Source organism: Acinetobacter sp. YQ_14, from assembly GCF_043102985.1.
GTDB classification, from domain to species: Bacteria; Pseudomonadota; Gammaproteobacteria; order Pseudomonadales; family Moraxellaceae; genus Acinetobacter; species Acinetobacter venetianus.
The window spans coordinates 57672-98080 of sequence record NZ_JBICJJ010000007.1 but is presented as its reverse complement, the minus strand read 5'-3'; the positions used below and the strand labels follow the sequence as shown (position 1 = coordinate 98080).

The following is a 40409-nucleotide window of genomic DNA, read 5'->3' as shown; positions in this document are numbered from 1 at the left end:
TTTTTGGATTTATATGGCAATGGATAAATTTATGATCATTTGTGTGTATAAAAATTTGATTAGATTGAAAGTTGTTATATAACTGCAATCATTTCATGGCATAAATTTAAGGGTAAACAACATGGCACTACAGCGTGGAATCTATCAACATTACAAAGGGCAGCTTTATCAAGTTTTCAATGTGGCTCGACATAGCGAAACTGAAGATGAGTTAGTTGTATATCAGTGCTTATATAGTGATTATTCAATGTGGGTACGTCCATTAACTATGTTTACAGAAACCGTTCAGCTTGAAGATGGACAGACTGTTCCTCGTTTTAAGTTAATTCAAACGACCTAGATTCAGTGTTTTAAATAAGAGCATCATGGAGAGTCAGATATGACCAGCACAGTATTTTTACAACGTATTGCTGATTTATATGATGAGTTTAAACAACATGATGCTCGGCAATCAGACCGTCTTAGACGCTATCGCAACATTGAGGCTGAATCGGCGAAGCTGCTTGGAATGTTAGTGCGTACTCAGCATTCACAACATATTTTAGAAATCGGAACATCGACAGGTTATTCAACCTTATGGTTGGCCGAAGCAGCAAAGTCTGTCTCGGCAAAAGTTCAAACCTTAGAAATAAATGCATTTCGCAGCGCTCAAGCTAAAAAATATGCCGAAGAATTTGGCTTAGAAGAATATATTGATTTTTGGGTGGGTGATGCCGCTGACTATTTGGCAGAAAGTGTTGAGCAGTTTGATTTAATCTTGTTGGATGCGGAACGCGGTAGCTATGTAAGCTACTGGCAAGATTTAAAAAGATTATTAAAGCCCACTGGGGGCACACTGATTATTGATAATGTAATTTCACATACTGCCGAAGTGAAACCCTTACTTGAATTGATTAAACAAGATGAAAATTTTATGAGCACAATTCTACCCGTGGGTGCTGGGTTGTGTATGGTCGTGGTTAAGTAGCTTTTCTCTCTTGCGATTTTAAACGGTAAGCTTGAGGACTACAGTTCATCACTTTGTTAAATGCACGCGTGAAATTGGCAGGATTGGTATAACCTAATTCATAAGCAATATGTGTAATCGTGTAGTTTGAGTTTTCAAGTAAATCAATCGCTCTTTCTGTACTAATTTGCTGTTTCAAAGTTTGGAACTCCACACCTTGTTGTTGTAAATAACGCTGTAAGGTTTTGGTGGAAATATTCAGAACCTTCGCACATTCAGTCAGAGTCGGTACTTGATTGGCTTGACGAAGCATCATGCTTATCCATTCTACAATTTCACCTTGATGATAAATTTTTTGTAGTTGTTCCTGACAACGTTGTTCAACCACTTTTAGGCTATGAGCATCCGCTAAAGGTAAGGGAAGTGCCAGTTGTTGTTGATCAATAACAATGCGTACACCAGATATCCATGTGTAATTAAAATGAAAATTTGCTTTAACGAGATGTATATAGCGTTCAGCATAAACAGGCTCGGGTATACTTAAATAAATTTGATAACGTTGCAATTGTTGCCCTGCAAGTTCTAATAAGCTGTAATAAAATCCAATGGCAATTGCTTCAATATGAAATGCTAAACATTGCTTATTCATTTGCAAGATTGGTTCAAGTAATAACTCAACCTTATGTAGATTAGTTGGAAATTGAATCGATAGCTTAAAACTTGGCATAATTAGCCGAAAATATTGTGCGATTAATCTCAATGCATGTTCTAAATTTGGACTGGTCATTAATGCATATCCAACCAAACTATGCGAACTGAGTTTTAGATTTTTACCAAGTTCAAAAGCCAAATCTTCTGTATTTGGTAGGCTCAGGCCAAGTGCAATAAATTGTTCAATTTGTTGAATTGATAAAAGTTCAGTTTTAGAGAGTTCGTTATGAAATGCGTTTAATACCTCATTATCATATTGATGAGTACTAATCAGAATTTCGATCAACCGCAAATAATAACGAGACGGAATAACAGGGATTTGCTGTTTCTGCACAATAAAAATCCAGTAAAGTCTTAAAATGATAATATTAAGTCTTAAAATGATAATATACAGTGACTGTAAAAGAACACAATCAATTCAAGCAAAACATTTTGTGTTTGATTGAGGAATTTCTAATGAATATGCATACTCAACTGGATGTAGAGCAAGCAACAACAACTTTTAAAGATAAAAAACGTCATTTGTGGTTATTGGGTTTGGCAGTACCGACTATTGCAATGAGTGGTTTAGCGGGTTATCAATTTGGGCCGAAAAAAACCAAAAAATTCTTTGCCTCTTTTGGCCCATTATTTATTCATGGTGTTATTCCTGCATTGGATAAGTTAATTGGTGAGGACACAGAAAATCCACCACTTGATGCGATTGCAGATTTAGAAGCTGATCCATATTATTCTCGAATTGTTAAAGTTTTTATTCCATTGCAATATGCGACCAATATCTACGGCACTTATTTGGCAAGTCGTAAAGGTACATCGCTTGCAGATCAAGCGTTATTGGGTACTTTGGTGGGGATGGTGAATGGTATTGCCATCAATACGGCGCATGAATTGAGCCATAAAAGTGGTCGTCTCGAACATTATTTATCACATTTGGCATTAGCGCCATCGGGCTATAATCATTTCCGTATTGAGCATCCATATGGTCATCACCGCCGTGTTGCAACACCAGAAGATCCAGCCTCATCTCGACTTGGTGAAACTTTCTGGAAATTTTTACCTCGTACAGTGATTGGTAGTTTCAAATCGGCGATCGAAATTGAGAAAAATCGTTTAGAGCGTAAAAAATTACCATTCTTCTGCATGGAAAATGAGCTTATTCATGGCTGGGCAATGTCTGCTATTTATCATGCAGGAATGTTGACTAAATTTGGTGCGCGCTCATTACCTTTCCAAGTCACACAAGCTGCTTATGCGATAATTTTGTTTGAATCAGTAAATTATATTGAGCATTATGGTTTAAAACGTGAAAAGAAAGCCAATGGTCAATATGAGCGTACTTTACCTGAGCATAGTTGGAACAATAATAATGTAGTGACTAACTTGTTCTTGTATCAATTACAGCGTCACTCAGATCATCATGCAAATCCAACACGTAGCTTCCAGACTCTACGTCATTTTGAAGATGCACCACAGTTACCAGCGGGCTATGGAGCGATGATTTTACCGGCCTTTATTCCTTCATGGTGGTCAAAAATTATGGATGATCGAGTAGTTGAGCATTATAAAGGTGATCTGCAACGAATTAATATTCATCCAGAAGCCAAAGAGCAGATATTAGAAAAGTATGCAACAGAGCAGATTGAAGCTGCATAAACGAATAAAAACAGCCCTATAGAAGGGCTGTTTTTTGTTGGGTAGTTGATATACACAGTCGTTTAAAATGAAGATCAAACTCAAGGTATTTATGCACAAATGCAGCCTTGTCTGTAGAACGAAGCAAATTGTCATAAATAAACTCTGGAACAGGGTGGTATAGCTCTCCTGAGCCATTGTTATAAAATATTTTTAGATAACGAGAAGAAACATCGTATTTCCAAGAGGTTACAACTACAGCTTTGTCCATATATTTACCCCCATCTGAGTTTGATCACTGACTACATATTAAGAACTCTTTTGTTTCATAATTTGACAGTACTCCAACTTTTAGAGGCTGACAATTAATAAATGAATTTAGCTATAAATTTATAAGTATAAGAATTGTAAAAAATTTGCTATGAAATAGACGACTAAAAAAGCATTGATTAGTAAAAATATCAGACAAAAAAGAAGCCACTCTAAAAAGAGTGGCTTCTTTGGAAATTGGTTAATCTAAATGATTAGATTTTACCAACTAAGTCGATAGATGGAGCAAGAGTCGCTTCACCTTCTTTCCATTTAGCTGGGCATACTTCACCTGGGTGAGCGTGAACGTATTGAGCAGCTTTTACTTTGCGAAGAAGTTCAGATGCGTCACGACCGATACCACCAGCGTTGATTTCAACGATTTGGATTTTGCCTTCTGGATCGATTACGAAAGTACCACGGTCAGCAAGACCAGCAGCTTCGATTAATACTTCGAAGTTTTTAGAAAGAGTCCAAGTTGGATCGCCGATTAATGGGTATTGGATTTTACCAATTACGTCAGAAGTGTCATGCCAAGCTTTGTGCGTGAAGTGAGTGTCAGTAGAAACACCGTAGATTTCAACGCCTAATTTTTGGAATTCAGCGTAGTTATCAGCAAGGTCGCCTAACTCAGTTGGACATACGAAAGTGAAGTCAGCTGGATAGAAGAATACAACAGACCATTTACCTTTAAGATCAGCTTCAGTTACGTCAACAAATTGACCGTTGTGGTATGCAGTCGCTTTAAATGGTTTAACTTCAGTATTAATTAAGCTCATCATTGTCTCCATGATTGAGGTTTTATTGAGAGGCTAGTGCCTTACTTGTTTACGAAAGCAAGAATAAATAATTTTTAGTTATTGGGGAAATAGTATTTTTACATGACTAAAATCGGAAAATTGAATAACTCAATAAAGTTCGACTTTCACCCAAGGATATTTCACTATTTGACTTCATCGAGATGAAGCAAAAATGACAAAACATCCGAAAACTAACTCGCATAACAACATGCAGCCTGAACCATTAAAATTCAAGGGTAAAATTGAAAAAATATAAAAATAGATAAAAAACCGAGATATACGATTAAAAATTCTGCGAGATATGTTGTTAAGAGATGACGGCTAATAGATTGTGATGATTGCAATTACTTCTGTTCAATTATTTTGATTGTTTAGTTGAATGAGTTTCGCATAAGTCATTTTGGTCGCATTTGAATCGCCTTGTTATTTTTTAATCATATACATCATTAGATGTTTATCTTAGAATAAATTTAAATCATTGAAATGATGAATAGTATTTGTCATCAGTGAAATAATAAGGTGATGAGCGAATAAATATATCTCGCATAAATAGTGAATTTATACCAAACATGACTGATCAATTAAGAGAAAAATTCGAAAACTTAGCGCTGAATGCTGGACTTGGAAAAATCAGTGCTTTTATTTCAATGTCACTCGGCCTATTAAGCCTATTTGGAGCACTGTGTTTTCTGTTTCCGACGGTATTAACGATGCCTGAATTACGTCCAGTTTACGTTCAACACTACAAAGTTTTTTATTTTAGTTTAATGCTAGGTATTGTTTTGAGTGTAGGTTTTGGGGCATTTAGCTCAATTATTCGTCAAAATCGTTATGGTTTTTATGGTATTTGTTTTGCACTATTCGCCGCAATATTAGGCTGTGGTCTAATTAAAGCACCGACGTTACCTAATTTACCTTTTTACGCTGGGATTGATTATTTCGTTCTTACTTTAGTGATTTTGGCAGTGGTATTTATTCCATTAGAAGGTTTTTTTGCCAAGAATCCAGAGCAGAAGATTTTAAGAGTAGGCTGGGTGACGGATATGAAATATTTCATGTTTAGTCATATTGGGATTCAATTATTTACCTTTCTTACAGTGATGCCAATTCAGTATTGGATTACCCATCTACCGAATAATCCTATCGTGCCTTATGTACAAGCGCAACCGATTTGGTTGCAATTCATTGAATTATTGATTGTTGTTGATTTCGTCGTGTATTGGTTGCATCGGGCAATGCACGAAGTTAACTTTTTATGGCGTTTTCATGCGATTCACCATTCAACTGAATATATGGATTGGCTTGCTTCGTCACGATTACATATCGTTGAAGTATTGATGACGCGCTTTATTGCGACTTTACCCATTTTCCTGCTCGGGTTTCATACCTCTGCGGTATTTGCTTATCTAATTTTTATTTCATTCCATGCAATATTTATTCATTCAAATGTGCGTTTTCGTTTTCCTTATTTACGTTGGTTGATTGCGACACCTGAGTTTCATCACTGGCATCATTCTTCAGAAAAACCTGCAATTGATAAAAATTATGCTGCATTTATTCCGCTTTATGATGTCATTTTTAAAAGTGTGTATATGCCAAATCATTTGGCAAGTGTTTATGGAACGGTTGGCTATAAGATTCCAAACAGCTTTGTGAAGCAGTTTGCTTGGCCATTTAAAAGATATGTTAAACGTTTCCGAGATCGTTTCGGTCGTACACCCAAACCATAAAAAGGGTGATTGATTTAATTCAATTGCTGTACTTGCTTTGCATAGCAAGGGTTTAAGGCGTAAAATAGCCGATTATTTTATTTTTTCAGGAAAGCTGTTCAGTGCAGAGTCATTTAAATGTAGATCAATTGGTTATGGCACGTGACCGTCACCGTTTAAATAGACTGCGTAAAGATAAGAAAACAGAAACAGCTGAAATCGAAAAATTCTTTGAAAAGTCCAACCATAAAGTTAAGCAGCGTTTAGCACGATTGCCTAAAATTAAACTGAATCAAGACTTACCTGTGACGCAATATGCAGATCGTTTAATTGAGGCGATTCAGCAGCATCAGGTCATTATTGTCGCAGGTGAAACGGGTTCGGGTAAAACCACACAGCTTCCACAAATTGCCATGTTGGCAGGGCGTGGATTAACGGGGATGATTGGGCATACTCAACCACGACGTTTGGCTGCACGTAGTGTTTCGCAACGTATTGCGGAAGAAGTCGGTGAAAAGCTAGGTGAGTCGATTGGTTTTAAGGTTCGTTTCAATGAACAAGGCTCACAAGATTCTATTGTCCGATTAATGACGGACGGCATCTTGTTAGCAGAGTTAACCAATGACCGCTTTCTGTCTAAATACGACACAATCATTATTGATGAGGCACACGAACGCTCACTCAATATTGACTTTATCATGGGTTATCTCAAACAGCTTTTACCTAAGCGCCCAGATTTGAAAGTGATTGTGACTTCGGCGACTTTAGATGTTAATCGCTTTAGTCAGTATTTTAATGACGCGCCTATTTTTGAAGTTGAAGGGCGTAGTTTTCCTGTAGAAGTACGTTATCGTCCGATTTCAGAACTCAGCATCGTGGGTAGTGATGATGATGAGTTCGATGATTTTGAAGAAAACCTACCAAGAGCAGTGGTTCAAGCAGTAGAAGAATGTTTTGCTGACGCAGAAGGAAAAGGTCATCCTGAGCATGCTGATATCTTGATTTTTGCCAGTACGGAACAAGAGATCAGAGAGCTACAAGAAACCTTGCAAAAGTATGGGCCAAGACATACCGAAGTATTACCTTTGTATGCTCGTCTAGCACTTGCTGAACAACAAAAGATTTTCAATCCAGGTGGTAAAGGTCGACGTATCATCATTGCGACGAACGTAGCAGAGACCGCTTTAACTGTACCGAATATTCGTTATGTGATTGATAGCGGTTTTGCCCGTATTTCTCGCTATAACTATCGTTCGCGTGTACAACGTTTACCAATTGAAGCCATTTCTCAAGCCGCTGCTAATCAACGAAAAGGTCGTTGTGGTCGTATTGCAGCAGGTGTGTGTATTCGCTTGTATAGCGAAGAAGACTTTATGAGTCGACCAGAGTTTACTGAACCTGAGATTAAGCGAACAAATTTAGCATCAGTGATTTTGCAGATGCAAAGTTTAGGCTTGGGTAGCTTAGAAGACTTTGATTTTATTGAGCCACCAGATTTTCGCTTAGTCAATGATGGTCGTAAATTGCTGATCGAGTTAGGTGCACTGAATGATCGTAAAAACGAACTAACAAAAGTCGGACAAATGATGGCACGCATGCCGATTGATCCTCGTTTAGCCCGTATGATTATTGGTGGTGCGCACTTTGGTGTACTCAAAGAAGCTTTGATTATTGTGAGTGCTTTAGCGATTCAAGATCCGCGGGAGCGCCCAGCTGATAAGCAAATGCAAGCAGATCAAAAGCATGCACTATTTAAAGAAGCTGATTCGGACTTTTTATTCTATTTAAAGCTTTGGAATACGTTGCAAACCAGCCCAGATACGCAATCTGAGAATAGGCGTCGTCAGTTTGCACGTCAGCACTTTTTGAGCTGGTTGCGTTTGCGTGAGTGGAAACAAACACATCAACAACTCGTTGAGCTCGCTGAAAGTTTGAAACTAAGTTTTAATGAAAAAGGTGCAAATTATGAAAATCTGCATCGTGCATTATTAACGGGTTTACTTTCATTCATCGCCAATAAAACCGATGAACGTAATACCTTTATGGCAGTACGCCAGCAAAAAGCTAAAGTCTTTCCAGCCAGTACCTTACATAAAACCAATACCTCTTGGATCATGGCATTTGAGATGGTAGAAACTTCGCAAGTTTATCTGCGTACCTTGGCAAAAATTGATCCTGAATGGATTTTATTAGCTGCGCGAGATTTGTTGAAGTATCACTACTTTGAACCACATTGGTCTAAAAAAACAGGCGTGGTTAATGCTTATGCGCAGATTTCATTATTTGGTCTGATTATTGAACCTAAGCGTTTAATCAATTTTGAGAAAGTAGATCAACCAGCAGCGCACGAAATCTTTTTGCGCGATGCACTCACGACTGGGAATCTAGGAATAACGCCGCCGTTTTTAAAACATAACTTGCTCAAACTAGAAGAAGTTGAGCGCGTTGAAGATAAATTACGTCGTCGTGATTTGGTGGTAGATGAGGAAACCATTTACCAATTTTATGCCGCAAAAGTGCCCACCGATGTTGCGAGTCGTCATAGCTTTGAAGATTGGCGTGCTACAGTTGAATCTAAAGAGCCACGTTATCTTTTCGTTGAAGATGATGCACTGTGGCTCAATGATCGACCAACAACACAACAATTTCCTGATTATCTACATAATGGTCAGCTGCGTTTGGCTGCAAGCTATCGCTTCGATCCAAGCCATGATGAAGATGGAGCAACGGTTAAGATTCCAGTGCAAGCACTACCACAAGTTGATGAGAAACAGTGGTCGTGGGGCATACCCGGCTGGAGACAAGATTTAATCGAAGCATTGCTCAAAGCATTACCAAAAGATAAGCGTCGTAACCTTGTGCCTATTCCAGACACGGCTAGAAAATTAATGAAAGGTGTAGATACAATCCATTTACGTGAGCATTTATTCACTTATTTAGCTTTTGCTTTACGTGGTGAGCAGATTACGGAAAAAGATTTTTCATTTGAGCGTATTGATCAATATCTTGTGCCTTTTATTAAGGTAGTTGATGAAAAAGGCAAGCTGATTGCACAAGGTCGTGATTTAGATGAATTAAAAGCACGTTGCCGAGTTGAAACACATCGACCAGTCAAACAGCAACAAGGTGAGTTTCAAACATTCCCTGAAAGTTTTATTTTTGAGGCGTCACAAAAGGTCACAGGGGTTGTTGTTAAGCAGTATCAAGCTTTAGTTCCCACTAAATCATTTGCTGAACTTGAGAGCAAAGATGAATCTGGCGTGGTGGTTCAAACATTCAATGATCAAGAAGAAGCGATTAAACAACATCGAGAGGGGATTATTCGCCTAATTCATATGCAATTGGGAGATCTGATCCGTCAGTTGAAAAAGCAAATTTCTAAACCATTGGCACTCGCATACTCACCATTAGGTGAACGCGCAAAGCTCGAACAAATGTTGGTTTATGCAACTTTACAGCTTTCGATTACAGCGCTTCCTAAAAATGCAGATGAGTTTGAAAAGCTGTTGCAAGATACTAAAAAGCAATTTTTAGCCAATGGACAGCAAGCATTAAGCGATCTCACCGAGATCTTTACACAGTGGCAGCAGGTTCGTCGAGAGTTACTTGTGCTAGATCAAACTATCTTTGGTCGGAGTATGGATGACATTGAGGACCAACTTGATTTAATGTCTTTAGCTAACTTTGTTTATACGCGACCTACTGAAATTTGGCAGGAATACCCGCGTTATTTGAAAGCACTGCTATTGCGTTTAGATCGTTTGCCAAATAATCTACAACGTGACCTTGCTGCAATTGATGATGTCGATCCTTGGATGGACAAAGTGTTTAAATTTAAAAATGATCCTAAAATCAAAGAATTGTATTTGATGTTGGAAGAGCTTCGTATTTCTTTATTTTCTCAACCGATGAAAACAAAGATGCCAATTTCGCCAAATAGATTACAAAAACTATGGGATCGTTTAGCAATCGGTTAAACTGAGCAATGATGAAAGCTAGAACCATTCTTTACAGGAGTTTTACATGGGCATCCGTATAACAGGTACAGGTCTATTTCACCCGACCGAATCTATTTCCAATGAAGAATTGGTAGAAAGTTTAAATGCTTATGTAGAACAATATAATCAAGAAAATGCAGATAAAATTGAAGCAGGCGAGCTAGAAGCTCTACGTGGTTCAAGCCCTGAATTTATTGAAAAAGCATCAGGTATCAAAAGCCGTTATGTCGTAGAAAAAACAGGTATTCTGGATCCAAAGCGTTTGCGTCCACATTTACAAGAACGTAGCAATGAAGAACTTTCCCTGCAAGCAGAGTGGGGTGTTATCGCCGCGAAACAAGCAATGGAAAATGCAGGCGTAACAGCGGAAGATATTGATGTAGTTATTTTGGCTTGTTCAAATATGCAACGTGCCTATCCAGCTGTTGCGATTGAAATTCAGTCTGCACTTGGTATTCAGGGTTATGCTTACGATATGAATGTAGCATGTTCTGCTGCAACATTTGGTTTAAAGCAAGCTTATGATGCTGTGAAATGTGGTGCTCGCCGTGTTTTATTACTAAATGTCGAAATTACATCAGGTCACTTAGATTATCGTACTCGTGATGCTCACTTTATTTTTGGTGATGTTGCGACAGCTTCGATTATTGAAGAAACTGAAATAAAATCAGGTTATGAAATCTTAGATATTCATTTATTTACCCAATTCTCAAATAACATTCGCAATAACTTTGGTTTCTTAAACCGTAGTGAAGATGCAGTGGTTGACGATAAATTGTTCCGTCAAGATGGACGTAAGGTATTTAAAGAAGTTTGTCCGCTAGTTGCAAAAATTATTACTGCGCAATTAGAGAAATTGGAATTAACACCTGAACAAGTGAAACGTTTCTGGTTGCATCAAGCCAATGCCAATATGAATGAACTGATTTTAAAATTGGTGGTTGGTAAAGATGCTGATTTAGATCGTGCACCAATTATTTTAGATGAATTTGCTAATACTTCTTCTGCTGGTGTAATCATTGCAATGCATCGTACAGGTGAGCAAGTCAACAATGGTGAATATGCAGTGATTTCATCATTTGGTGCGGGTTATTCGGTTGGTTCAATCGTAGTACAAAAGCATATTGCTTAAGCATTTATAAATAAAAAACACCACATGTAATCATGTGGTGTTTTTTTATGTCTTATTTTAAAAGAATCGCTAAATCAATGAGTGGAGGAGTTGTGCTATTACCGATTGTAGAGGCTACTGAGCTTGGCATACCATCGGCACTCAATGCAAATCTTGCTCGTGGAGTGGTAATAGTGGTGTCGCTATTCAAATCAATTCGATAGAGAATAGATGGACCTGTACTACCTGAAACCGTTGCAAGAGCATAACCATTGTCACCGCCTGCTATATCAAAACCATTATCAGTTCCGAGGTTAATACCAAGATTACCAATACTATTTAGTGTACCGTCGTTTGGTGGGCTTTGTTTAAGAAGCATTTGACTCATCTGATCTAAATCAAACAATTCTGTACCCAAACCTGTCACTGAAGTCTTAAAGCTATTGGTATAAGCCCCCGCTGTAACTTTGGCGTTCATTATGCCATTCAAATCACCGTCTTTAATGGTGTCTCCAGTATCGACATTGATTCTTAAATTCTGCCCAGTATTGCTTATCACACGTAAACGATCAGCCGCTGGATTAAAGTCTACAGCGAAGCTTGTACCATCTAAAGTTGTATAGCTACTTCCCATTGCTGCTTTTAGAGAAGAAACCAAGGTGCTAACACCTGAATCTGTATTAATTGTATAAATATTGGCTTTATTGGTCAGACCATACAATTTTCCTGAATGATCTGTCATCGTTCTAAGGCGATAATCAATCCCGATAAATTTCTCATCAACTAACAGACCTGTAATATTTTTTTCTGTCACCATATTTGGGTTATTTAAAGCAAAACTTACTAATTTATTATTTTGAGTAAGACCAAACCCTTGTGCCATTGCATCGTTGGCCCGTTTTAGTGCAATACCTCGAACACCCATTGAGTTAAAGCTTGTTGCTAAATCACCCGTTGTGAAAATAGCAGCATTGCTTGTTCCGACATTGGCAAGATTAAGTTGATAAAATTTATAATTCCCAGTGTTGAGTTTTAATGCTGCAAATCCAACATTATTGACTGGATCAATGTCAAAGCCACCGCCACCATTTGTATTTACATCATCACCCAGCATGGTAGATATACCAAGTGTGCCTGCATTGGCATTTTGTAGATAAATTCGATCAGAATTTTGGTCAATACTATAGAGTTTAGTTGAGCCAGTACCGTCAAATGCATTGGTGTATGCTCCTGCAATGACTGCTGGGCTACTACCCGTTAAACTAAGAGTACCATCTGTAATTGTGGCACCAGTATCAACATTTATTCGTAAGTTTTGTCCTGTGTTGGTCATGACCCGTAGTCGATCCGCGACTGGGTTGAAGTTCACTGTAATTAAATTGGCATCACCCATAATTTTACTAAAAGGCGCATTTCCGTCAGTCGTATCATTTGGATCAGCAACTAGTTTTTTTACAAAAGTAGCAACACCCGTTGATGGGTTAAGGGTATAGATATTTCCTAATAATCCTACTGCATAGAGCATACTATTTTTAGGTCTGTAATCTATACCTACAAGTTCATCTCCTGATTGAAGACCTTTAACTTTCATGTTGGATACGATTTTATTTGGCATCATACGGTCAACTGAACTAATCATACCGTTGCTGGTGAGAATTAAGGTATCACCAGTATTGGAGCTTGATGATTCAGTATCATTGTTTGAGTCACTGTTACAGCCGAATAGTGCCAGACTCGTGAGTGCGGTTACGGTCAGTGTAGCAAGTTGTTTATTCATTATTTTCATCCTGATATTGTTTGCTAAGAAAGCGTTAACTGATCCAATAACGCAATTAAAGTTTTCGCTTCTTGTGTTGTTTTATGCTCAGTAAAAAGTTTTGAATAAAAAAACTGAATATTTCTAGCTTTTTATTTTCAATGATCTTTTTTCTTGTAAATAGGTTATTCGTGGGGGAGCAATAAGTAAAACAATGTTTTTATGTGATTTTTCTGTATTTGAGTTCTATGTTGTAATTATTCACGCCGAATTCACAGGCGCTAAGAAACATTGAATTTATAATTAATGTAAATTTTTGGAAATAAAAAGAGAACACTTGTGTTCTCTTTTTTATTAGGATCAAAGCTTAGGCTTCTACAGTTTGAACTGCGATCTTTTTAGCTGGGTCAACTTTACGACGTACTGCTGGAACTGGTTCGCCGTGATATTGACGATCAGCAAAGTAACTTGAGCGAACCATTGGCGCAGACCAAATGTTACGGAAACCGAGTTTACGACCATGTTCAGCATAGCGCTCAAACTCTTCTGGTGTCACAAAACGGTCAATTGGAGCATGTTGCTTCGATGGTTGTAGATATTGACCAATGGTCACGTAATCTACATCGTGCGCACGAAGATCATCGAGTAATGCAATAACTTCTTCTTCAGTTTCACCAATGCCGACCATCAAACCACATTTAGTTGGGACATCAGGGCAGTATTCTTTAAACATTTTTAATAGATTTAAAGAGTGCTGATAGTCTGAACCTGGACGCATTGCCTTATACAAACGAGGAACAGTTTCAATATTATGATTGAAAACGTCTGGTGGGCATTCAGTCATGATACGTAAGGCAATATCCATACGACCACGGAAATCAGGAACCAAAATTTCTAATAATGTTTTTGGGCTTAACTCACGAGCTTCTTTAATACAGTCAACAAAATGTTGAGCACCACCATCTAGCAAATCATCACGGTCTACAGAGGTAATCACTGCGTATTTAAGACCTAGATTAGAAATGGTTTCTGCCATGTGACGTGGCTCATCAGGATCGAGAGCATTTGGTCGACCATGTGCAACATCACAGAACGGACAACGGCGAGTACAAATATCGCCCATAATCATAAAAGTCGCAGTACCACCACCAAAACACTCAGGTAGGTTAGGGCAGGCAGCTTCTTCACAAACAGTATGGAGTTTTTGCGAACGTAGAGTTGTTTTTATACGCTGAACCTCTTCAGGTGCAGTCATTTTGACGCGAATCCAGTCTGGTTTACGAGGTACTTCAACCGTAGGAATAACTTTAACAGGAATTCTTGCGACTTTTTCTGCGCCACGAAGTTTTATACCCTGTTCAGGTTTACGGTGTTCAGACATATATTTTCCACAACCTTTGACTTGAAATACTGGAATATTATAGTCAAATTTATAGGTTTATAGGTTGAAAACAGGTATTCATTTTGAAAATGTGAATATATAAAAATATATGGTTGAGAAATACATCAACCCGCTGCATATTAGTTATCATATATTAAGCAATAAACGGTTAGAAGTTAAAGGAGCTTTGAATGCCACGTAAGAAAGAGGTCGTTGGTGGGAACATTGTTAAATTTGATGCAGTAGTTCTCGGTTCTGGCCCAGCTGGTGAAGGCGCGGCAATGAAGCTAGCTAAAGCAGGTAGACGTGTTGCAATTGTTGATGTTCGTGATCAACTCGGTGGTAACTGTGCACATGTCGGTACAATCCCAAGTAAGGCATTGCGTCAAACAGTATCAAGTATTATCCGTTATCAACGTGATCCAATGTTTCAAAAAGTAGGTGAGTGGAAGCAATTCACCATGAAACAAGTATTACGTAATGCTCATAAAGTGATTCAACAACAAGTAGATACGCATACTCGTTTCTATGATCGCAACAAAATTGATGTATTTCACGGTCGTGCATACATCCAAGACAAAAATACTGTTTTGATCTTTGGACCAGATGGAATCAAAGACACGATCATCTGCAAGCAAATTGTGATTGCAACAGGTAGTCGCCCTTACCAACCTCAAGGTTTAGATTTTACTCATCCACGTGTTTTTGATTCGGACAAGATCCTTGATTTGGATTTCGCAATTCAAAAAATCATCATTTATGGTGCAGGCGTTATTGGTTGTGAATACGCGTCAATTTTTATCGGTTTAGATCACAAAGTTGATTTGATCAATACTCAGCAAAAATTATTAAGTTATTTAGATGATGAAATCGCAGATGCGCTTTCTTATCACTTACGTGAACAAGGTGTATTGATTCGCCATAATGAGCAAATTGATCGACTTGAAACTTTTGATGATCATGTCGTTCTGCATTTATTGAGCGGTAAGAAAATCAAAGCGGATGCGATTCTTTGGTGTAATGGTCGTTCAGGAAATACCGATGGCCTAGGTTTGGAAAATGTTGGTTTAGTGCCGAACAGCCGTGGTCAATTAACGGTAAATGATCAATATCAAACTGAAGCAGAAAATATTTTTGCTGCAGGTGATGTAATCGGTTGGCCATCACTTGCTTCAGCAGCATATGACCAAGGGCGCTGTGCTGGTGCTAACATGGTTGGCGAAAAGAATGTTAAACCAATCAAAGATGTGCCGACTGGAATTTATACCATTCCAGAAATTTCTTCGATCGGTAAAACTGAACAAGAGCTAACTGAAGAAAAAGTACCATATGAAGTAGGTCAGGCATCTTTCCGTCATTTAGCGCGTGCGCAAATTACGGGGGATACTGTTGGCGAATTAAAAATCTTATTCCACCGCGATACATTAGAGGTGTTAGGTATTCACTGCTTTGGTAACAATGCGGCTGAGATTATTCACATTGGTCAGGTCGTTATGCATAGTCCAAACAATACCTTAAAATATTTTGTAGAAACCACATTTAACTACCCAACCATGGCTGAGGCATATCGTGTGGCTGCTTTGAATGGTATGAATCGACTATTCTAAGCGATACAGACATTGTAAGATTAAAATGCCAATCTATATGATTGGCATTTTGCTATTTGTTTTGGATAAAAAAGGTCGATATGAAAACTCAAAAAAATAATTTAGTAATCGTTCCAATTATAGTTCTACTTATTGCCACATATTTCGGTATAGATTTAAAACAAAACGCATTAAATAATTCTGATCTTCAGGATTCTGCGCAACAACTTAGCATAGATGATCAGCAAAAGATCATGCAAGCTTATCAGCAGCAACGCAGCAATATTCAAGCTCAATCCAGAGGTGAAGTAAAAGCAATCTTGGCTGATGATAATGAAGGTTCAAGACATCAAAAAATGATTCTTAAACTAGAAAATGGTTTAACCGTTCTGATTGTGCACAATATTGATTTAGCACCAAGAATAGAGGGACTTAAAAAAGGAGATATCGTTGAGTTCTACGGTGAATATGAATACAGCGAAAAAGGTGGTGTGATTCATTGGACTCATCATGATCCACGCGGAAAACATATTGATGGGTGGTTGAAATATAAAAGAAAGGTATATCAATAATACCTTCCCTAAATTTTAATTTTTTAAATATGCGCTAGATTAGCTTGTAAGCGCCAATTTTTGACGAGATTTCCATTTAGGTAGGATTTTAGCTAAATAAGCATCCATACACCATACGGGGCCGATCAGGAGGAACTGGAGGTCTTTGAAGAATGAAGGTTTCTTGCCTTCAACTTTGTGACCATAAAATTGTCCAATCCAAGCAATCACAAAAACGCCGATATAAAATCCAACACCTACAGGTAAAATTACAATCAACCAAGCCATTACAGCGAGTAAAGCTGCCATAGCAACAGCTAAAACGATATCTAAACGAGCATAGAATACTAAAGTAAGTACAAGCAATAATGCGGTAAGTAGCATACTAAAATGGGAAAGAATGCCAATTATTGAAAATAGAATAGCAGGGACGCATACCCAGTGAATTTTCTTATTGGTTTGATTTTGGTGACTATCGCTATACTCATCAAACCATTCATCTATTGATTTCACAGCACGCACTCCTTGCAATAATGACAATGTGTTATGTCATCAATATACCGAAGAATTTAATGGCGGTCAAAAATAAAACAAGAAGCTGAAAAACATAAAAGCCACTTTAATAAGTGGCTTTTATTGGTTGAGTATCCAAACTTAAAAATTAAGAGTTTGGACCATCGACACGTTCAATACTTACATTACCTGTACCTGCACTAGACATACCTAGTTGCTTCGCAGCGGCATAAGAAAGATCTAACACACGATTACCATGGAATGGCCCGCGATCATTTACTTTTACAACTACGCTTTTACCATTGTCTTTATTTGTTACGCGGATGTAACAGTTTAAAGGAAGGCTACGGTGCGCAGCAGTCATTGCATTCATATCGAATGTTTCACCACTTGCAGTTTTACGACCATGGAATTGACGACCATACCAAGATGCAACGCCATTTTGGGTAAATTTACGAACGGTGTTTGAAGCAACAGTATTCAGTTTTTCAATCACTGAAGGCTCTTCTTCAGGGATATCGATCTTTGCAGCAATCGTCTGGCGACGGACTTTGTCACCTGAACTCTCAGTGATTGAAAGACTATTAACGTTAGAGAAACGAGAATTAAAATTTTGAGAATCTTTGCTTAGAACGCGTGCAGCTAGGTTGGAACCTTCCACATCATTAGTTAATGATGAAGATTGTACCAATTCTGCATGTAACGGGCTTAAACTTAAGCCTGCCGTCAGCGCTAGAATATATTTTAGCGAAAACTGCATTGTATAAACTCCTAGAGATCATGCTTTTCTATTTCAAAAAAACTACCTTGAAATATAGTGCACATGTCTAATTATTCACTTTTGCAATTACTTTAACTTGTGGCGATAATATTCAGCGCTTACGAAGTGTGTCTAGTCTTTAACGATAAATAGTTACAAAAAGGGCAAAAACTTACAGTTTTAGATTAAAAAATAATCAATATTGTAACAAAATATGAATTTTGTTGATTGTTTAAACTTTTTTAATTAAAAATTTATTGACTTTTCAGAATGTTGTAAAAAAGCTAGTCTATCGACTAGCTACTTCTGTGCCTAATAACCATACTGCAGTTGCATACATACGGCTTTTGTTGTAGGTCGTTATCACTTGGAAATTAGGGTAAGTAATATAGTAAATTGGACCAAATTGATCTTGCAGTTGGATGACATTTACCAAATCTAAATCATCAATTTTTACAAGTGGATCAATAGGCGCAATACCTAATCTTTTCAACTCTCCGTAAGGAGTTGGTTGAGTTAAATCCTTTGCAATTATACTATCTGGGTTATTGCCTAAGTAGCGTGCTTGGAAGCCAATTGGTCGATCACGTTGCCAACCATGTTGAGCTAAATAGTTTGCAATAGAACCAATTGCATCAACAGCAGAGTTTCTTAGATCAATATGACCATTTCCATCATAGTCGACACCAAGCTTCTGAATATTACTAGGCATAAACTGTGGATAGCCGATCGCACCAGCGTATGAACCTACAATACTATTTGTTGGATAGCCTTCTTTATAAGTCCAAGAGATAAGCGCAGCTAATTCATCACCAAAATACTCAGCACGGCGTGGGTAGCCAAAAGCAAGTGTCGCAAGTGCATCTCGAGTAATGAAAGAGCCTTTATTTGCACCGTATCCAGTTTCTACCCCTAAAATACCCAATATGACTGCTTTAGGGACACCAAATTGCTGTTCTGCGCGATTGAGCGCATCTTCATACTGACCTTTAAAGCGAGCGCCGCGTTGAATTGTACCTTCTACTAAAAACATAGAGCGATATTCATACCAAGGTTTACTTTCACCTGGGCGAGTCATGATATTTAAAATATTAGGTAAGTTGCGAGCACCACTCATTGCTGCATCAACTTGCTCACTACTCAAGCCATATGTTGTCATCGCTTTTTGTTTAAAAGCTGGATAATTCGGATTAGTATAAAACTCGTTTGCTTGTGCCCAATTACTGCTCAAAAATAAACTGGCACCTAAAGTCAAAAATTTAAAAGTTTTATTGAAAGTTTGATGAAACATATGTTTTTTAAGTTCCTCATTATCGGTGTGTATGAATAGACATAACCAGTCCAAAAGTAGACATCAGTGTGATGATTGCAGTACCGCCATAGCTCATAAATGGTAAAGGCACACCTACAACAGGTAAAATACCACTGACCATACCTGCATTTACAAATACATAAACAAAAAACGACAAACCAAATGCACCCGCAACTAAGCGACCATAGTTATGGAAGCTTTGTAAACCGATTTGGAAAGTTCTAATAATAATCGCACAATAAAGCAGAATAAGTAGAGTAACACCAATCAAGCCAAACTCTTCTGAATAAGCTGCAATAATAAAGTCGGTATGTCCCTCTGGTAAGAAGTGAAGATGTGATTGCGTACCTTCTAAGAAACCTTTGCCTGAAAAACCACCGGAACCAATGGCGGTTTTCGATTGGATAATATTCCAACCTGTACCTAGTGCATCCGCCTCAGGGTTAAAAAGCGTTAAAACACGTTGACGTTGATAATCATGTAGCAAAAATTCCCAAGCGATCGGAATAATTATGCCTGCAGCACCTGCGGCAGCAGCGATCAATTTCCATGAAAGTCCACTTAAAAACAGGACAAAGATTCCACTTGCAAGTACAAGTAATGAAGTTCCTAAGTCAGGTTGTTCAGCGATTAATAAAAACGGAACAACAATCAGCATTAAAGAAAGGATGACCTGAGAAAAGCTCGGTGGTAATGCTTTACGTGAAAGAAACCATGCAATCATCATTGGCATACCGATTTTCATGAATTCACTGGGTTGTACACTACCAAAACCAGGAATATCAATCCAACGTTGAGCGCCCATGCGGACTTCACCAAATATCATCACAGCCAATAATGATAAAACCCCAAAGATATAAAAGTAGGGGGAAAATGCCTGATAAACTTTTGGGGGGATCTGAGCCAAGCTGAACATCACGACAAAGCCAATAGCGAAACTAATTGCTTGTTTGGTGACTAGTCCAACGTCTTGGGCGGAAGCACTGTATAAAACAGTCAAACCAAGCATTGCATTTAGAATCAAAAATAGACAAAGCCAAGGATCAATATGTAGCTGCTGCCATCGGGAAGGCTGGGTGGCTGTACTTAAACCATCACGAGGGGCTTGACGTAAAAATTTGTATTGTGAACTTGGGGCCATGCGATTCTAAATCTAGTCAATCAACGCTTCGCGAATGCTAACATAAACGCTGATTTAGACAATGCAAATTTAGAAATTGTGACATTTATATCGACTTTATTCTTATAAAAATTGGTACAAAAAAGGCGACCATTTTACAATGATCGCCTTTTTATAAATCACAACTTACTTTTGAACCAATAACTGATCAAAGTGCTTTGTGAATACATCAAGCTCAGCTTGGCTGAGGCTTGGAATTAATTTTTTAATTACGATATGAACAGCTGTTTCAACGCCACTAGTCGCAACGCTTGCAACACCACGTTTTACCATGCCTAGACCCAGTGTTTTATTGAAGTCTGTCATAAAATGTTGAATTAAGGCATCAGCAAAAGCTTTAAACTGCTTTGTTAACGCTTCACGTTGTTCTTTACCATTTCCAGCTGCAACTTCCGCAAAACTTTTCTTCATGTCTGCCACAAGGCTATCAGGAAGAACTGCACCAATACGTTGCTGACCTTCATTGTCAACGAACAAGCTTTTTTCCATGAAGGCTAAAGATTCTAAAACTTGATCGTTTGATGCTTTACCTAAAAGTTGTTTCATCAAAGTTTCAACAATGCCGCGAATTTTAATCGCAAGTCCTTCAGTCGTATCTCGTTTTTCGCTTGGTGGAAATTGTTGCACCAAATGAACGAGCATCGTGTCAATTAACTCATCTGTAAGTTGAAGAGAAATTTTGTCACGTAAAGGGTATTGTGGCTCTTTACTATCACGATTTGCTTGTGCAAGTTGAATATCCTGACTCAAACTTGCTGACGGAAGAATACCGAAATAACTGGTCATTGAAGAACGTCCTCTATATCAAATTTATTCGTTTTATTGTCGCGCCAAGCGAATTGGCTCGGGCATCCATGACAAATCTGATACTCGACAAGGATTAATATCTAAACCACCACGTCGAGTATAAGTTGCATAGACCATAAGCTTTTCAGGTTTCAAAAGTTGCCAAATATCAGAGAATATTTGTTCAACACATTGTTCGTGGAAACCATTATGCTGACGGTACGAGATAATATAAGCTAAAATGCTGCGATAACAAGGTTTTTTACCTTGAAAGCGAATAAAAACAGTCCCCCAGTCGGGTTGACCAGTGACTGGACAGTTACTTCTTAACAGATGTGAATATATCTCAATTTCAACATCTTCATCTGTTGTTTGATCAAGTTGTAACAATGTTGAATCTGGATGCTCAGATAAACGCTCAGGAGTCAAATCATCAATACAAATACCTTTAGGTTTAGAAATCTCTAAATCATCGACTTGAAATAAATCTAATTTGATTTGAGCACCAGCAGCATTGGATAAATCACGTTCAACTGTTTCGATGAATACTTGCTTTGACTCGAATTGGGTGAAGTTCAAACTGTTAAAATACAGCTTAAGTGACTTTGATTCGATTAAGTTGGGCGAACTTGCTGGAAGCGTTATCCGACCAATCGCAACTTGAGGTAGTCCAATTTGATTGAGCCATGAAATTTCAAAAACATGCCACCAGTCTTTACCTTGGGTGATACCCTCAATATGTGCATATTGCTTGCGCGATTCTGCACGGGCGATTGGAAATAAAACCTCTGGCTGATATTGAGTAGGGTATTGGGTGTCTTTACCCAATAAAGAATGTTCAACACTCATTCACGCATTCCTGAACCACGAGCTAATAAATGATATGCAACTGCATAGAGGACAACACAACAAAGAGTCACAACACTTAGAGAGAATGCAACATTCACATCGCTGTGACCTAGAATGCCGAAACGGAAGGCATTGACCATATACACAATTGGATTAACTAAAGAGACATTTTGCCAAAAAGGGCTTAAAGCACTGATGGCATAAAAAACTCCACCTAAATAGGTAAGGGGTGTCAATACGAATGTCGGGATAATAGAAATATCATCAAACGATTTCGCATAAACAGCATTAATAAAGCCACCAAGTGAAAATAATAATGAAGTAATAATGACTGTATATATAGTCACAAAGAGGTTGTAAATTTCTAAATGAGTAAAGAATAGACTCATGATGGTTACAATCAAGCCAACCAGCACACCACGACATACACCACCGATCACGTATCCCCATAAGATCAAATGTAATGGGACAGGGCTCATGATCAACTCTTCAATGCTCTTTTGGAATTTTGCACTAAAGAAGCTGGAAGAAACGTTGGCATAACTATTGGTAATCACTGCCATCATAATTAAGCCAGGTACAATGAATTGCATGTAGCTAAAACCACCCATTTCACCGATGCGGGAACCAACTAAATTACCAAAGATAACAAAGTACAAACTCATAGTGATCGCTGGTGGAAGTAAGGTTTGAGGCCAGATGCGCATAAAGCGACGAATTTCTTTAACAACTAAAGTCCACAGTGCTGTTTTCAATTGATTGAAGTTCATTGATCTGCTCCAGCAAGATTTTTCTCAACCATTTTTACGAACAATTCTTCTAAACGGTTCGACTTATTACGCATACTGCTAACTTGGATATTTTGTGATTGAAGTAATAAGAATAAGTCATTCATGCTATGAGCCTTATCCATTGTAACTTCTAATGTCACTGGGTCGATGAGATTAAATCTAAAGCCAATGATATTGAAATTGATAGATGTAATTGGCTCTGCTAAGTCAAATATAAATGTTTCTTCATTGAGCTGATTGAGGAAGCCTTTCATGGTAGTGTCTTCTTTGATGACACCACGATCAATGATCGCAATACGGCGACACAACATTTCAGCTTCTTCTAGATAATGCGTTGTGAGAATGATTGATGTACCTTTTTCATTCATTTCAATGAGGAAGTCCCACATTGAACGGCGTAATTCAATATCTACACCAGCGGTAGGCTCATCAAGAATAAGAAGTTTTGGTTCATGCATCATTGCGCGTGCAATCATTAGGCGGCGTTTCATCCCACCAGATAACATACGTGATTGGATATTACGCTTATCCCATAAACCTAATTTTTCTAAATATAGTTCAGCACGTTGTTCTGCTAACTTTTTAGGAATTCCGTAATATCCCGCTTGGGTTACTAAAATATCGAATGTCTTTTCGAATTGACCAAAGTTAAATTCTTGAGGAACAACACCAAGACATTGTTTTGCATGAGAGGGATGGGTATCTAAGTTATTACCAAAAATCTCAACTGAACCAGATGTTTTTTTAGTTAAAGAACTGATGATACTAATCGTAGTCGACTTTCCTGCACCATTGGGTCCCAATAAGGCATAAAACTCACCTTCAGGTACAGTTAGATCGATACCTTTTAACGCCTGAAAACCATTACGATAAGTTTTGGACAAATCACTCAATACCAAAGCATCAGTCATGAACGTCTCACGTTGTTAAATATGATGGGTATTTTGAGTGATATAAAAAAATAAACCAAGTAGAAAAATAGGTTTATGGCATGTTAAAAACAGAACGATTATAGAGTAGGCTAGCTAAATTATTTAACGGAAAAAGCCCAACAAAGGGCTTTCCACTCTCTAAATGACCTTTTAATGATAAATAATTGCTTGATTTAAGGCATGAATAACTTCATCAATGTAATCCTCATCTTTGCTCTCAAGCGCTTGCAACTCTGACGCAGAGGTTTTAAGTACTACATAATATTTATGATTTACCAAGAATCCCACAGCGATAGCGATAAAACCTAGTATTAAAAAACCATTTATTTTACCAACTGCGATGCCAACCAAAAGTAAGATTGCACCTATAATCCATCATCCAAGTTTTGGCGCCTTTTTCATTTTTTTATCTACAGAAGTAATGTTTCTTACCGCATATGTTTGATTGTTGACGATAAATCTTGCATTAGTAACACTTACATTTCCACTAGAAAAAAGTGTTTGTTCTGATTTTTGTATTGCTGTTAATTTTATGATCCCTTTGTAAGTTTGTGTAATAAAGTAGTCTGGTAAAAAGAATCAATCAAGTAGGGATTTCAATAATCGCTTTAAATGAGTAGTTTTTATAAATATGATTTAGAATATTACAAGTTTCTATACTTTTGCTACCCACAGTTTTGACTTCAATTGGGCGGATTAGAAAAATTGAACGATTTATATAGTGAATTTAGTGATGAAATATAATACTGGAGAGTTGAACTAATTTGGTGATTGTATAGAAGTAGGTCGAGATATTGCTGGAATTATTAAAGACTTTAAATTATACCTATTTGTAATAGTTTTGAGATGTATTAAAAAAACATGATAACCGAATTTGGTGCGCTCAGCGGGACTCGAACCCACGCCACAGGCTTCGGAGACCTGTACTCTATCCAGTTGAGCTATGAGCGCATGCGTGCCACATCATAGGCAAAAAATACATGCAGGTAAATATATAGCATGAAACAAAGATGCTTCTTGTTTATTAAAACATCAATTTTATTCTCAACTTATCGAGATGTTTAAGAATATCCCAATCATAAATGCTGAACTGAATAATTAATGAGTTTAAGCGTCTGATTCAGTTGTGCAGGTGGAATACGAGATTCTTGCAAGGAAGTAATCCACTGCATTTGACATGCTTTTAATTGCTGTACAGTTTTTATGGACTGAATTTTTTGTATTAGTGGACGTGCCATTAGTCCACAGAAAGTTGTTAGTGTTTGAATCATAACTTGCTGAATTTCGATAAATGGTAATTTTTCTAATTCAATGGTTTCAGAAGCAGGTGTTTTAACTTCTGAAATTTCTTTTGTATGTGCTATATCAATAGCCTTAGTATTTTCTGTTTCGATAATTTCTTCTTTTACGAAAGAGAGGTTTTCTTTAGTTTCAACACTATTCGAACGAGTCTCTTGCTCAGCTAAAAGTCCCATGTCAATAAGTTGTTGTACTAACTCAGTGGGGGCAATTCTTTCTTTGTAGTCTTTATCTAAATCTTTAAAATCATCATGGTCAATCAAAAGTAATAAACGGCGTTGACGTGCTGTCAAAGCGATATTGCGTTGTTGCAGGGCATTTTGCCCGAGTTCAGTTTTGAAAAAATGTGACATTTCTTAATCTCCCCCAACCAAGATTTAGATGGAGATTAAGATAAGGTTAAAAAATGACAATAATGTTAACAAATTATTAAATATCATTGTCTTGAATAGATTGTTTGGAAAACAGTTCCAAATGTTCTATGAGCAGAGGGTTATTTAATTAATTTTGCTTCAAGAGCTTTACGTAAATATGGATCAAGATCTTCTTGGCGTAAAAGCCATTGAATGTAATCAGCAGGGAGGTCTTGAATAGCTGTACCTTTATGTTTTCCAAAAGTAATACTTTTAGGAATACGCGCTTCTTCTGAAGCAATGTAAAGTTCTTCTATATTTTGAATATCTAATTGATGAATGATATGCATCAGGATATTGGCCGTTAAAATAATGTCAGCATCCGCACGATGTGCTCCTTTTAACATTTCCCGAGCTTTGTCACTGCCTTTTGAAATTAAATAAATCAAAGCTGAAATGTTATGAGCTTCTGCATTTTCCCATACGCGGCGAGCTAAAGCCAAAGTACAAATAGGTTTTAGAGCTGAAGTATCTACACCACATCTAGCAATAGCAGCAATATCATAATCAACGTTATGGCCAATAATATATCGAGTTTCTGATGGAAGTTGAAATTCATTATAAAAAGGCTGATCAATTAAATCAGATTCTAAAATGTGGTGTACCGCCATTGCAGCAAATGAGATCGGTTGCCCAACTTGATAGAGTTGGTCAAAGATTTGTGACTTATCTAAACTTAATTTGCCAGCTTGAATTTCAATAGGCGCGTAAGCAATTTCAATAGGCAAGCCATTTAATGTATGTGTTTCTGTATCTAAAATAATGGCTTGCATAAAAAATGGCTCGAGTTGAATTTAGAATTTTATTATCTTACAAGAAATTTACATAAGACAATCACTAAGAGAAGGCATAACAATATTTTATGTGTTCTAGTGTGCTTCCTGCCTAAATAAAAGTCAAAAAATGCTGGAAATGAAAAAAGTACTTGAATCAAAGCAATATTGGGCGTAATTCTTATAAAGGTTAATGCCTTAGAAATTTAGACTAAGGAAAACAATAAATAAAATAGTTAAGGAAAAACTTCATGAAGATGAAATTACTTACGGCGGTTATGCTGAGTTCTAGCTTATTGCTTACAGCATGTGGTGGCGATGGTGATACATACTATTATTCTTCAAAACCTGATGTACCTGAAAATAATATTGCTGATCCTGTTGTTGGTATTCCTGTCCCTTATGTAAAGTCGGATTTCAGTGCAGTTGCTTCTGAAAGTTCAGTCATGACTTATAAAATGTTAGGGCAAGATGGAAAAGTAACAACGGCTACGAGCTTAGTATTTGTTCCTGGTGGCCCTATGCCAGCTGGAGGATGGAAAATTGTTGCGTGGGCACATGGTACAACCGGCGTGGCGGACCAGTGTGCACCGAGTCGTAATGAAACGAATCCATATATTAAAGCAATGATTAGTCAATTTCTTGCTGAAGGTTATGTAGTTGTTGCACCTGATTATGAAGGTTTAGGTGAGCCAAGCGGACGAGAACTACATCCATTCTTAAATGTGAAAAGCGAAGCATATTCTATTACTGATGCAGTTGTTGCAGCTCGTTCTTATTTAGCTGGACAAGGGAAAGTTATATCGCGTCAATGGATGGCTGTAGGTCATTCTCAAGGTGGTCAGGCAGCGCTAGGCGCAGCTCAATATGCAAGTCGTGCAAAGTTGGACTATAAAGGCACTGTTGCTGTCGCTCCAGCATCAAATTTAGGTACGATTTTATACGGTGGGGAGTTATCTGTTAAAGATGCTCCAGTTGCTCAACAAATACCTGTTTATGCACAATTGGATACTTTTACAGCTTTGATCACAGCTGGATTGAGAAATCTTCAACCAACATTTAACTATTCAAATGTCTTTAAATCACCAACAGATTTAATTGCGAGCAATGCAGAGTCAGATTGTTATGATGTTCTGGGAGGTAAATTTGCTGCTGCGATGCAAACCTATGCAGGTCAAAATGGTAATTTAACAAACTACCCGCGGACACAAGAAAATTTCATGTTATTACCGTTGGTGAAAACTTTCTTGGAGAGTGATTCGCAACCTGCACAGGTTAAGTTAGATCAACCTGTTACGATCTATCAAGGTGCTAAAGATACAACTGTGCCGATGGTTGCGACAAATGCGCTAGTTTCAGCTGCAACGCTGAAGGGTTCTCAGGTGCAATATATAACGAATGCTGATTGGGATCACGGTACAGCTTATGCCCTAAATATTCAAAACATCGTGAATGATGTCAAAACAGCTATGCCACCAATGAACTAATAAATTCCATGGTAGGGGAAGCCCAGTTTTCTATTGTTTAGATAACTGGGCTTTAATGATTCAATAATTAAAAAAATAGAATTGTATAAAAAAGAAATAATTGGTTTCTCAAAAAAGAAATAAATAGCCATGCATGAATAAAATTCACTAAGAATTAAGTAAATATCAAGCTCTGTAACAGCAAACTTCATGCTATAATTCGCACCAATCTTTAGCACGGCTTAAAAGCCCTAATTTATAGGACCCTCCGCTAATGTTTGCCAATATCTCTATTGCTGAATTTGATCCAGAATTAGCTCAAGCGATCGCTTCTGAAGGTGAACGCCAAGAAGCTCACATCGAGTTAATTGCTTCTGAAAACTATTGCTCTAAGGCTGTAATGGAAGCTCAAGGCTCAAAACTTACGAATAAATATGCAGAAGGTTATCCTGGCAAACGCTATTACGGCGGTTGTGAATATGTTGATGTCATCGAACAACTTGCCATTGATCGTGCAAAAGCTTTGTTTGGTGCTGACTATGCAAACGTTCAACCACATGCTGGTTCACAAGCAAACTCTGCTGTTTATTTAGCGCTTCTTAACCCGGGCGATACAGTTTTGGGTATGAGCTTAGCTCACGGTGGTCACTTGACGCACGGTGCTAAAGTAAGTTTTTCTGGTAAAACTTATAATGCGATTCAGTATGGCTTAAACCCTGAAACTGGCGAAATCGATTATGAAGAAGTAGAACGTTTAGCTTTAGAACATAAGCCACGCATGATCGTTGCTGGTTTCTCTGCTTATAGCCAAGTTGTTGATTGGCAGCGTTTCCGTGACATCGCGGATAAAGTAGGTGCTTATCTTTTTGTTGATATGGCTCACGTTGCAGGCTTGGTTGCTGCTGGTGTTTATCCTAACCCAGTTCAAATTGCTGATGTAACAACAACGACGACTCATAAAACACTTCGTGGTCCTCGTTCAGGTTTAATCCTTGCGAAAGCAAACGAAGAAATCGAGAAAAAACTTCAATCAGCTGTATTCCCTGGTAACCAAGGCGGTCCTTTGATGCATGCAATTGCTGCTAAAGCAATTTGCTTCAAAGAGGCGATGTCTGATGAGTTCAAAACTTACCAACAACAAGTTGTGAAAAATGCTCAAGCAATGGCTGAAGTGTTAATTTCGCGTGGTTATGATGTTGTATCTGGTGGTACAGAAAACCATTTATTCTTATTGTCTTTAATTAAGCAAGACGTAACGGGTAAAGATGCTGATGCTTGGTTAGGTGCTGCACATATCACTGTAAACAAAAACGCGGTTCCAAATGATCCACGTTCACCATTTGTCACTTCTGGTATCCGTATTGGTACGCCAGCAGTTACAACACGTGGTTTCGGTGAAGCGGAAGTTCGCGAACTTGCTGGTTGGATCGCTGATGTGATCGACAGCAAAGGTGACGAAAAAGTTATCGCTGATGTGAAAGCAAAAGTTGAAGCTGTTTGTGCAAAATTCCCAGTATATGCAAACTAATGTGTATATCTAAAAAAGCGCCGTAAGGCGCTTTTTTTATGTCTAAAAATATGGAAATAGAAGAATCAACTTTTCTCATTAAGCATCATCTTGGTGCCCATTTTAATGGAACTCTCAAATTCTCACTAAAATTGATCATTTTGGTATTACTAAATATAAAAAACGTAATACTTATTTGGCATGTCTTTTGCTTCGTCTTATGAGAGATAAAAGTTGTCTAGGGTTCCGATGCTGATTGGCGTGACTGGTCCGAGAGATGACGGTTCGACAGAACTACACGGAGGGATAAAAGCCCGGGAGGTCAGGCATTTTGCCATAACGAGGTTTAAATTATCCGCAAGAGGTTTGTTATGAATCAATCGGTCTATCACGACAATAAGATACTCTGGAGTGAAACATTACCGGGTGGGCATCATTGGTCTGGTCGAATCCAAAGAGGCACTGTTTTACAACTTGAAGCCTTAAATCAGAATGCAAATGTTTCATTATTCTGTGTAAATGCTGATGAGAAATTAGAGCGCTTCAATATGCCTGATAGTTTGAAAGCTCAACATACGGCATTTTTATCGACAGGGCATGTATTGTACTCTGATCTCGGGCGAGTCATGGCATCGATAGTGAAAGACGATCATGGCTGGAATGATGTGTTTTGTGGCCCAAGCACAGCGGAACAAATTGCTAAAAACTTCGGTAAAAAGAGCTTCCAAGATGCACGTAATGATATGCATCAAAATGGTTTAGAAAGTTTGTTGATTGAGCTAACTAAGTTCGGTTTATCCCAAGCTGATTTAACAGCAACCGTGAATTTATTTTCGAAAGTACAGCCTGATGACGGTGGAAAACTGTCTTATGTGCAAAATAACAATCTGAATCAAATCATTGAATTGAGATTTGATATGGATTGTTTAGTCTTTCTTTCTGCTGCACCACATCCATTAGATCAATCTGATCATTATAACCCCGCTGATATTCAGCTTCGTTTATTTAAAGCCAATCCCTTAACTGAGCATGATATTTGCCGAGATTCATGTCCGCAAAACCAACGTGGTTTTGCCAACAATCAACGTTATTACGCATTATCAAATTAATTTGGGGGGAATAGACAATGACAGCATTACAACAATTTGAAAAAACAGTTTTAGATCAAGTTTGTCCAGCAGGCGAGGCTTGGATGTGTGAGGTAAAACAAGGTCAATATTTCCGAATTATTGATTTAGAAGGAAATCAAGCCGTTGATACTTTGTTTATCAGTGCCGAAAATGCTGATGAGCGATATAGCGCGACAGATACGCTTGCGCAGAATCAGCAACTGTATTTGGAAAAAGGTACAACGCTCTATAGTAACTATGCACGCCCAATTGCCGTGATCGTCGATGATAATTGTGGTCGACATGACACCTTAGGCGGCGCATGTTCATGTGAAAGTAATACGGTTCGTTATGCACATGATAAATACCCGATGCATAGTTGCCGTAATAATTTTATGTATGCTTTGGCACAGCATCCTATTGCAAAAAAACATCAGCTCAATGTTCGTCATATAGGCCCGAATATTAATTTTTTTATGAATGTTCCTGTTACGGCTGATGGACATCTAAAGTTCGATGATGGTGTTTCTGCACCGGGTAAATATGTGGAAATTAGAGCCGAAATGGATTTAATCGTACTTATTTCTAATTGCCCTCAATTAAATAATCCTTGCAATGCCTATAACCCAACAAAAATTCAACTCGTCGTACGTGAAGCTTGAGGGGAATAGCATATGTTTAAAAAAGTACTTATTGCCAATCGTGGTGCTATTGCTTGTCGAGTAATTCGTACGCTGCGTAAATTAGGCATTCAATCGGTTGCTGTTTATTCAGAAGCAGATCGTGATTCTTTACATGTTTCTATGGCAGATGAAGCGGTGTTTATTGGTAATTCTGCTGCACAACAAAGTTATTTAAATATTGAGAAAATCCTTGCGGCAGCACTTGAGTCTGGTGCAGAAGCGATTCATCCTGGATATGGTTTCTTATCTGAAAACGCTGCATTTTGTGATTTATGTGAGCAACAAGGCATTGCATTTATTGGCCCAACATCACAACAAATGCGTGATTTTGGCCTAAAGCATACAGCACGTGAATTAGCAATTCAGAATCAAGTTCCTTTATTACCGGGCAGCAAATTACTTATTGATGAACAAGATGCAATTGTACAAGCCAAGCAGATTGGCTATCCCGTGATGCTGAAAAGTACTGCGGGTGGTGGTGGAATTGGGATGCGTTTGGTTTGGAATGAAGTTGAGCTCAGAGATGCTTACCAGACGGTTTCCTATCTTGCGCAAGCAAACTTTAAAGACGCAGGATTATATTTAGAAAAATTTGTTCAAAATGCGCGTCATATCGAAGTACAAATTTTTGGTGATGGCAAAGGTCATGTACTTGCATTAGGTGAGCGTGATTGTTCGGTTCAGCGCCGTAATCAAAAAGTGATAGAGGAAACACCAGCACCACATTTAAATAATCAACAGCGTAAATACATTCAACAAGTCGCTATTCAACTCATGCAATCGGTTCAGTATCGCTCTGCTGGTACAGTTGAATTTGTGATGGATACGGACACGCAAGAATTCTATTTTCTTGAGGTCAATACGAGACTTCAAGTGGAACATGGTGTAACTGAGCAAGTGTATGGCGTTGATCTTGTTGAATGGATGGTGACTTTAGCGAGTGGTGATTGGTTAGAACCAACGCAACAACTCGAATCAAAAGGGCACTCAATTCAAGTGCGTTTATATGCAGAAGATCCGATTAAGAATTTCCAGCCAAGTGCGGGTCTATTAACTAGCGTACAGTTCGATGCATCGTCACGTGTTGAGACGTGGGTTGAAACAGGATCAAATGTTTCTTCATTCTATGATCCGATGATTGCCAAAATTATTGTGACTGCAAATGATCGAGATCATGCAATTCACGCAATGCAAAATAGCCTAAGTAAGACTGAAATTGCAGGCATTGAAACTAATTTAGAATATTTACAAGAAATTATCCGTTGTGAGGTGTTCAATCAAGGAACTCAAACGACTCGCTTTTTAAATACATTTGAATGGAAAACGCAAAAGATAGAGGTTCTACAATCTGGCATACAAACCGCTGTACAAGATGTGACGGGACGTTTGGGCTACTGGGATGTCGGTGTTCCGCCATCTGGGGCAATGGATGCATTAAGCTTAAATGTTGCAAACCAATTGCTGGATAATCCTTTTAATACAGCAGGCTTGGAATGTACTTTACAAGGTCCTACGCTTAAGTTTCATTGTGATAGCCAAATCGTTTTAACTGGCGGAGATATGGAAGCTAGTTTAGATGGTCAGATCATTCCAATGTGGTCAACCATCAATGTTCGCAAAGGGCAAGTTTTGAAATGCGGACGAATTTCCACGGGTTGTCGAAGCTATATTGGTATTAAAGGTGGTTTAAATGTTCCTGCTTATTTAGGGAGTTTAGCGACGTTTACTTTAGGGCAATTTGGTGGTCACGCAGGAAGAAATTTGCTGATCGGTGATATGTTGCCTATCTTTGAAAGCAGTTTAGAAAATACGCATTCGCTAGATGCGGCTCAAATTCCTAGTTTTGGAACAAGTTGGGAAATTGCAGTGATGTACGGGCCACACGGTGCGCCAGACTTCTTTACGAAAAATGATATTTCCATGTTTTTTGAACAAGAATGGGAAATTCACTTTAATTCGAGCCGTACAGGGATTCGCTTAGTTGGTCCTAAACCTGAATGGGCGCGTATCGATGGTGGTGAAGCGGGGTTACATCCATCGAATATCCATGATAATGCTTATGCAATTGGAGCGATTGATTTTACGGGTGATATGCCAATTATCTTAGGGCCTGATGGTCCGAGTTTAGGTGGCTTTGTTTGCCCAGCCGTTGTGATTAATGCTGAACTATGGAAATTGGGGCAGCTAAAAGCAGGGGATAAAGTGAAGTTTATTCCTGTAAGTTACCAGCAAGCTCAACAACTAGAACAGCAATATCAAACAGCATTGCAACATAAAACAACAGCGAATGTGAATTTCTCACCAGTTATTCAGGCAGAAGAAATCACTTTAGAAAATGCTGTTTTAGCAACATTGGCACAAGGTGAAGACAAACCTACTGTAACGTATCGACCTGCTGGTAATCATTATTTATTGGTCGAGTATGGGGATCTGGTCTTAGACCTCAATTTAAGATTCCGTATTCACGCTTTAATGCAGTGGGTAAAACAGCAAAATATTCAAGGTATTATTGATCTCACGCCGGGGATTCGTTCACTACAAATTCACTATCATTCGAGTATCTTAGATCAATCAGATTTACTGAAATTATTACAATCTGCTGAAGCCGAACTGCCTGATATTGAGAATATGCAAGTTGCTTCTCGAACGGTGTATTTACCATTGGCTTGGGAGGATTCACAAACTCAACTGGCGACTGAAAAATATACGCAACTCGTTCGACCAGATGCGCCTTGGTGTCCAGATAATATTGAGTTTATTCGCCGTATTAATGGTTTGGAGTCGAAACAAGCTGTTAAGGATGTCGTCTATAACACTTCGTATTTAGTGATGGGATTGGGTGATGTTTATCTCGGTGCACCAGTTGCAACGCCACTTGATCCAAGACATCGATTAGTTACAACCAAATATAATCCTGCGAGAACATGGACACCTGAAAATGCTGTAGGTATCGGTGGTGCGTATATGTGTGTTTACGGCATGGAAGGGCCGGGTGGTTATCAATTTGTTGGGCGTACCACGCAAGTCTGGAGTCGTTATCGTCAAAATCCTAATTTTGAATTAGATAAGCCGTGGTTACTGAGATTCTTCGATCAAATTCGTTTTTATGAAGTGTCTGAAACTGAACTATTGGAGATGCGTGAAGATTTTAAAGCGGGACGTTTAAAGCTTAGAATTGAAGATGGTGTTTTAAATCTTAAGGAATACAATGCTTTTCTTAAAGAAAATCAGGCAAGTATTCAAGAGTTTAAGCAGGTTCAACAAGAAAATTTTGAAGCAGAACGCCGTAGATGGCATGAAGCAGGTTTAGCTGAATATGTTTCCGAAAGCATGGATGTTGTGCTTGATGATACTGAAATCAATATACCTACAGGTGGAATGGTTGTTGAATCACACATGCCGGGTTCAGTCTGGAAAATTGAATGTGCGGTTGGCGATATCATTGAGGAGGGTGAAACCCTTGCGGTGATAGAGGCGATGAAAATTGAAATTCCAATCATTGCACCAGCGAAAATGAAAGTCGATACCATCTTGATTGATAAAGCGCAAACGGTCAAAACAGGTCAAGCTTTGTTTACTTTAGCACCCGCATAATATTTGAAAAATATAATGATGCATGAAAAGCCCTATCATGAAACATAGGGCTGTTTTTTGCACATTTTTTAAACTTGATAAGTGCTTTTGAGCGTAAATAATCCCATAAAAACTGGCATAGATACTGCATTAAATAATACGAATTAGAAAATTAGTATTACTGAGGTAGCGATGGATACCAAGCGAATCATGATTCAGTATTGCAAACTCGTTATGCATGTTTTGGTTGATCTTTTAGCAGTGAGAGCAGGTTTATATGTCAAACAAGAAAGACCAAGTGCAAAAAAGTAACTCAAGCAAACTGAAGGATAAACCGAAACTGACACGCATCAGTATTACGGTGCCTGAAAAGACCGTTAAAGCTTTGGATCAGAAGATCGTAGAAGAGCATTACGAAAGTCGTTCTCAAGCAATCGTAGATATGATCAATCGCCATTTGATTCATCAATACACCACCGAGAACTCAGTCATGGTGGGAACTTTAACGTTGTTATATCAGCGCAATACAGCCAACATCCGCGTGCAACTCGCTGATTTACAACATGAGTTTCTTGAGCAAGTGATTAGTTCTTTGAGTATTCAGTTAGATGATCAAAAAATCTTAGAGGTTATGCTCTTGCAAGGAAAAAGTAATGATCTTAAACAAATTAGTCAGCAATTTATTGCATTAAAAGGTGTGATTAAAGGCCATCTTGAGCTGATGGATGCAGTTATGCCGCCACTGCAACAAAACGATTAACAGTGCGTTTGCTACGCATTATTTTCTAGTTAAAGATTTTACGTATCAATGTCATAAAACATTCTCTAATGGGGTCACATTATGAAGCAAGCAATTACAACATTATCCATCTCTGTATTATTGGGTTTGGCTGTTACAGGATGCGATAATTCAGCCAAAGTACCTACGGCCGATAAAGCTGCTGATTCAACAAGTAGCAATGCAAGTACACCAATTACTATTGGCTATAGTGATTGGCCGGGCTTTGTCGCATGGCAAGTAGCAATCGAAAAAGGCTGGTTAAAAGAAGCGGGCTTAAATGTAGATTTTAAATGGTTTGATTATTCAGCGTCTCTTTCTGCTTTTGCGGCTAATCAATTAGACGCAGTGTTGGTTACAAATGGCGATAATTTAGTGAATGCTTCTGGTGGAACCAAGGGCATGATGATCATGGTGACGGATTATTCTGCTGGTAATGATGTCATTATTGCCAAAGAAGGTATTAACTCAATTAGTGATCTAAAAGGTAAGTCCGTTGCAACGGAAAAAGGTTTAGTAGATCACTTACTCCTTTCAACAGCTTTAGATGATTCTAAAATTCCTGCAACAGATGTGAAACTTGTTAATTCAGTCACCAACGAACTCCCGCAAGTATTCACCAGTAAGGATATTTCTGCGATTGCAGTTTGGCAGCCTGTTGCCAATCAAGCTTTAAAAGCAGTGGCTGGTTCAAAGATTATTTATACATCTAAAGACAAACCAGGTTTGATTTACGATACGCTTTCAGTGAATGCGAGCCATTTATCTGCTCATAAAGAGGATTGGAAGAAACTGATTCAAGTTTGGGATAAGACTGTAAAATATATTCAAGATCCTGCAACACATGCCGATGCGGTAAAAATTATGGCAAATCGTGTAGGTGTTGACCCTGCACAGTATGAACAATTTATTGATGGTACACATTTACTGGATCTTGCTGCGAATAAACAAGTATTTGCAAAAGGAGACGGTTTTGATTCAATCTATGGCTCTACTTACCATGTCAATAAATTCAATGTGAGCAATGGCATATATAAAGCAGAAGTCGATGCGGATGGATTAATTTATCCAGCACTTGTGGAAGAGTTAAAATAACAATAGTTATAAAAAAACCGTTCATGCAGAACGGTTTTTTTATAACTTTTTTAGATATGCGTACTTTTAGAAAATACATTAATCACAATAATTCCTGTGATCATCAAGCCTAGACCAATAAATGCAGCGGTGTCTAAGTGTTGTTTGAAAAAAATCCAACCTACGGCAGAAATAAGCACAATACCTGCACCTGACCAAATCGCATACGCAATGCCTACAGGTATCGTTTTCAGTGTAAGGGATAAAAAGAACAAGGCAACGGTATAACCTAAAATGGTAATGATCGAGGGAACTAAAACGCTGAATCCTTGGGAAGCTTTAAGCGCTGAGGTTGCGATTACCTCAGCAACAATTGCTATAGCTAAAAATAGATAAGACATAAACCTCCAAAGCTCCACTCAAATTGTCGTTTGTGCATGTTTTAGTAAATGATTTTGCTCTTGAGCTAACCATTGTTGCCCTGAATCGGAACAAGCAGAGATATGATCAAAAACAAAATCAGGCTGATAAACGTCAAGTTTAAAATATAGAAGATATTTGTCATCACCAATCATTTTTAATTGTGTAATGGTCTGATCTTCTAATAATTCAAAATGATCAAGTAAAATGTTTTGATCAATTTGAGTGGACTGCGTACTCCAGCAAATATTCGAACCATTCAATGCGATCGAAACTTCATAGCTTTCAATTTCACTCTTCAGATCATGCACCTCAGCTAAAGTAGCATATTGGTTTATCTGCTGTTGAATCTGAGGGAAACGTGATTGGGCATAAGCAATATGTTGATCTGTGATGACAAGACCACCATCAACAGGATATATTTGCTCGGTTTTTAAACATTGTATTTGAAATAGTCGTAACCCGAAAAATAATCCTTTATTTGCTTGTTGACGCCAATCTTCGACATAAGCATTAGACGGTGCAAACTCTAAGATAGAATTTCCAATCGGATAGAGTTTTGCTGGTTCAGGCCATTGAATATGATTCTGATAACTTTGCTGAATTTCCCAAGATAATAATGCTGTTTGGCTGTCCCATATTGTACTGCCAATCCAACCCTGACGTTCATGTAGTGCGGTTTGATTGCCGTCAGGAAGTCGGAGGTCAATGCTAAATGATTTTGATTGGAACCAATAAACAATCGTATTTTCATCCGTTAAACCATTGTAGAAGCTGATACTTTTACGTCTGAAACTTCCAAATAAATATCGGGGTAAGGTTAAGTCTGCGATGGGCGTTGGGTTTAATTGCTTTAATAATTGTTCAAGGTTCATGATACTTCTCCTTGTTCATTCAAGCCAAAGGAGTAAAGCGGTCGTGCATTTTCTAAAACCAGCTCACCTGAAGCAATGCGTTGTTTTAGATATCTAAAAGTTTGCGCTGTTTGATTAAATAAATGCTCACCACCTTTCATGGGTGGATAATGAGGAACTTCATTCTTGATAATGGGTTGGATGATATAGTCGTAATCACAAGAGAAAAACAAAGGGAAAGAATAGCGTTCTTGTTTGACGCGTTTAACACGGTGTTTGGTTGCTATGTAACGACCATTCGATAAGATTTCCATCATATCTCCGATATTCATCACCATCGTATTTTCAATCAGTGGAATATCAATCCATTCACCTTGTTTATCTAATACCTGTAGTCCTTCTGCCGTTGGAAAAAGTAGAGTAAAGCATTCGTAATCTGTATGAGCACCAATCCCAAACTGATCTTCGGCATTTGGATTGAAAGGATAGTGGATCAGTCTTAATTGACTCGGTGCATGCTTTAAATGCGCATCAAAATAGTCTTCTTCTAACTCCAAAGCCAGCGCAAATGCTTTAAAAAGTTGATGGCCAATTGCTTTGATATGTTGGTAGTAAGCTAAAACTTGTTCTTTAAATTGAGAATCATTAGGCCATTGTGTAGGACCGAGTAAAGGGCGGCGATTTTCAATTTCCTGATAGTCATAATTGATGTCATATGCTTCTTTTAAGTCATATACATTGGCTTTGAATTGTTCCTCTCCAATCGGAACATAACCACTGTGGTTTTTTGAAAGTCCGATGTAGTTTTGCATTTTTTGATTTTCATCTTGAGCAAAGTAACTTTCAGCGATTTCTTTGAGTTTATCGAAAAGTTCAGGCTGAAATTGTTCGCCTTGAATGTACAAAAAACCAACTTCTTGACAGGCTCGATCCAGTGCTTGAACGACTTGCATCCGATCTTCTAAGCAATCGCTGTTTAGAAGAGAAATGTCGATAAGTGGCAGGACATATTCATGGTTCATGATCTTCACCATAGGCTGGTCGTCCAGCAATAAATGAAGCGAATTGGGTCGTCCCAATTGCTATTTTTATTTCTGTGTACTGACTTGAGTCATGCGTGGAATTTTAGGTAAATCCTCTAAGGATGGATCAAGTTCTTCTTCTTGACTATGTACAAGTTGATTCACGCGATCACGTAATTGTTTGAACTCCGTTGAGTGAATTAAGTCGAAAGATCGAGGTCGAGGCAAATTAACTTCGATAACTTCTTTTACTTCACCAGGGTTGGCTTTTAATGCCACGATACGATCGGCCAATAAAATCGCCTCATCCATGTCATGGGTAACAAACATAATCGTGAGGTCAATGTTTTGCCATAAATCCATCAAATGTTTTTGCATCTTTTGGCGGGTGTAAGGATCAAGTGCGCCAAAAGGCTCATCCATTAATAATATTTTAGGTTCATTGACCAATGCTCTAGCAATCGCAACACGTTGTTTCATGCCACCTGAAAGCTCATGTGGAAATTGATTTTCATACTTATCTAAGCCAATGATGTTAATCCATTCCCGTGCCATTTCTTCTGCGCGAGTTCGGCTGATGCCTTTCATGATTGGGCCGAACATGACATTTTCTTTGACTGTTTTCCAAGGAAATAAGGTATAGCCTTGAAACACCATGCCACGTTCAGAGCTAGGCCCTTTGATTTTTTGACCTTCAACTAAAACCTCGCCACTATGGAAATCATCTAATCCTGCGACAACACGACTCAAGGTGGATTTACCACAACCTGATGGGCCGATCACACAGATAAATTCTCGTTTATGAATGGTTAAATCAATTTTATTTAGGACAAGACGTTCACCATCGTCATGATTGAAGATTTGGCTCAGATTTTTGGTTTCTAGCATTACAGGACGAGTATAAATACTTTCGAAATATGCTTTTGAATCAAAATGCTCAGTCATATTTATACTCCTTTTTTCCATTTGAATAGACGCATACCTAATTTCATTAAAATTAGATCGCAGACTAGACCAATCACGCCAATAATGAGGATTGCAGCATAGACGTTATCAAAGTTTTGATAGCGCGCTTGTTGCGTAATAAACCAAGTGATGCCAGAGGTTGCGCCAATTAATTCTGAAACAATTAAATATGTCCAAGCCCAACCAAGTAAGACACGTTGATCTCGATAGATATCTGGCAATGCAGCTGGAATCACCACATAAAATAGGCTTTTGACTTTGTTTGTTCCAAGGGTATAACCCGCCTCGATTAAGCCGCGATCAACCATTCTTGTGGTATTGGCAATAATCAAAATTTGTTGAAATAAAGTACCAATCACAATGATGGCAATTTTAGGCGCATCGTTAATTCCTAGAATAGCAACCGCAAGCGCGCCAAAAGCAGGTGCAGGAAGATAGCGAAAGAACTCAACAAAAGGCTCTGTTAACTTGGAAATCGTATTTGAAAAACCGCACAAAACCCCGAGCGGTACACCAATCAACGATGAAATAAAGAATGCAGTAAATACGATTTTAATACTGTGCCACAGACTTTGATGTAGCCAAGGTGCGTCTGCTTGCTGTGGTGGTGTCGTAAATGATGTAAATAATGCTTTTGCGACTTCATGTGGAGCAGGTAAATATATTGGGTTGACTAAAATCCCTGTTGGAGGTGTTTTAGCTTGATCAACAGCTTGTTGTGCTTCTGCATAGTAAGCACTTTTCTCAAGACGTGTTCCTACCTGTAAATAAGAGACACTGCCTGAATCAGTGATTTGAACTTGAGGATGCCAAATAAAAGGTAAATAACTGACACAGCTCCAAATAAGAAGTGGAATGA

At 38.2% G+C, this 40409-nt stretch carries 36 protein-coding genes, 1 tRNA gene and 1 riboswitch (1 of these 38 only partly in view); of the genes, 15 read left to right on the top strand and 22 right to left on the bottom strand.

The features are described from left to right. Window positions 1–121: 121 nt before the first annotated feature. Together ACF8D3_RS04025 and ACF8D3_RS04020 are read left to right on the top strand one after the other, a co-directional pair. Window positions 122–340, top strand: coding sequence for a DUF1653 domain-containing protein (locus ACF8D3_RS04025; protein ID WP_392470305.1), 219 nt, complete (start codon window positions 122–124; stop codon window positions 338–340). Between the two features lie 39 nt (window positions 341–379). Further along, window positions 380–967: an O-methyltransferase gene (locus ACF8D3_RS04020; protein WP_392470304.1), complete on the top strand. Its 588-nt coding sequence runs from the start codon at window positions 380–382 to the stop codon at window positions 965–967. Here ACF8D3_RS04020 and ACF8D3_RS04015 read toward each other — a convergent pair. Continuing rightward, window positions 960–1991, bottom strand: a complete 1032-nt coding sequence (locus tag ACF8D3_RS04015; protein WP_392470302.1) for a helix-turn-helix domain-containing protein — start codon at window positions 1989–1991, stop codon at window positions 960–962. The two genes, ACF8D3_RS04020 and ACF8D3_RS04015, sit on opposite strands and share 8 nt — an antisense overlap. 122 nt (window positions 1992–2113) lie before the next feature. Between ACF8D3_RS04015 and ACF8D3_RS04010 the strand changes: the two genes are divergently transcribed. Continuing rightward, entirely contained in the window at window positions 2114–3310 is a 1197-nt protein-coding gene (locus ACF8D3_RS04010) for an alkane 1-monooxygenase (protein ID WP_392470300.1), read from the top strand. Window positions 3311–3326: 16 nt separating this feature from the next. Here the strand turns inward: ACF8D3_RS04010 and ACF8D3_RS04005 are convergent, their stop codons facing one another. Both ACF8D3_RS04005 and ahpC read right to left on the bottom strand, forming a co-directional pair. Then, window positions 3327–3560 (bottom strand): KTSC domain-containing protein, encoded by a 234-nt coding sequence (locus tag ACF8D3_RS04005; protein ID WP_004880161.1) that lies wholly within the window; start codon window positions 3558–3560, stop codon window positions 3327–3329. Window positions 3561–3813: 253 nt separating this feature from the next. Then, window positions 3814–4377, bottom strand: coding sequence for an alkyl hydroperoxide reductase subunit C (ahpC, locus tag ACF8D3_RS04000; RefSeq protein WP_004880160.1), 564 nt, complete (start codon window positions 4375–4377; stop codon window positions 3814–3816). Between the two features lie 590 nt (window positions 4378–4967). On the opposite strand from ahpC, the gene ACF8D3_RS03995 reads away from it, so the two are divergent. The 3 genes from ACF8D3_RS03995 to ACF8D3_RS03985 all read left to right on the top strand — a co-directional run bounded on the left by ACF8D3_RS03995 (window position 4968) and on the right by ACF8D3_RS03985 (window position 11237). Next, the gene (locus ACF8D3_RS03995) at window positions 4968–6128 is read left to right on the top strand and encodes a sterol desaturase family protein (RefSeq protein ID WP_392470298.1); all 1161 of its coding nucleotides are present in this window, start codon (window positions 4968–4970) and stop codon (window positions 6126–6128) included. Between the two features lie 101 nt (window positions 6129–6229). After that, complete coding sequence (hrpA, locus tag ACF8D3_RS03990) at window positions 6230–10084, top strand: ATP-dependent RNA helicase HrpA (protein WP_392470297.1); 3855 nt, start codon at window positions 6230–6232, stop codon at window positions 10082–10084. A 46-nt stretch (window positions 10085–10130) separates the two neighbouring features. Next, on the top strand, window positions 10131–11237 hold the full coding sequence (locus ACF8D3_RS03985; protein WP_392470295.1) for a beta-ketoacyl-ACP synthase III: 1107 nt from the start codon (window positions 10131–10133) through the stop codon (window positions 11235–11237). 52 nt (window positions 11238–11289) lie between these two features. Here ACF8D3_RS03985 and ACF8D3_RS03980 read toward each other — a convergent pair whose 3' ends face one another. Together ACF8D3_RS03980 and lipA are read right to left on the bottom strand one after the other, a co-directional pair. Then, complete coding sequence (locus ACF8D3_RS03980) at window positions 11290–12993, bottom strand: DUF4394 domain-containing protein (RefSeq protein ID WP_392470293.1); 1704 nt, start codon at window positions 12991–12993, stop codon at window positions 11290–11292. A 346-nt stretch (window positions 12994–13339) separates the two neighbouring features. Next, window positions 13340–14353 carry a lipoyl synthase gene (gene lipA / locus ACF8D3_RS03975; protein WP_007482791.1) on the bottom strand — a complete coding sequence of 338 codons (1014 nt, stop codon included), beginning with the start codon at window positions 14351–14353 and terminating at the stop codon, window positions 13340–13342. 191 nt (window positions 14354–14544) lie between these two features. Between lipA and sthA the strand changes: the two genes are divergently transcribed. Together sthA and ACF8D3_RS03965 are read left to right on the top strand one after the other, a co-directional pair. Then, window positions 14545–15960, top strand: a complete 1416-nt coding sequence (sthA, locus tag ACF8D3_RS03970) for a Si-specific NAD(P)(+) transhydrogenase (protein ID WP_004880147.1) — start codon at window positions 14545–14547, stop codon at window positions 15958–15960. Between the two features lie 80 nt (window positions 15961–16040). Beyond that, a complete protein-coding gene (locus ACF8D3_RS03965) occupies window positions 16041–16511 on the top strand; it encodes a DUF3465 domain-containing protein (protein ID WP_392470290.1) in 471 nt (156 codons plus the stop codon). Between the two features lie 39 nt (window positions 16512–16550). Here the strand turns inward: ACF8D3_RS03965 and ACF8D3_RS03960 are convergent, their stop codons facing one another. From ACF8D3_RS03960 to ACF8D3_RS03905, 12 genes are all read right to left on the bottom strand, one after another. Continuing rightward, window positions 16551–17003: a DUF962 domain-containing protein gene (locus ACF8D3_RS03960; protein WP_004880144.1), complete on the bottom strand. Its 453-nt coding sequence runs from the start codon at window positions 17001–17003 to the stop codon at window positions 16551–16553. 148 nt (window positions 17004–17151) lie between these two features. Beyond that, on the bottom strand, window positions 17152–17763 hold the full coding sequence (locus ACF8D3_RS03955; protein WP_392470288.1) for a septal ring lytic transglycosylase RlpA family protein: 612 nt from the start codon (window positions 17761–17763) through the stop codon (window positions 17152–17154). A 289-nt stretch (window positions 17764–18052) separates the two neighbouring features. Next, window positions 18053–19054, bottom strand: coding sequence for a lytic murein transglycosylase B (mltB, locus tag ACF8D3_RS03950; protein ID WP_004880141.1), 1002 nt, complete (start codon window positions 19052–19054; stop codon window positions 18053–18055). A 19-nt stretch (window positions 19055–19073) separates the two neighbouring features. After that, window positions 19074–20216, bottom strand: coding sequence for a rod shape-determining protein RodA (rodA, locus tag ACF8D3_RS03945; protein WP_004880139.1), 1143 nt, complete (start codon window positions 20214–20216; stop codon window positions 19074–19076). A 165-nt stretch (window positions 20217–20381) separates the two neighbouring features. Beyond that, entirely contained in the window at window positions 20382–21041 is a 660-nt protein-coding gene (locus ACF8D3_RS03940; RefSeq protein ID WP_019384671.1) for a hypothetical protein, read from the bottom strand. Between the two features lie 33 nt (window positions 21042–21074). Beyond that, window positions 21075–21890, bottom strand: a complete 816-nt coding sequence (queF, locus tag ACF8D3_RS03935) for an NADPH-dependent 7-cyano-7-deazaguanine reductase QueF (RefSeq protein ID WP_392470285.1) — start codon at window positions 21888–21890, stop codon at window positions 21075–21077. Further along, window positions 21887–22660, bottom strand: coding sequence for an ABC transporter permease (locus tag ACF8D3_RS03930; RefSeq protein WP_019384673.1), 774 nt, complete (start codon window positions 22658–22660; stop codon window positions 21887–21889). Before ACF8D3_RS03930 ends, queF begins: the two co-directional genes overlap by 4 nt. Continuing rightward, entirely contained in the window at window positions 22657–23592 is a 936-nt protein-coding gene (locus tag ACF8D3_RS03925) for an ABC transporter ATP-binding protein (RefSeq protein WP_392470283.1), read from the bottom strand. The genes ACF8D3_RS03930 and ACF8D3_RS03925 overlap by 4 nt, the downstream gene beginning before the upstream one ends. A gap of 171 nt (window positions 23593–23763) precedes the next feature. After that, window positions 23764–23964, bottom strand: coding sequence for a DUF6232 family protein (locus tag ACF8D3_RS03920; protein ID WP_392470281.1), 201 nt, complete (start codon window positions 23962–23964; stop codon window positions 23764–23766). Window positions 23965–24488: 524 nt separating this feature from the next. Then, window positions 24489–24564, bottom strand: a tRNA-Arg gene (locus ACF8D3_RS03915). 125 nt (window positions 24565–24689) lie between these two features. After that, on the bottom strand, window positions 24690–25265 hold the full coding sequence (locus tag ACF8D3_RS03910; protein ID WP_392470278.1) for a hypothetical protein: 576 nt from the start codon (window positions 25263–25265) through the stop codon (window positions 24690–24692). A gap of 140 nt (window positions 25266–25405) precedes the next feature. Beyond that, window positions 25406–26098: a putative quorum-sensing-regulated virulence factor gene (locus ACF8D3_RS03905; protein ID WP_392470276.1), complete on the bottom strand. Its 693-nt coding sequence runs from the start codon at window positions 26096–26098 to the stop codon at window positions 25406–25408. A 251-nt stretch (window positions 26099–26349) separates the two neighbouring features. Between ACF8D3_RS03905 and ACF8D3_RS03900 the strand changes: the two genes are divergently transcribed. The 7 genes from ACF8D3_RS03900 (at window position 26350) to ACF8D3_RS03870 (ending at window position 36309) form a co-directional block, all read left to right on the top strand. Then, window positions 26350–27585 (top strand): alpha/beta fold hydrolase, encoded by a 1236-nt coding sequence (locus ACF8D3_RS03900; RefSeq protein ID WP_004880114.1) that lies wholly within the window; start codon window positions 26350–26352, stop codon window positions 27583–27585. 253 nt (window positions 27586–27838) lie between these two features. Then, window positions 27839–29092: a serine hydroxymethyltransferase gene (gene glyA / locus ACF8D3_RS03895; protein WP_023012501.1), complete on the top strand. Its 1254-nt coding sequence runs from the start codon at window positions 27839–27841 to the stop codon at window positions 29090–29092. A gap of 206 nt (window positions 29093–29298) precedes the next feature. Then, window positions 29299–29394: riboswitch (guanidine-I (ykkC/yxkD leader) on the top strand. 48 nt (window positions 29395–29442) lie between these two features. Beyond that, the gene (locus tag ACF8D3_RS03890; RefSeq protein WP_392470272.1) at window positions 29443–30180 is read left to right on the top strand and encodes an urea amidolyase associated protein UAAP1; all 738 of its coding nucleotides are present in this window, start codon (window positions 29443–29445) and stop codon (window positions 30178–30180) included. A 17-nt stretch (window positions 30181–30197) separates the two neighbouring features. Continuing rightward, a complete protein-coding gene (locus ACF8D3_RS03885; protein ID WP_007482094.1) occupies window positions 30198–30842 on the top strand; it encodes an urea amidolyase associated protein UAAP2 in 645 nt (214 codons plus the stop codon). 12 nt (window positions 30843–30854) lie between these two features. Next, window positions 30855–34457, top strand: coding sequence for an urea carboxylase (uca, locus tag ACF8D3_RS03880; RefSeq protein WP_392470270.1), 3603 nt, complete (start codon window positions 30855–30857; stop codon window positions 34455–34457). 301 nt (window positions 34458–34758) lie between these two features. Beyond that, a complete protein-coding gene (locus tag ACF8D3_RS03875; protein WP_392470310.1) occupies window positions 34759–35196 on the top strand; it encodes a CopG family ribbon-helix-helix protein in 438 nt (145 codons plus the stop codon). Between the two features lie 81 nt (window positions 35197–35277). Then, the gene (locus ACF8D3_RS03870) at window positions 35278–36309 is read left to right on the top strand and encodes an ABC transporter substrate-binding protein (protein WP_374974281.1); all 1032 of its coding nucleotides are present in this window, start codon (window positions 35278–35280) and stop codon (window positions 36307–36309) included. A gap of 50 nt (window positions 36310–36359) precedes the next feature. Here ACF8D3_RS03870 and ACF8D3_RS03865 read toward each other — a convergent pair whose 3' ends face one another. The 5 genes in view from ACF8D3_RS03865 to ACF8D3_RS03845 are tightly spaced (at most 54 nt apart) and all read right to left on the bottom strand, a layout consistent with a single transcriptional unit that may run on beyond the window. Further along, window positions 36360–36689 (bottom strand): multidrug efflux SMR transporter, encoded by a 330-nt coding sequence (locus tag ACF8D3_RS03865; RefSeq protein ID WP_004880095.1) that lies wholly within the window; start codon window positions 36687–36689, stop codon window positions 36360–36362. A gap of 18 nt (window positions 36690–36707) precedes the next feature. After that, window positions 36708–37583 carry a hypothetical protein gene (locus ACF8D3_RS03860; protein WP_392470267.1) on the bottom strand — a complete coding sequence of 292 codons (876 nt, stop codon included), beginning with the start codon at window positions 37581–37583 and terminating at the stop codon, window positions 36708–36710. Continuing rightward, entirely contained in the window at window positions 37580–38596 is a 1017-nt protein-coding gene (locus ACF8D3_RS03855) for an isopenicillin N synthase family dioxygenase (RefSeq protein ID WP_392470265.1), read from the bottom strand. The genes ACF8D3_RS03860 and ACF8D3_RS03855 overlap by 4 nt, the downstream gene beginning before the upstream one ends. Before the next feature lie 54 nt (window positions 38597–38650). Beyond that, window positions 38651–39529, bottom strand: a complete 879-nt coding sequence (locus tag ACF8D3_RS03850; protein WP_392470263.1) for an ABC transporter ATP-binding protein — start codon at window positions 39527–39529, stop codon at window positions 38651–38653. Window positions 39530–39531: 2 nt separating this feature from the next. Further along, window positions 39532–40409, bottom strand: partial view of an ABC transporter permease gene (locus ACF8D3_RS03845; protein WP_392470261.1) — the 3' portion only. The gene runs 58 nt beyond the window's last position; only the last 878 of its 936 coding nucleotides appear in the window; its start codon lies off the right edge, out of view — the gene reads right to left on this strand; it ends in the stop codon at window positions 39532–39534.

Coding starts and splice junctions, on each gene's coding strand:
- ACF8D3_RS04025 (WP_392470305.1), top strand. CDS start 122: ATGGCACTACAGCGTGGAATCTATCAACATTACAAAGGGCAGCTTTAT.
- ACF8D3_RS04020 (WP_392470304.1), top strand. CDS start 380: ATGACCAGCACAGTATTTTTACAACGTATTGCTGATTTATATGATGAG.
- ACF8D3_RS04010 (WP_392470300.1), top strand. CDS start 2,114: ATGAATATGCATACTCAACTGGATGTAGAGCAAGCAACAACAACTTTT.
- ACF8D3_RS04005 (WP_004880161.1), bottom strand. CDS start 3,560: ATGGACAAAGCTGTAGTTGTAACCTCTTGGAAATACGATGTTTCTTCT.
- ahpC (WP_004880160.1), bottom strand. CDS start 4,377: ATGAGCTTAATTAATACTGAAGTTAAACCATTTAAAGCGACTGCATAC.
- ACF8D3_RS03995 (WP_392470298.1), top strand. CDS start 4,968: ATGACTGATCAATTAAGAGAAAAATTCGAAAACTTAGCGCTGAATGCT.
- ACF8D3_RS03985 (WP_392470295.1), top strand. CDS start 10,131: ATGGGCATCCGTATAACAGGTACAGGTCTATTTCACCCGACCGAATCT.
- ACF8D3_RS03980 (WP_392470293.1), bottom strand. CDS start 12,993: ATGAATAAACAACTTGCTACACTGACCGTAACCGCACTCACGAGTCTG.
- lipA (WP_007482791.1), bottom strand. CDS start 14,353: ATGTCTGAACACCGTAAACCTGAACAGGGTATAAAACTTCGTGGCGCA.
- sthA (WP_004880147.1), top strand. CDS start 14,545: ATGCCACGTAAGAAAGAGGTCGTTGGTGGGAACATTGTTAAATTTGAT.
- ACF8D3_RS03965 (WP_392470290.1), top strand. CDS start 16,041: ATGAAAACTCAAAAAAATAATTTAGTAATCGTTCCAATTATAGTTCTA.
- ACF8D3_RS03955 (WP_392470288.1), bottom strand. CDS start 17,763: ATGCAGTTTTCGCTAAAATATATTCTAGCGCTGACGGCAGGCTTAAGT.
- mltB (WP_004880141.1), bottom strand. CDS start 19,054: ATGTTTCATCAAACTTTCAATAAAACTTTTAAATTTTTGACTTTAGGT.
- rodA (WP_004880139.1), bottom strand. CDS start 20,216: ATGGCCCCAAGTTCACAATACAAATTTTTACGTCAAGCCCCTCGTGAT.
- ACF8D3_RS03940 (WP_019384671.1), bottom strand. CDS start 21,041: ATGACCAGTTATTTCGGTATTCTTCCGTCAGCAAGTTTGAGTCAGGAT.
- queF (WP_392470285.1), bottom strand. CDS start 21,890: ATGAGTGTTGAACATTCTTTATTGGGTAAAGACACCCAATACCCTACT.
- ACF8D3_RS03930 (WP_019384673.1), bottom strand. CDS start 22,660: ATGAACTTCAATCAATTGAAAACAGCACTGTGGACTTTAGTTGTTAAA.
- ACF8D3_RS03925 (WP_392470283.1), bottom strand. CDS start 23,592: ATGACTGATGCTTTGGTATTGAGTGATTTGTCCAAAACTTATCGTAAT.
- ACF8D3_RS03910 (WP_392470278.1), bottom strand. CDS start 25,265: ATGTCACATTTTTTCAAAACTGAACTCGGGCAAAATGCCCTGCAACAA.
- ACF8D3_RS03905 (WP_392470276.1), bottom strand. CDS start 26,098: ATGCAAGCCATTATTTTAGATACAGAAACACATACATTAAATGGCTTG.
- ACF8D3_RS03900 (WP_004880114.1), top strand. CDS start 26,350: ATGAAGATGAAATTACTTACGGCGGTTATGCTGAGTTCTAGCTTATTG.
- glyA (WP_023012501.1), top strand. CDS start 27,839: ATGTTTGCCAATATCTCTATTGCTGAATTTGATCCAGAATTAGCTCAA.
- ACF8D3_RS03890 (WP_392470272.1), top strand. CDS start 29,443: ATGAATCAATCGGTCTATCACGACAATAAGATACTCTGGAGTGAAACA.
- ACF8D3_RS03885 (WP_007482094.1), top strand. CDS start 30,198: ATGACAGCATTACAACAATTTGAAAAAACAGTTTTAGATCAAGTTTGT.
- uca (WP_392470270.1), top strand. CDS start 30,855: ATGTTTAAAAAAGTACTTATTGCCAATCGTGGTGCTATTGCTTGTCGA.
- ACF8D3_RS03870 (WP_374974281.1), top strand. CDS start 35,278: ATGAAGCAAGCAATTACAACATTATCCATCTCTGTATTATTGGGTTTG.
- ACF8D3_RS03865 (WP_004880095.1), bottom strand. CDS start 36,689: ATGTCTTATCTATTTTTAGCTATAGCAATTGTTGCTGAGGTAATCGCA.
- ACF8D3_RS03860 (WP_392470267.1), bottom strand. CDS start 37,583: ATGAACCTTGAACAATTATTAAAGCAATTAAACCCAACGCCCATCGCA.
- ACF8D3_RS03855 (WP_392470265.1), bottom strand. CDS start 38,596: ATGGTGAAGATCATGAACCATGAATATGTCCTGCCACTTATCGACATT.
- ACF8D3_RS03850 (WP_392470263.1), bottom strand. CDS start 39,529: ATGACTGAGCATTTTGATTCAAAAGCATATTTCGAAAGTATTTATACT.